44 protein-coding genes (1 of these 44 running past the window's edge) are annotated in these 57671 nt (G+C 49.1%); 21 read left to right on the top strand and 23 right to left on the bottom strand.

Annotated features, from left to right (window positions below; all coding sequences use genetic code 11):
• The 3 genes from J3491_RS02275 to J3491_RS02265 all read left to right on the top strand — a co-directional run.
• Positions 1-170, top strand: the 3' end of a protein-coding gene (locus J3491_RS02275) for an acyl-CoA dehydrogenase (RefSeq protein ID WP_207969072.1). It extends 1015 nt beyond the left edge of the window; only the last 170 of its 1185 coding nucleotides appear in the window; its start codon lies off the left edge, out of view; the stop codon is at positions 168-170.
• A 182-nt stretch (positions 171-352) separates the two neighbouring features.
• A complete protein-coding gene (locus J3491_RS02270) occupies positions 353-1552 on the top strand; it encodes a CaiB/BaiF CoA transferase family protein (RefSeq protein ID WP_424108338.1) in 1200 nt (399 codons plus the stop codon).
• A 42-nt stretch (positions 1553-1594) separates the two neighbouring features.
• Positions 1595-2656 (top strand): histone deacetylase family protein, encoded by a 1062-nt coding sequence (locus J3491_RS02265; RefSeq protein ID WP_100749242.1) that lies wholly within the window; start codon positions 1595-1597, stop codon positions 2654-2656.
• 99 nt (positions 2657-2755) lie between these two features.
• On the opposite strand, the gene J3491_RS02260 is transcribed toward J3491_RS02265, so the two are convergent.
• Positions 2756-3520 carry an IclR family transcriptional regulator gene (locus J3491_RS02260; RefSeq protein ID WP_100749368.1) on the bottom strand — a complete coding sequence of 255 codons (765 nt, stop codon included), beginning with the start codon at positions 3518-3520 and terminating at the stop codon, positions 2756-2758.
• Between the two features lie 284 nt (positions 3521-3804).
• Between J3491_RS02260 and J3491_RS02255 the strand changes: the two genes are divergently transcribed.
• The 3 genes from J3491_RS02255 (at position 3805) to J3491_RS02245 (ending at position 8507) form a co-directional block, all read left to right on the top strand.
• The gene (locus J3491_RS02255; RefSeq protein WP_207969070.1) at positions 3805-5280 is read left to right on the top strand and encodes an NAD-dependent succinate-semialdehyde dehydrogenase; all 1476 of its coding nucleotides are present in this window, start codon (positions 3805-3807) and stop codon (positions 5278-5280) included.
• A 177-nt stretch (positions 5281-5457) separates the two neighbouring features.
• Complete coding sequence (gene gabT / locus J3491_RS02250; RefSeq protein WP_207969069.1) at positions 5458-6720, top strand: 4-aminobutyrate--2-oxoglutarate transaminase; 1263 nt, start codon at positions 5458-5460, stop codon at positions 6718-6720.
• 344 nt (positions 6721-7064) lie between these two features.
• Complete coding sequence (locus J3491_RS02245; protein WP_100749245.1) at positions 7065-8507, top strand: APC family permease; 1443 nt, start codon at positions 7065-7067, stop codon at positions 8505-8507.
• Positions 8508-8636: 129 nt separating this feature from the next.
• Here J3491_RS02245 and J3491_RS02240 read toward each other — a convergent pair whose 3' ends face one another.
• From J3491_RS02240 to J3491_RS02215, 6 genes are all read right to left on the bottom strand, one after another.
• The gene (locus J3491_RS02240) at positions 8637-10010 is read right to left on the bottom strand and encodes an NAD-dependent succinate-semialdehyde dehydrogenase (RefSeq protein WP_207969068.1); all 1374 of its coding nucleotides are present in this window, start codon (positions 10008-10010) and stop codon (positions 8637-8639) included.
• 64 nt (positions 10011-10074) lie between these two features.
• Entirely contained in the window at positions 10075-11190 is a 1116-nt protein-coding gene (gene aguA / locus J3491_RS02235; protein ID WP_207969067.1) for an agmatine deiminase, read from the bottom strand.
• Positions 11191-11258: 68 nt separating this feature from the next.
• Entirely contained in the window at positions 11259-12128 is an 870-nt protein-coding gene (gene aguB / locus J3491_RS02230; protein WP_207969066.1) for an N-carbamoylputrescine amidase, read from the bottom strand.
• 255 nt (positions 12129-12383) lie between these two features.
• Complete coding sequence (locus J3491_RS02225; protein WP_207969065.1) at positions 12384-13877, bottom strand: Na+/H+ antiporter NhaC family protein; 1494 nt, start codon at positions 13875-13877, stop codon at positions 12384-12386.
• 234 nt (positions 13878-14111) lie between these two features.
• Positions 14112-15476, bottom strand: coding sequence for an NAD(P)/FAD-dependent oxidoreductase (locus tag J3491_RS02220; RefSeq protein ID WP_243456047.1), 1365 nt, complete (start codon positions 15474-15476; stop codon positions 14112-14114).
• Between the two features lies 1 nt (position 15477).
• Positions 15478-16821, bottom strand: coding sequence for a glutamine synthetase family protein (locus tag J3491_RS02215; protein ID WP_075101124.1), 1344 nt, complete (start codon positions 16819-16821; stop codon positions 15478-15480).
• 274 nt (positions 16822-17095) lie between these two features.
• Here J3491_RS02215 and J3491_RS02210 point away from each other — a divergent pair, with 274 nt between their 5' ends.
• Both J3491_RS02210 and J3491_RS02205 read left to right on the top strand, forming a co-directional pair.
• The gene (locus J3491_RS02210) at positions 17096-17836 is read left to right on the top strand and encodes a gamma-glutamyl-gamma-aminobutyrate hydrolase family protein (RefSeq protein ID WP_100749250.1); all 741 of its coding nucleotides are present in this window, start codon (positions 17096-17098) and stop codon (positions 17834-17836) included.
• Positions 17811-18602 (top strand): cupin domain-containing protein, encoded by a 792-nt coding sequence (locus tag J3491_RS02205; RefSeq protein ID WP_243456045.1) that lies wholly within the window; start codon positions 17811-17813, stop codon positions 18600-18602. The genes J3491_RS02210 and J3491_RS02205 overlap by 26 nt, the downstream gene beginning before the upstream one ends.
• A 13-nt stretch (positions 18603-18615) precedes the next feature.
• On the opposite strand, the gene J3491_RS02200 is transcribed toward J3491_RS02205, so the two are convergent.
• From J3491_RS02200 to carA, 7 genes are all read right to left on the bottom strand, one after another.
• On the bottom strand, positions 18616-20076 hold the full coding sequence (locus J3491_RS02200; RefSeq protein ID WP_243456043.1) for a glycosyltransferase: 1461 nt from the start codon (positions 20074-20076) through the stop codon (positions 18616-18618).
• Positions 20077-20115: 39 nt separating this feature from the next.
• Positions 20116-20988, bottom strand: a complete 873-nt coding sequence (locus tag J3491_RS02195; protein ID WP_207969064.1) for a TIGR03915 family putative DNA repair protein — start codon at positions 20986-20988, stop codon at positions 20116-20118.
• 12 nt (positions 20989-21000) lie between these two features.
• Positions 21001-22269 carry a putative DNA modification/repair radical SAM protein gene (locus J3491_RS02190; RefSeq protein WP_207969063.1) on the bottom strand — a complete coding sequence of 423 codons (1269 nt, stop codon included), beginning with the start codon at positions 22267-22269 and terminating at the stop codon, positions 21001-21003.
• A gap of 207 nt (positions 22270-22476) precedes the next feature.
• Complete coding sequence (locus J3491_RS02185) at positions 22477-23361, bottom strand: hypothetical protein (RefSeq protein ID WP_243456041.1); 885 nt, start codon at positions 23359-23361, stop codon at positions 22477-22479.
• A 347-nt stretch (positions 23362-23708) separates the two neighbouring features.
• Positions 23709-24188, bottom strand: coding sequence for a transcription elongation factor GreA (gene greA, locus J3491_RS02180; protein WP_075101129.1), 480 nt, complete (start codon positions 24186-24188; stop codon positions 23709-23711).
• 410 nt (positions 24189-24598) lie between these two features.
• Positions 24599-27862, bottom strand: a complete 3264-nt coding sequence (gene carB / locus J3491_RS02175; RefSeq protein WP_207969062.1) for a carbamoyl-phosphate synthase large subunit — start codon at positions 27860-27862, stop codon at positions 24599-24601.
• A 167-nt stretch (positions 27863-28029) separates the two neighbouring features.
• Complete coding sequence (gene carA / locus J3491_RS02170; protein WP_207969061.1) at positions 28030-29262, bottom strand: glutamine-hydrolyzing carbamoyl-phosphate synthase small subunit; 1233 nt, start codon at positions 29260-29262, stop codon at positions 28030-28032.
• Between the two features lie 448 nt (positions 29263-29710).
• On the opposite strand from carA, the gene J3491_RS02165 reads away from it, so the two are divergent.
• The gene (locus J3491_RS02165) at positions 29711-30247 is read left to right on the top strand and encodes a gamma carbonic anhydrase family protein (RefSeq protein ID WP_100749255.1); all 537 of its coding nucleotides are present in this window, start codon (positions 29711-29713) and stop codon (positions 30245-30247) included.
• 98 nt (positions 30248-30345) lie between these two features.
• On the opposite strand, the gene J3491_RS02160 is transcribed toward J3491_RS02165, so the two are convergent.
• Positions 30346-30792: a hypothetical protein gene (locus J3491_RS02160; RefSeq protein ID WP_207969060.1), complete on the bottom strand. Its 447-nt coding sequence runs from the start codon at positions 30790-30792 to the stop codon at positions 30346-30348.
• A 165-nt stretch (positions 30793-30957) separates the two neighbouring features.
• Here J3491_RS02160 and J3491_RS02155 point away from each other — a divergent pair, with 165 nt between their 5' ends.
• From J3491_RS02155 to J3491_RS02100, 12 genes are all read left to right on the top strand, one after another.
• Entirely contained in the window at positions 30958-31665 is a 708-nt protein-coding gene (locus J3491_RS02155; protein WP_207969059.1) for an HAD family hydrolase, read from the top strand.
• 104 nt (positions 31666-31769) lie between these two features.
• A protein-coding gene (gene prfB, locus J3491_RS02150; protein WP_207969058.1) for a peptide chain release factor 2 occupies positions 31770-32865 on the top strand; the annotation gives its coding sequence in 2 pieces (ribosomal slippage) (positions 31770-31841 and positions 31843-32865; 1095 coding nt in all).
• Between the two features lie 43 nt (positions 32866-32908).
• Positions 32909-33193, top strand: coding sequence for a pyrimidine/purine nucleoside phosphorylase (gene ppnP, locus J3491_RS02145; protein ID WP_207969057.1), 285 nt, complete (start codon positions 32909-32911; stop codon positions 33191-33193).
• A 193-nt stretch (positions 33194-33386) separates the two neighbouring features.
• Positions 33387-34547: a DNA topoisomerase IB gene (locus J3491_RS02140; protein WP_207969056.1), complete on the top strand. Its 1161-nt coding sequence runs from the start codon at positions 33387-33389 to the stop codon at positions 34545-34547.
• Positions 34548-34851: 304 nt separating this feature from the next.
• Positions 34852-36549, top strand: a complete 1698-nt coding sequence (locus J3491_RS02135) for an AMP-binding protein (RefSeq protein WP_207969055.1) — start codon at positions 34852-34854, stop codon at positions 36547-36549.
• A 180-nt stretch (positions 36550-36729) separates the two neighbouring features.
• Positions 36730-37506 (top strand): SDR family NAD(P)-dependent oxidoreductase, encoded by a 777-nt coding sequence (locus J3491_RS02130; RefSeq protein WP_075101139.1) that lies wholly within the window; start codon positions 36730-36732, stop codon positions 37504-37506.
• 99 nt (positions 37507-37605) lie between these two features.
• Complete coding sequence (locus J3491_RS02125; RefSeq protein ID WP_075101140.1) at positions 37606-38184, top strand: L,D-transpeptidase family protein; 579 nt, start codon at positions 37606-37608, stop codon at positions 38182-38184.
• A gap of 264 nt (positions 38185-38448) precedes the next feature.
• Positions 38449-41046, top strand: coding sequence for an ATP-dependent chaperone ClpB (clpB, locus tag J3491_RS02120; protein WP_207969054.1), 2598 nt, complete (start codon positions 38449-38451; stop codon positions 41044-41046).
• A gap of 206 nt (positions 41047-41252) precedes the next feature.
• A complete protein-coding gene (locus J3491_RS02115) occupies positions 41253-42521 on the top strand; it encodes a PQQ-dependent sugar dehydrogenase (RefSeq protein ID WP_207969053.1) in 1269 nt (422 codons plus the stop codon).
• An 87-nt stretch (positions 42522-42608) separates the two neighbouring features.
• Complete coding sequence (locus J3491_RS02110; RefSeq protein WP_075101143.1) at positions 42609-44258, top strand: BCCT family transporter; 1650 nt, start codon at positions 42609-42611, stop codon at positions 44256-44258.
• Positions 44259-44454: 196 nt separating this feature from the next.
• On the top strand, positions 44455-46083 hold the full coding sequence (locus tag J3491_RS02105; protein WP_207969052.1) for a BCCT family transporter: 1629 nt from the start codon (positions 44455-44457) through the stop codon (positions 46081-46083).
• A 263-nt stretch (positions 46084-46346) separates the two neighbouring features.
• Positions 46347-47999, top strand: coding sequence for a BCCT family transporter (locus tag J3491_RS02100; protein WP_207969051.1), 1653 nt, complete (start codon positions 46347-46349; stop codon positions 47997-47999).
• Positions 48000-48189: 190 nt separating this feature from the next.
• Here J3491_RS02100 and J3491_RS02095 read toward each other — a convergent pair whose 3' ends face one another.
• The 8 genes from J3491_RS02095 to dnaQ form a co-directional block, all read right to left on the bottom strand.
• Positions 48190-48543, bottom strand: a complete 354-nt coding sequence (locus J3491_RS02095; RefSeq protein WP_241900659.1) for a hypothetical protein — start codon at positions 48541-48543, stop codon at positions 48190-48192.
• Between the two features lie 198 nt (positions 48544-48741).
• The gene (locus tag J3491_RS02090) at positions 48742-49038 is read right to left on the bottom strand and encodes a DUF3144 domain-containing protein (protein WP_075101243.1); all 297 of its coding nucleotides are present in this window, start codon (positions 49036-49038) and stop codon (positions 48742-48744) included.
• 144 nt (positions 49039-49182) lie between these two features.
• On the bottom strand, positions 49183-50349 hold the full coding sequence (metK, locus tag J3491_RS02085) for a methionine adenosyltransferase (RefSeq protein WP_075101146.1): 1167 nt from the start codon (positions 50347-50349) through the stop codon (positions 49183-49185).
• A 492-nt stretch (positions 50350-50841) separates the two neighbouring features.
• Positions 50842-51537, bottom strand: coding sequence for an endonuclease III (gene nth / locus J3491_RS02080; RefSeq protein ID WP_075101147.1), 696 nt, complete (start codon positions 51535-51537; stop codon positions 50842-50844).
• Between the two features lie 55 nt (positions 51538-51592).
• On the bottom strand, positions 51593-52435 hold the full coding sequence (locus J3491_RS02075; protein ID WP_207969050.1) for an RnfABCDGE type electron transport complex subunit B: 843 nt from the start codon (positions 52433-52435) through the stop codon (positions 51593-51595).
• A gap of 410 nt (positions 52436-52845) precedes the next feature.
• Positions 52846-53796: an NAD(+) diphosphatase gene (gene nudC, locus J3491_RS02070; protein WP_207969049.1), complete on the bottom strand. Its 951-nt coding sequence runs from the start codon at positions 53794-53796 to the stop codon at positions 52846-52848.
• A 170-nt stretch (positions 53797-53966) separates the two neighbouring features.
• Positions 53967-55649, bottom strand: coding sequence for a hypothetical protein (locus J3491_RS02065; protein ID WP_207969048.1), 1683 nt, complete (start codon positions 55647-55649; stop codon positions 53967-53969).
• Between the two features lie 162 nt (positions 55650-55811).
• Positions 55812-57401 carry a DNA polymerase III subunit epsilon gene (gene dnaQ, locus J3491_RS02060; RefSeq protein ID WP_075101151.1) on the bottom strand — a complete coding sequence of 530 codons (1590 nt, stop codon included), beginning with the start codon at positions 57399-57401 and terminating at the stop codon, positions 55812-55814.
• Positions 57402-57671 lie beyond the last annotated feature (270 nt).

Raw genomic sequence — 57671 nt, 5'->3', positions numbered from 1 at the left:
ACATCGCTCGTGTGGCACGTGACATGCATGGCGGCAATGGTATCTCTGATGAGTTCCATATCATTCGCCACGTCATGAACCTAGAGGCGGTCAACACCTACGAAGGCACGCACGATATCCACGCCTTAATCTTGGGGCGTGCGCAAACAGGCTTGCAAGCGTTTTATTAATCAGTACCGCTGATCTTATGTATGTTACTGCTTGGCCTAGTGCTTGCTGAGCAGTGGCGTACATTTTTTAGTTGCGATGCGTCATTTGTTTATCTGGAGCGATAGGTCATGAGATGACGCATCACAATTGTATGTATATAAAAAATAGCGTATACGCGCACACCAAATGATAAGGGATGATTATGACTGAGATGGCAAAAGGGGCATTGCACGGTATCAAGGTGCTCGATTTATCAAGAGTATTGGCAGGTCCTTCTTGTACGCAGGTACTTGCGGATTTGGGTGCTGAGGTCATCAAGGTCGAGCGTCCCAATGTCGGTGATGAGACACGGCACTGGGCACCGCCTAAGTTCAGCGACGGCACATCAGCCTACTACGCCACCATCAATCGCAACAAAAAATCCCTAACCGTAGATATCACCACCGCTGCTGGTCAAACCATCATCAAGCAGTTGGCTGCTGACAGCGATATTGTTGTCGAAAACTTTAAGGTAGGCGGCCTAAAAAAGTACGGCTTAGATTATGACAGTCTCAAGCAGGGCAATCCGCGCTTGATTTATGCATCCTTGACAGGATTTGGGCAGACAGGCCCTGATGCCAAGCGTCCAGGTTATGACTATATCATTCAAGGGCTATCAGGGCTGATGAGCATCACAGGGCCAAGTGATGGCGAGCCGCACAAAGTCGGGGTGGCGGTGGTGGATCTGTTTGCAGGACTGCAGCTGACCATTGGTATCCAAGCGGCACTACTGGCGCGTCAGCGTACCGGTCTTGGCCAGCATGTCGATGTGGCCCTGTTAGACAGCGCCTTAGCCATGCTGGCAAACGTCGGCATGAATCATTTGGCGTCGAACCAAATACCACCAAGGCTCGGCAACCAGCACCCCAATATCGTCCCCTATCAAGTGTTTGCGGGGGCAGGCGATGCACACTTTATCTTGGCGTGTGGTAACGACAGTCAGTTTGCCAAGCTCTGCGCGCTACTCGGTGTGGATTGGCATACAGATAGCCGCTATATGACCAACCCTGCCCGTGTGACGCACCGTGACGAGCTATGTGAGGCGCTGGCTGAGAAGTTTGCACAGCAGCCGCGCGCATATTGGTTGGCGGCTTTGGAGCAGGCAGGCATTCCTTGTGGGGCGATCCATAATATCAGCGAAGCCCTAGCCATGCCGCAAGCGCTGGCCCGCGAGATGGTGGTCGATTTTAGCAAGCAAGGCAGTCCGGTGCGCGCGCTTGGTAGCCCGATCAAGCTGTCGGCCTCGCCGGTCAGTTATCGTACGCCGCCGCCGCGCCTGAGCGAACATACCGATAGTACGCTTGCAGAGTTGGGCTATGACAGCGAGATGATCGCCAAGCTAAAAGCTGATGGCATTATATAACCGCAATATCGAACAATCGTGTTAAACAAAGGAGTGTTGAGCATGAAAATATATAGCCACGAAAACCTGAGCCTGCATCGGCCCTTGCCGTATTTTTCTTATGGGCAGATGCACGAGCCGCTAGAGATACCAGAGCGGATGACTGAGCTGCTAAAAGCGCCAGCCGCATTAGGGCTTGAGGTGACCACCGCTACCGATATCGGTATCGGCCCTATTTTGGCCGTGCATGACTTCGGTTATGTTGAGTTTCTCAAACATGGCTATGAGGAGTGGCTGGCAGTAGAGGAGGATCTGGGCGCGCAGGTGCAAACGGGTGTGTTTGTGCCTTATGACAACCCAGGGATCGGTATCATGGCCAAAGCCGCCAAATACCAGGCCGACGATAGCGCGCCCATCAGTGAGCATTCTTGGACGTCTATCTATTGGTCGGCGCAGACGGCCCTCAATGCCGCTGAGGCCTTACTCAATCAAGATACAACACATGATAGACATAACACAACGCACGCGGACAATCATATCCAGCTTTGCTTTTCGCGGCCGCCTGGTCATCATGCTCGTAAGAGCGCAGCGGGTGGGTTTTGTTATCTAAATAACGCCGCCATCATCGCCGAGTACCTACGGCAAAAATACGAAAAAATCGCCATTATAGACACCGACATGCATCACGGTCAGGGTATCCAAGAGATATTTTATGATCGTAGTGATGTGCTCTATACCTCTGTCCACGGTAGCCCCATCAATTTTTATCCAGCGGTCACCGGCCACGAGTTTGAAAAGGGGCGGGGCGCAGGCTATGGCTACAATATCAATTTTCCCATGGCGCATGGCACCGATGAAGCGGGGTTTTTTGCCTATGTGGATAAGGCCATCGACACCGTGACGCTATACGACCCTGATGTCATCGTCCATGTGCTGGGGTTTGATGTGTACAAAGACGACCCAGAGGCCAGATGCGCGGTGAGTACCGAAGGTTTTACGCGATTGGCAAAAAAGATGGTCGCTTTAGGCAAACCGCTGATTGTCTTGGTCGAGGGCGGTTATTACTTACCAAAACTCAATGATAATTTACAAGCGTTTTTGTCAGGGCTGATGCTAAAGGACTGACAGTAAATAAAAGAGTAAATGGATAAGGCAAAGAGGCAGGCAGGTATTGGTAGCGTAAATATCGCCGTAGCAGTATTTGCGCCAAACGCAAACGAGGGTTTATGGCTCTGCTTTAAAGCCCAAACGCTGCTCAATCTGTTCGGCCAGCTCAATCAGCACGGTACTGACGTCAGCGCGCTTGGATTCGTACTCTGCTTGCAAAAAACTAACCGCCATGCCAGCGATAGCATGGCCTGAGGCGTTACGGATATAGGTGCCAAGACAATACATGCCCTCACGCAGTTGCCCATCATCAAGTGAGATGCGGCTGTCTTTGATGGCGGACAGCTCGGTCGACAAATCGGTAAAGTTATCGACGCCATGCGGCGTGATAGGTTTAGGAAAGCCGCTGGCATAGATGGATTGGATGCTGTCCATCGACAAGGTGGAGAGCATGGCTTTGCCTGTGGCCGAAAATACTGCAGGCACGCGAACACCCGCGCGAAAAGTAAAACCAAGCGGCGCAGGGGATTCATGACAAGCCAAAAACACCACTTCTCCCAAATCAAGCTTGGACAACGTCACGGTATGCTGGAGCAAGATGGGGTAATGTACGATAAGGTCTTTGAATAACTGAATAACGCCTTGCTGCTGCTCGTATTTGCCCGCCCAGTACATCAGATATGAGCCTAAATGAAAGCGGTTGTCGCTGTCTTTATAGATGACGTGCTTGGCCAGCAAGCTTTGCAGGATATTGTGAGTGGAGCTGCGCGGTAGATCCAGCGCCTTAGCAATATGAGCGGCCGTCAGTGGCTGGCTGCTATCGGTGATCAAATCTAGTATTTGAAAGGTTTTGTCCAAGGCAGGGACGGCGGCTGTGCTCATAAGTAACCTATAAAAGTCAGTAAAATGAAGGTGATAAAAAAATAACGCCATAAATTATCATGAAAATGATAATAGGGGTTGCAAATGGTTGGGCATCGTTCTTATAATGATGTCTCATATATAGAATGATTGTTCAGTATATTGAACAATAAATCGGTTATCAATCATTATTTATATAGACTCTTTTTATATAGATTATATAAACTCTGTTATCGACCGTCATTTATGTACCGCGATAGAGTTGTAGTGTTTTCTGCACTCTATCACTGACAAGGAGCGTCACAATGTCACAACAGCCACATACGTTACCACTCTCCAACCCAGACTTGCTCAAACAGCAGTGCTTGATTAAAGACGGCTGGCATGTCGCAAGCAGCGAAGAGACGCTGGATGTGAGCAATCCGTTTAATGGCGAGCTTATCGGTACGGTGCCAAGCTTGACCACTGAAGATGTCAACGATGCCGTGGCCGCCTCTCACGACGCCCAAATCGCTTGGGCTGCCAAAACCGCACAAGAGCGTGCCACCCTACTACAAAAGTGGGCTGACCTGATCGATGCCAATAAAGAAGATTTGGCCATCATCATGACCGCAGAGCAAGGCAAGCCTTTGACTGAGTCACGCGGTGAGGTGGGTTATGCCAACAGCTTTATCCGCTGGTTTGCCGAAGAAGGCAAACGCGTCTATGGCGATGTCATCCCTGCCAACCAAGCAAAATTGCGCCATGTCATCCTCAAGCAGCCCGTCGGCGTCTGCGCGGCCATCACTCCTTGGAACTTTCCAGCGGCGATGATTACCCGAAAAGCGGCACCGGCGCTCGCAGCAGGCTGCACCATGATCATCAAGCCTGCAACCGAAACGCCATTTTCGGCGCTAGCCCTTGGCGCATTGGCCGAGCAAGCAGGTATCCCAGCAGGCGTCATCCAAGTGGTCACGGGAAAATCCTCCACCATCGGCGATATTCTCACCGGTGATGCACGCATTCATAAGCTGTCATTTACTGGTTCTACGGAAGTGGGTCGTACCTTGATGGCACAGTGCGCGCCAACCATCAAAAAACTATCACTTGAGCTGGGTGGTAATGCCCCATTTATCGTTTTTGATGATGCTGATTTAGAAGCCGCCGCTGATGGCTTAATCGCCTCTAAATATCGCAACGCCGGTCAAACCTGTGTCTGTGCCAACCGCGTCTATGTACAAGAGAGCATCAAAGACAAGTTTCTTGACGTGTTTGTCAAAAAAGTCGCTGAGCTCAATGTCGGTAACGGCATGGACGAAGGCGTGGATATTGGCCCGTTGATCAACAAAAAAGCTTTGGAGAAAGTGCAAGCGCTGCTAAAAGACGCTTTAGACAAAGGCGCGACGCTTATCACTGGCGGCAGCACCAACGGCACCTCAGAGCTGACTTACAACCCAACCGTCATCACTGATATCAGCGCTGAGATGGATATCGCCTCTGAGGAGATCTTTGGCCCCATCGCCACTATCTTTACTTTTAAAGATGAAGCAGATGTCATCCGTCAAGCAAATGACACCATCTACGGCTTGGCCGCTTATTTTTATAGTGGCAGCTATGCGCGCGCATGGCGTGTCACAGAAGGGCTGGAGTACGGCATCATCGGTCATAATACCGGCCTTATCTCCACGGAAGTTGCCCCATTTGGCGGTGTCAAGCAATCAGGTTTTGGCCGCGAAGGCTCAAAATACGGCATCGAAGAGTATGTAGTGACCAAGTACTGGTGCTCTGATGTCAGTGCCTAATCGCACCTAGCGTACGCTGCTTTTTATTTAACCATTTCATCTTAATGCGGCATCGTCGCAGCTCAAGGGACTCAGACACTCGTCAGAGTGATGCGTCCCATCTATCGTTTGTACTTCCCATAAACCGCCATGACGCATCTGGCACCTACGCAAAAAAGAAAGAAAAAGGACATTCTTATGACAATCACCAATCAATCATTACTCGAGCGCCGTAAAGCTATCCTACCAACTGGACTTGGTGTGGCCTTTCCTGTCTTTGCAGAAAAAGCCAAAAACTCAGAAGTTTGGGACGTAGAAGGCAATCGCTATATCGACTTTATCGGCGGTATCTCTGTACTTAACACCGGTCACAGCCACCCCAAAATCACCCAGCGCGTCCATGAGCAGCTAGACAAGTTTACCCATACCGCCGCGCAAATCATGAACTACGAGTGCTATGTCGATCTGGCCGAAAAGCTCTGCGAAAAAGCGCCCATCAGCGGTGACAAAAAAGCCTTGTTTTTGACCACTGGCGCAGAGGCGGTCGAAAACTGCGTCAAGATTGCTCGTGCTAAGACTGGGCGTCCAGGTATCATCTCTTTTGTCGGTGGCTGGCATGGTCGCACCTCTATGTGCATGAGCTTGACAGGTAAAGTATTGCCGTACAAAAAGAACTTCGGTCCGATGCCAGGCCCTGTGTTTCATGCTTTGTTTCCAGCAGAAGAGCTAAACATCACCGAAGCCCAAGCCCTGCATAGCCTTGAGATGATTTTTCAAGCAGACATCGATCCTAGCGAAGTGGCGGCGATGATCATCGAGCCGGTACAAGGCGAAGGCGGTTTTCACCAAGTGACGCCGTCATTTGCCAAAGCGCTGCGCGAGATTTGTGATGAGCATGGCATCGTTCTTATCTTTGATGAAGTACAGTGCGGTTTTGCTCGTACAGGCACCTTGTTTGCTGGTGAGCAATTGGGCGTTGAGCCAGACCTTATGACCAGTGCCAAGAGTTTGGCAGGTGGCTATCCTATCTCTGCGGTCATCGGCCGTGCCGATATCATGGATGCGCCGCAAGTTGGCGGTTTGGGCGGCACATACTCTGGCAACCCGCTTGCCTGCGTGGCCGCTTTGGCCGTGATGGAAGTCATCGAAGAAGAAAACCTACTGGCGCGTAGTGTGGAAATTGGCGATAAAATCGCAACTTTCTTAAAAGGCTTAAATTTAAGTACTATCGGTCATATCCGCTATAAAGGCGCGATGTTGGCGTTTGAATTGGTCGATAGTGATGGCAAGCCGGATGCCGCAGCAACTGCTGATCTAAAAGCCAAAGCCTTTGAGAAAGGCTTGCTGCTTGCCTCTTGCGGTATGTACGGCAATGCCATCCGTGTGATGGTGCCGCTGACAGTCGAAGATGAAGTACTCCAAGAAGGCCTAGATATCATCAAAAATATCTTAACCGCCTAGTTTATGTCTTTAACTCAATCGGTGGTCATCTATCTTGGCTTACGATTGAATCCTGTATGGTGTGATGTACCCTTGTCAAGCAAGCGGTGTTCTTGGTTGGCAGGGCTAGGTTTATACAGCAAGATTGCCCATGATGGCACTCGCTTTGAGTACATTTTTTATAACGGCGCCTTGCAAGTCAAGACGCCGTTGCTGTTTTTGTCGTTTGCCTATCAAGTAAGATGCAAACGACGGCATGGACAAAAAGGGATATATGATAATTATGAAGGGTACTATCCCGCTAAACAAAAAATAGTGTAACCATCAGAGGTTCACACGGATGACACACAGACAAGGAGCAGGTTATGTCTGAATTAAAAAAATCGTTAGGGACGCTAGATATTATTGCCTTAGCATTCGGTGCTATGGTTGGCTGGGGCTGGGTAGTCTTGGCTGGCGGTTGGATTTTGTCTGCAGGAACGTGGGGCGCAATGCTGGCGTTTTTGATAGGCGGTTTGGCCGTGATACTAATCGGTGTGACGTATGCTGAGCTGGCCGCTTCTATGCCGATTACAGGCGGCGAGCATACTTATACGCATCGAGCGCTGGGGGTAAATGTCTCCTTTATCTGCTCATGGAGCATTTTATTTGGGTATTTTTCGGTGGTGGCGTTTGAAGCGGTCGCTCTGCCAACGGTGGTCGAGTATTTTATTCCCAATTACAACCAAGGCTATCTTTGGACCATCGCCGGCTGGGATGTCTATGCCACGTGGGTGGGCGTTGGGATGCTGGGCTCGATCATTGTCACTTGGCTAAATATTCGCGGTATGGAAGTCAGTGCATGGTTCCAAAAAACAGCGGTACTGGGTATTTTATTTGTCGGTACGCTACTGTTTATCGGTGCGGTACTGTTTAATCCTGAAAATACAAACTCTGTACAAGCTCCCGCCTTTATCGCTGGTATCGGCGGTATTATGGCCGTCATCGTGATGGTGCCCTTTATGTTTGTCGGGTTTGATGTCATCCCGCAGGCAGCAGAAGAGATTGACCTGACGCGTCCCAATATTGGCAAGTTTTTGATTGTCTCTATCATTGTGGCGGTGATGTGGTATGTAGGTATTGCGTGGAGTGTGGGTACCACTTTACCGCTGATACAAGCAGAGAACTCAACGCTTGCGACAGCCGATGCGATGACCAATGCTTGGCAGGGCAAGTGGGCTGGTATCTTATTGGTTATCGGCGGTGTACTGGGTATTTTATCCAGCTGGAATGCCTTTTTGATCGGTGGCAGTCGTCTACTTTATGCCATGTCTAAAGCACATATGTTGCCAGCGTTTTTGGGCAAGCTGCATCCTAAGTATAAGACACCTTCCAATGCGATCTTATTGATCGGAGGTCTTGCGACGCTTGCGCCATTATTTGGTCGCAAGATGCTGGTGTGGATCGTCGATGCGGGCGGTTTTGGGATTGTCATCGCTTATAGCTGTGTGGCGATCTCCTTTTTGGTGCTGCGTTACCGCGAGCCTGATATGGTACGTCCATTTAAGATACCGGCAGGCAAGCTGGTCGGTATGGTGACGATTGCGCTGAGCATTGGTCTGTTGATGCTATATATGCCAGGCATGCCATCAGCGCTAACTGCAATTGAGTGGTGGATCTTCCTTGGCTGGACGGTGCTGGGCATTGTGTTATATAGCTATGCTCGTATCAAATACCCTGGTATCAGTGAGTCGATCATGGCAGAAGAGTTGCGCCAATTAAAGATCGTCAACCAACTGTGGCTCAAGGATAACCCGCCTAAACGCTAAGATCGGTAAAGAGAGCCGCTCTGAAAATAGAAAGAAAGCTTAAAAACAGAGAGCTTCTCATCGCCCAAAACAGCAGCCTGACAGTTTATGTTAGGCTGCTGTTTTGTCATTGGGCGTGGCCAAGGTGCATTAAGACTTGTCGCGAATCAGCTTATGGTTTAAAAACTCAGTGATACCCAGCGTGCCAAGCTCGCGGCCAAACCCTGAGCGTTTGACCCCGCCAAATGGCGTGTTTGCTTCGCTACCAGAAGGGGCGTTGATGGTCACCATACCGACGTCTAGCTTGTCGGCGATATCAGTGGCCAAGTCAGCATCTTGCGTCTGAATAGAAGCGCCAAGACCAAATGGCACGTCGTTGGCGATCTGGATAGCATGCTCGATATCACGCGCCTTATAGATGACGGCGACAGGACCAAACAACTCCTCACGGTAGACATCCATCGATTCATCGACATCGGTCAGCACGGTAGGCGCAAACCACGCGCCGGGTTTGTCTTTGATCATCCCGCCCTCGATCAGTACCGTGGCACCGGCTTTGATGGCGCTGTCTAACTGTGCTTGTAAGTTGGTCGCGGCGGCTTTTGAGGACATCGGGCCGATGAAGGTGCGCTCATCAAGGGGGTCTGCCAGTGTCATGTCGCGGACGGCATTGGTAAAGCCCTCAACGAACTTGTCATAGACCGACTCGATGATGATTAGGCGCTTGGCTGCATTACAGGCTTGTCCGGTATTGCCAAACCGCCCTGAGATTGCCCCTTTGACGGCTTGCTCGATATCGGCATCGGCCGCGACGATAAACGCATCTGAGCCGCCCAGCTCTAAGACGACTTTTTTGAGCGCGCCGCCAGCTATCTTGGCGACCGCTTGGCCTGCGCGCTCAGAGCCTGTCAGCGAGACGCCTTGTACGCGCGGGTCTTCGATGATAGTGGCGGCTTGCTCGTTGGTGGCAAACACGTTGTTGTAGACGCCCTTAGGCAAGCCTGCGTCTTTTAGAATGTCGACGATGGCTTCTGCGGTTTTGGGGCACTGCGGCGCGTGCTTTAGGATAATGGTGTTGCCCGCCATGAGGTTTGGCGCGGCAAATCGTGCGACCTGATAATGAGGGTAGTTCCACGGCATAATGCCAAGTAACGCCCCGACAGGGTGCTTCTCGACAGAAGCGCGACCGCTATCAACTTCGATGGTACTTGGCGCAAGTAGCTGCTCGGCATTATCGGCATAGTAGCGATAAATCTCAGCCACCAAGCCAATCTCACCTTTGGCCTGCGCTACGGGTTTGCCCATCTCTGTGGCGACGATGCGCGCCAGCGTATCTTGACGCTCAAGATACAGATCAGCGACCTTGTGTAATAAAGCGCTGCGCTCGTCAAATGACACTTGACGCCAGTCTTGATAAGCGTTATCGGCTTGCTCAATGGCGTTTTGGATGTCTTGCTCAGCGGCGGCCGGATAAGTGGCTTCTACTTCGCCCGTGGCTGGGTTATTTACTTGATAGTCGCTCATATATATTCCTTAGTTAGCGTTAAAATCCGTTTAGGTTTTTGCCTATTCGCTTAAGTTTATCTGTTTAAGCAAGGCATTTGGGTTGCTGCTGGGTAATACAGTGGATATTACCACCACCATAGACAATCTCTTTGGTACGTACGCCTACTACCTGATGCTGCGGAAATATTTTTTCAAGCTGAGTAATGGCCAAGCTGTCATGGGCATCATCATATTGCGGCACGATAATGGCATCATTGCAGATCAAAAAATTGGCATACGAGGCGATACAAACATCGCCTGCACGGCGCGCTTTGGCATCGTCAGATTGCTCAATCTCATAGTCATCGGGTAGGGTGACAGGTACTTTGGTGCAGCACAGCTGATGTACCGTCAAGCGTCGGCCTTTGGCATCCCTCATCGCAGATAGCTGCTGGTAGGCTTTTTGGGTCGCCTCATAAAAGGGGTGCTCAGGGTTGTCGGTGTATAGACAAACCACCTCACCGGGACGGGCAAAGCACGCGATATCGTCGATATGGCCGGTGGTCTCGTCGGGGTCGATACCGTCATCGAGCCACAGCACTTTTTGTACATTCAGATATGCTTTTAGCTGGTCTTCGATTTGCCGCTCGCTGAGCTGCGGATTGCGTCCAGCGCTCAGCAAGCACATACGAGTCGTCAAGAGCGTGCCTTCACCATCGACATGAAACGCGCCGCCCTCCATCACAAAGCCGTCAGTACGATAGCGCTGGATATCTAGATACTCGCACAGGCGTGCGGCCAGTTTGTCATCGTCATCCCAAGGTGAGTACAGACCGTCATAGTCACCGCCCCAAGCATTAAAGGTCCAATCACAAGCGCGCAGCTCACCTTTATCATTGAGCAAAAACGTCGGCACGATATCACGCGCCCACGCGTCGTTGCTGGGCATAGCGATGACCTCGATATCGGCAGCTAAGCTTGCGCGGCAGGCGAGATAATCAGTAGGACTGACCAACACGCCGACGTCACAAAACTCACGAATCGCCCGCGCGACATCGGCATACGCGGCCTTCGCCGGAGCCGCGTTTTGCCGCCAGTTATCGGCCCTGTATGGCCAGATTATCCAGACTTTTTGTATCGGCGCAAACTCTGCTGGCATAAAAAAGCCGTCTTGCTGCGGCACAGAGTCTGTGATTAATAAATTGGAAGGTAATGACATATAAACGTACCTCAGGTTCAGGCAAATCAGTTTGCAATCTTATGACAGTCTTATGAGCCAGTATGCCATTAGCCATGTGTGAGCAAGGTGGCGTACATCGATGGGCGACGGTCACGAAACACGCCCCATTGCTGGCGATCGATTGCCAGCTTATCTAAGTCAAAAGTCGCTGTGATGACCTCTTGGTTATCTGTTGATGCTTCTTGGATAATCTCGCCGCGCCCATCGGTGATAAATGAGCGACCATAAAACTGCAGAGTGCTGTCATGAGTATTTTGGCGAATGGTCTCTGTGCCGATACGATTTGCGGCCACCACAGGCATTAGGTTGGCCGCCGCATGCCCCTGCATACAGCGTTGCCAATGCCCTTTTGAGTCAATGCCCAGTGTGGGCTCATCACCAATCGCTGTCGGATAAAACAAAATCTCGGCACCCATCAGCGCCATACTGCGCGCGCACTCAGGGAACCACTGATCCCAGCAAATACCGACGCCTATCTTGGCGTACTTGGTTTCCCAGACTTTAAACCCTGTATCTCCAGGGGTGAAGTAAAATTTTTCGGCATAAGGGATACCGTCTGGTATGTGGGTTTTGCGATAGGTGCCCAGTATCTCGCCATCGGCATCGATGATGGTGACGCTATTAAAAAAAGTATTGCCCGATTTTTCATAAAAGCTAATCGGTAGCACCACATCTAACGCTTTGGCCAGTTTTTTAAAATGCGTGATAGCGGCGTTATCTTCGACTGAGCTTGCCAGTTTAAAATAATCAAAGTCATGTACTTGGCAAAAATAAAGCGTCTCAAACAGCTCTTGTAGCAAGATAATATTGGCGCCAGCGTTGGCCGCTTTGGTCACCAAGTCGGTGGCGGCGGCGATGTTTTGTTGTATATCCCAGCCGCAAGTCATCTGAGTGGCCGCAACGGTAACAGTACGCATATTTTTATTCCTTGTCAGTATCAAATCTAGGTCAGTATCGAATCTAGATTAGTATCAAATCTAGCTATTTTTGGCCCATGTCGCTAGGCATTGCTTACCTTGAGGGTCAATCCTAACGACAGAGTGGTAAATAATGGGTAACGACCAGAGCGTCCTTGCCCATCTGTCCGTTATTTGCCGAGCAGTCTGCATCGCGCAGTACTTAACATAATATTGACCGGTATCGCTCATATATTGCCTGCTCGGCAGCCAAGCTTATGCCATCATAAAGCCCAAACCTAAGAAGGTGATGACAGATAACACCGCGCCGAGCATCGCATAAGGGAACTGGGTAAACGCATGCTGCATGGGTGAGCAGCCAGCGCCTTGGGCGGCGAGTAATGAGGAGTCACTAAAGAAACAAGCATGACTACCAAATGATGAGGCAGACAGCAGCGCGCCGATCATAAGCGGGGTGTTGACGCCTAAGGCCAATGAGATCGGAAAGACAATCGGCATGGCAAGGACGTACAGACCCCAGCTCGATGAGGTGGCAAAGGTCAAAAACGCCATGACCGCAAAGATAACCGCAGGGAAAATGACAATCGTCATATAAGGGGTGATGGCCTCAATCACATACATGGTCATGCCAAGCTCATCGTTAATGGCTTTTAGAAAAAACCCACCAATGACGGTCGAGAGAGGGTAGAGCATGACTTTAAAGCCTTTAAACACCGCCTCCATCTGGGTCTCAAAGCTCAAAATACCCTGCACCCAGTAGAGAATAACAGTCACAAAACAAGTCAATAACGCCCCGCGCAGCAGATCAATCTCAAAATAAACGGTCGAGATAATCAGCAAAATCATGGGAAAGGCAAAGTTCATGATATTGGCTTTAAATGATAGCTTGCGCTTGGCCTTGACGTTTGAGACCAGCTGCTCTTCTACAAAATCCTCTGGGACAGGCTTGCCTGCTTTGGCACGCGCCTCGGCCTTTTTCATCGGTCCCCAATTACCAAGGACGCCATACGCCACCAAAAACACGATAAGTAAGGCAAACCAAGCATAGGCCATGTACGGAATCGCACTGATATAAAGCCCGATGCCTTCACCATCTCCTGCCACGCCATTTTCTTCTAGTAGGCCCGCAAAATATACTGCCCACGTCGAGATAGGGACGATGATACACATAGGCGCTGCGGTTGAGTCGACGATATAAGCCAGTTTTTCGCGTGAGACGTTATAGGCATCGGTCAGTTTTTTGACTGATGTCGATACTGCCAGACAGTTGAGATAATCATCAATAAAAACAATCACCCCAAGGGCAAAGGTGGCAAGCAAAGACTGCCGCCGTGATTTGATGATTTTTTGGAGCCATTCGCTAAAGCCATCGAGACAGCCGCTAATCTCAAGGAGCTGAATCAGCCCGCCCATCAGGCCGCAAACTAAGATAATCCAAATAATGGTCTCATTACCCAAGACCATCGACATATTATCAGCAAACGGCGATACCAGATCGAAGGGGTTGAGCATCACAAGACCTGCGACACAGCCTGCGATCATGGATTCAAATGGCCGTCTAGAGACGATAGCGGTGATGAGTACCAACAAGGTGGGTAATAAAGACAACGCGCCCCAAGACTCGCCTGGGTCGTGGTTGGACGATAACCAAGCAAACGCCAGATAGATGGCGACTGCGGCGATGACGGTAAGAAAGACTCGTTTGTTATGATATTGCCCCTCGACAGCATCATTGAGTTTCATGTTCATACTTACGCTCCCTGTAAAACTTTGTTTGATAGAACAAGCTCTATTTTATGATTGACGCCCAGTAGACAGCAGGCAAACCCACTTTCTACCAAGCTTTATCACAACAATCCGTTGTTATGATAAGGGGGTGTAGCAATAGACCAAACGCGAAAACGGGTGACTTAAAAAGCAAGACTGACGCTTGATAAGTACCTCGTCTTGAGGCGCTGAGTACACGTCAAGGGATTGATACCATCATAGGCCTGTGGTGTCTTTTAGCGCATACCACCAAGAGCCCATCACAGAGTAGGGCACACGTAGGGCGCGGCCACCAGGAAAGGGAATCCAAGGTATTTTGGCAAAAGTATCAAACTCTTTGGTTTTGCCATTGATGGCATCGGCGAGTATTTGTCCAAACAGATGCGAGCCTGTGACGCCATGTCCACTATAGCCATGAGCAAAAAATACCCGCTCATGTAGTTTGCCCATCTGCGGCACTCGCGAAAACGACAAGGCAAAGTTGCCGCTCCACGCATAGTCAATCTTGACATCGCGTAACTCTGGGAAGATTTTGTTCATATTTGGGCGGATTTTGGCGGTGATATCGGCGGGGTCTTGGCCGCCATAGACCGTGCCGCCGCCAAACAGCATGCGTTTGTCCGCTGAGAGGCGATAGTAGTCAAGAATATAGCGCACATCCTCGACACAGACATCGGTCGGTAGCAGCTGATCGGCCAGCTCGCCTAGCGGTTCGGTGGCGATAATCTGCGTCGAGACCGGCATGACGCGGTCCGTCAACTTTGGAATGACTTTATTTAGATAGGCATTGCCGCACAGTACCGCCTGCTGACAGGTCACTGAGCCAAACTCGGTAATGACTTTGATGTGGTCATCGGCATACTCAATATCCACCACTAGGGTGTTTTCGTAGATGGTGCCGCCGCCTTGTTCGATTGCTGCCGCCTCACCGAGGGCGAGGTTGAGTGGATGCAGATGGCCGCCTGAGTGGTCGATGACGCCGCCGACATAGGCATCGGTTTTGATATGCTGTTGAATGCCATTTTTGTCTAGCATTTCACGATCATGCATACCGTGGCGCTCCCAAAGGGCATGCGTCTCTTGTAAGTCTTTTAGTTGACCTTTATTGAGGGCGGCAAAGATGTTTTTTTCTTTTAAATCGCAGTCAATATTATAATCAGTGACAAACCGGCGAATGATTTGGCCACCGCGAGTCACCAGCTGACCGACGAAGTCAGCATTTTGTTGACCGTAGGATTTTTTGATTTTTTGTAGGCTGGCGTTTAGGCCATTGACGATCTGACCGCCATTGCGCCCTGAGGCACCCCAACCGATTTGCGCGCCTTCGAGGACGACGACTTCATGGTCGGTCTCGATGAGGTGCAGCGCTGTCGATAGGCCGCTATAGCCACCGCCCACCACACAAATTTCTGCTTGAATGTCGTTTTTGAGCGTCGGTCTGTCCGGTTTTGGGTTACGACTGGCGGCATAATAGCTGTCAGGGTATTGGCCTTGATTTGAGTAATGCGGAATATTGCGCGTGTTGTTGGATGACAAGTTTTGCGGCATTGCTGCATGAGCATTTAAGTTGCTATTTGACATATCAGACATCCTGTAAATAGGTGAGGTATTCAAGGTTGGTGACTTGCTGGGCGAAGCGTTTGGCTTCTTGCTTTTTGACCGCGATCAACAGCTCGATCATCTCGCGTGGAAACAAAGAATCGATGATATCGCTACTTTCAAACTTACGAATGGCCGATAACCAATCTAGGGGTAGGGTCTTGAGCTCCGTATCGTCATAGGTGATGCTGTTGATAGGCTCAGGCGCGGCCAGCTTGTTTTCGATACCATAGAGCATCCCTGCGAGCACGGCACTACAAACCAGATAAGGATTGGCATCAGCGCCAGAGACGCGGTGCTCGATACGGCGCGCTTTTGTGTCGCCACCGGGGATACGGACTGCGGCTGTACGGTTTTCGTAGCCCCATGAGATATTGTTAGGGGCAAGGGTGCCGGGGGTGAAGCGGCGATAAGAGTTGACGTGCGGGGCAAAGAGCAGGGTACAGTCGGCCATGGTTTTGAGCAGGCCTGCGACCGCATGACGCAACATGTCAGAGCCTTCATCTGTACCATCATCAAAGATATTATTACCGTCCTTGTCCAACAAGCTGCAATGTACATGAAACCCATTGCCGGACTGTAGGCCAAATGGTTTTGCCATAAAGGTTGCTGTCAGCTGACGGCGGGCGGCGACAGATTTGACCACTTGTTTAAACAATATCGCATCATCAGCGGCCTTTAATGGGTCGTCGACGTGTAGTAGGTTTATCTCAAACTGACCACAGCCGTTTTCGGCCAAGGCGGCATCGACAGGGATATCAAGCTTTTTGCACTGGGCATAGACTTCATCTAAAAACTCATCAAACTGCAACAAATCATTGATGCTGAGAATGGAGGTTTTGTTGAGACGTAGGCCGCTTTTGGGTCTGATAGGCGGTCTGGGGGTTTCGCCTTCGGTATAGTCGACCAGATAAAACTCTAGCTCTGTCGCCATCACCGGCGTCAGGCCCAGCGCTTTGAATTTTTTGCTGATGTGATCGAGTACATGTCTGGCGTCACCATAATAAGGCTCATCGTCTTCGGTGTATAGCCAGACTGGTAGTAGCGCTGACGGGGCGCTGGTGTTGAGTAACGGGTAGGCGGCGCGGCCGGTAGGACGGGCGATGGCATCTATATCGCCATTGCACTGAGAGGATTCGATGACATCAGCACCCCAGATATCGACGCCTAAGATCGACAGCGGTAAGCGTATTGCGCCCTTTTCTGCTTTTTCCATCTGATTAAAAGGGATGCGTTTCCCGCGAAGTAAACCATTAATATCGCCAGCGGCCACATAAACGTATTCGGTGTTATTGTCAGATTCGACCATTCCATTGGTTGTCGTCATGTCTATTCTTCCTATGAATTTTATTGTTACTGAGGTTTTGCTTACTCCGTTGCTGATGACTTCCAATATATGTATGAAAACTATAGTTGTCAATTTTTATTTAAAATTATCATAAAATTGCTAATTCTGATGGTTTTTATATCAATACTCTTTATATTGAGGTTTATAGTTTACAATTTATGAGAAGTTGTGTTAGGTTTTAGCTAAACAAAGGATTGCATCAGGCAAGAGAGCATATCTGCCTAGATAAAGCGACGGACAAAGGAACGCAATTATGAAAAACGCCAAACCGATTATCGCCATCGTGTCATGCTACAAAATGATCGACGGTCAGCCTTCACAAGCGGTATATCAAAAATACATCGATGCGGTAAACTTTTATGGCGGCAACCCCATTTTGCTGCCCAATACCGCAGCGGACAGCAGCAACTTTGAGGCGTTATTGGCTATGGTCGATGGGATCTTATTGACGGGCAGTTATAGCAATGTGGCGCCGACGCGATACGGAGCGACGCACCGCGAAGCCAAGCAAGATCTTGGGCGCGATGAGCTGAGTTTTAAGCTGCTCGCCTACGCCGACAAGACAAACACGCCGCTGCTGGCAGTGTGCCGTGGCCTGCAAGAGATGAATGTTCATTTTAAAGGCACACTTCACCCTGATTGGCGCGAGGTAGAAGGGTTTTTTGAGCCGCACCTAGAAGACAGCAGTCAGCCGCTCGAAGTGCAATACCAGCCCGTCCATGACGTCGTCATCGAGCCTGCAGGTAGGCTGGCGGCGTTTGGCAAAAAATGGCATGTGAACTCCTTGCACAAACAAGCCATCAATAAAGTCGGCGAGCGCTTGTTGGTAGAGGCGCTGGCACCTGATGGCCTAGTCGAGGCGATAAGCTTATCTGAGCATCCATTTATGATTGGTGTGCAGTGGCATCCTGAGTTAAACTATGAAAAAGACAACTTGTCCAAGTTTCTATTCACGGAATTTATTCACTATGCCAGCAAACAACGCACTGAATAACGAAGAAGATCATATAGATACAAAAATCCCTGATGCCAGCTGTGACGCCAGTACCGATACCGACAATGAGGCGAATAACGATGCCGCTGCCAGTAAAGGAATCGATAATGAAGGCGATGATAAGGGGGCCGATGACGACAGTGTTTGCAGCGATGATGACGCAGAAGACGAAAGTCTGCCGAGCGCCGCGCCCGCCGAGACAGAGGCGTCTGCTGAAGAAGATATCGGCAAAAAAATCAACCAATTACGCTTGGCCAAAGGCTACTCACAGCGCAAGCTGGCCAAGCTGTCAGGCCTGACCAATACCTCTATCAGCTCTATCGAGCGCAACAAAGTTAGCCCAGCGGTCAATACGCTAAAGGCGATTTTGACTGTGCTTGGCTCTGATCTGACCACGTTTTTTAGTGATGAGTGGAAAGAGCCAAAAGCCCGTGTGGTGGTCACACCAAAAGACTTGCTAGAGCTGAGTGAGGCGGGTAGTCGGGTGTCGCTAAAACAAGTGTATAACTGCAGCACCACAAAAAACTTGGGGTTTTTGATTGAGACTTATCAGCCCAATAGCTCGACAGAAGAAAAAATCGCCCACGAGGGCGAGGAGATCGGCACGGTTATTGAAGGCAAGATTTTGATCCGTGTCGAAGAGACCACCTATCTGCTCAATCAAGGCGACAGCTATGTGATCGATACGATGAAGCCGCATACTTTTATTAACCCAAGCGACAGCATCACCCGTATCGTCAGTGCGCACACGCCGACGACTTACTAAGTCAGCGCTGCTGTCATGGTGGGTTTTTATTTGATGCTGTATCGTCTGCTGCCTTAGCGCTTGAAGCGTCTGAACGTAAAGTGTCTGAATCTAAAGTGGTCGGCTCTGGTTGTGACTGTGACGGTGTTTCTGGTTTCGGCTTGGGTTTTTCTTTATTTAGCTTAATTTTTGTATGGTTATCAATTGGGTCGATTTTTACATAAGTAGACTCAGGAATGGATTTTGCGACTCGCTTAAGGCTTTTATTGATTCGTTTGACCGCTGCGTCGTCCTGTGCCGCTTGCTCCTCAGCCAGCGCTGCGTCATAGAGTGATTGATAAACCTCAAGAGTCGCCTCAATCATCTCACGCATGGTAAATTTGGTGGTCATCTCAGGGCGCGTGACACTCTCTAGCTGATTGCGAACCGCTTTACAAAGCGCCTTTGCATTGTACTTTTTGACCAGCCCTTGCGGATATAATGGCTGTAGTATCTCACTGAATGCCGCTTGATCCCAGCCAATGACGGGGGTGCCTAGGTGAATCGCTTGTAGGGCGTTGATACCAATGGACTCAGGCTCATTGGCGAGCGCCATGACGATATTGGCCGCTGATAGCCACTCGCGCATGTCATTGCGCTTGCTACCCACGTAGGTGATGCGCTCGGCCAGCCCAAGTGTATTGGTACGCTGCCGAAAGTCCTCGTGTGCCACGTCACCATCTCTATAATCATCGTCCATGATGATGACATGAATATTGGGGAACTGCTCCTGCAAATTGCCCAAAATATCAATCAGCCACTCTTGACCATATTCATTGCCAATGATGGTGGGAAACACCAGCCATTTTTTGTGTTCAAGCTCAGGATACTCGGCAAAGGTGTGCCGTAGCCAATAGACAGACGGATTGTGCCGATAAGGGTAACGGCGGGTGTCGACGCCGCGGTAAATACGTTTGATGACCTTGGGTCCTGCGTCTTCTCGGCGCAGGCCTTTTTTTAGGTAGTTGGTGACACTATCGGAGACAGTAATGATGATGTCGACATCGAGCAGCGCTTGGGAGTATTTATTGATCGGATAAAAGCCGTACATGGTCGACACCAGTTTGGGCATGCGCTTTAGCCGCGCGCGGCGCAAGGCCAGATGTAGTATCCATGCAGGCGTACGCGAGTGCAAATGTATCACATCGGGGTCGTATTTTTCGATCAGACGGCGTAGGGCGTTGACGCGCAGCAACGACAGCCACGATTTTTTGTTCATGTGTAGCTGATGGTAATGGTTGCCATCACGCTTGAGACGTTTGACCAGATCGTTTTCTTCATCGGCGCTTGAGACGATGATAGAGGTGTGACCGTTTTTGACCAAGGCGCGGCCAAGATGAAAAATACCGCGCTCGGATTCATCATGCTTTAAAGACGATAATAAGCGCATCACTTTCATAGCAGCGAGGGTCACCAAATCAAATATGAAGTTGCTATTGTCAGTTAAAAGTGGCAAAAACTCAACCACGAAGATAAAGGATGGGACCGAAAAACATTAGCGCCGCTTTTGGATATGCTCGGCATTGGGTGGTATTTGTTTTTCGCTCAAGTATTTCCAGTAGCGCTGCGGTAAGTATTGCCGATGCAGGTGTGGGTTTTTGCGCTCAGTTATATTGACGTTGGTAAAGTAGCCTTGCCAAAACTGCTGATAGCGCCGCTCATCTGCGCTATGAATGCTGGCAGGGCGGCGCAGGACGGCATCATCTAGATCAGTGATGGTCTGCAAGGCGGCAGGGCGCGTGGCTGTACTGTTGCTTTTGTCATAATAAATGCCGTAGCCGCGCGTTATATCATAAATCGCCCAATGCTGGTCTTGATAGCGCTGCCGAAAATGCTCACCTATGAGTGGCAACACATTAAAGTCCGGCTCCACGCGGGCGAAGTAAATATCATCGGTGGTGTGCTCAAAGCGCACAAAGGCTTCCATGCGGTGTTTTTCACGGCCGACAGATTTGACCGTTTGCACCAGCTCGAGCACATGCAAATTGCCGACATCCTGCATGATATGGCGATTGGGATAATCGATGGCGTATTTGACCACCCAAAATAACGTTGTGCCGATGTGCTCTTTTTCTGATAAAAACCCCCAAAGCAAGTTGCGCATACCTGAGCGGCCGAGCAGCTGGTTTAGCTTGACTAGCACGCGCTCAGCATGTTCCTCATTAGGCACAACGCTGGTTGCTTGAGCAATCAATGAGGGTACATAACAGTCTTGGGCAATTAATTGTAGTGCTTCATCATCTTGCAGTTGATTGGCATACACGTAAAACACCGCGCTTAACCAACCTTCAAAACTTGGCTCATAAAGCACAATACTGGGTGTCAATTGATCAACAGGGTACGCGGTGTTTGGGGTCAGCTCTGGCATATATGCTCCTTTTTAAAACAGTGCTAATTGCCCACTACGCTGATCCTTATATTTGGTCTGTGTTTGCGCCAGCACATATTGACGAAAGTTGTCACGGGTCAGATGGGCGAGATGCTCGTTTTTACCAGTGGTGGCAATGAAGTATTTGGCACGATTGACCGCCGCGCCCATTTTTTTAAGATGATAAAGGGTCAACTGATTAAACTTACGCGCTGTCACAATCTTTTTGGCGGTTTTGGTGCCGATACCTGGGATGCGTACAATCATCTCGTAGCTTGCCGTTTGGATATTGACAGGGAAATGCTCACGGTGGCGTATCGCCCAAGCGAGCTTTGGGTCACAGTCTAAATCAAGAAATGGCGACTCAGGCTCTACGATTTCATGCGCGCCAAAACCATAAAAGCGCATTAGCCAATCCGCTTGGTATAGGCGGTTTTCGCGGACCATAGGCACCGGCGTACCGATCGCTGGCAGGCGATTGTCAGAGAGCATCGGCACGTACCCTGAGTAGTAGACGCGTTTAAGATCATACTGCTTATAAAAGTGACTTGATAACTGAATCACTTGTAAGTCGGTCTCGTTGCTCGCCCCAACTATCATTTGACTGGTTTGACCCGCTGGAGTGAACTTTGGTGCTTTTTTGTGCGTTTTACGGCTCTCACGAATCGTGACGATCTCTTCTTTTACCGTCTGCATCGGCGCTTTTAGCTCGTCGTGAGATTTTTCTGGAGCAAGCAACGCCAGCCCTGATTTGGTAGGAATCTCGATATTGACGCTCAAGCGGTCTGCATAAAGCCCCGCTTCTAACAATAGCTCTTTTGACGCGCCAGGGATGGTCTTTAAATGAATATAACCGTTAAAGCGCTCACGAGTACGCAGTATCTTGGCGACCTCGACCAGTCGCTCCATGGTGTAGTCGCCATTTTTAAAGATACCTGAGCTGAGAAACAGCCCCTCGATATAGTTACGGCGATAAAACTGCATGGTCAAATCCACCACTTCTTCCACCGTAAAAGCGGCGCGCGGGGTGTCATTACTTTTACGTGACGTACAATAAGCACAGTCGTATATACAGTGATTGGTCAGCAGAATTTTGAGCAAGCTAACGCAGCGACCGTCTTCGTTATAGCTGTGGCAAATGCCTGTCTTTGAAGCATCGCCGAGACCGCCGCCTTGGTTTTTGCGCGTGCCAGCAGAGGAGGAGCAAGAGACATCGTATTTAGCGGCGTCCGCTAAAATATTAAGCTTGCCTTGTAGTCGTTCATAATTGATGGTTGCCATAAGCGTGATCTACCAAATCATTTATAGGTATGTATTTTAGCAAAATCAGGCTTAAGTCGTTGTATTTATAGGATAATATATAAAACAACACGTCAGATAGTGTCGCAAGATACGTCATAAAAAAAGCCTTGCCGACTATAAAATGAGCCAGCAAGACCTTTTGTTATTTTCAGAGTGATTAAATAACCAGACTCTAAAATATAGTCTTTACTGAACTTTCGCACGTATAACGACAGTCTGGGTCGCATTGGGACTTAGGTCAGCCAAATTCCACTTAAGACCAGAATAGTTTTCTTTGATGACCACGGTATTGCCAACTTGCTGGATGGTCTGATAGCTGTCGCCGCCAGTGGTGGCCTGCGTGGGTAGCGGGCTATTTAAGGATAGCAATTGCACGCCATTTGGCAGCGATACCATGGCATTGATGTCAGTGACAGGTTGTGCGGTGGTGTTGAGATAAGTGGTGTGATATTCAATCACATCGCCTGGGGCGATATGGTTGGCAGGTACGGCTATTTCGCGGCCGTCACTGTTTTTTAATATCTTCATAACCTTGGTCTGTGCATTGACAATGCCAGGCGTGCTAAATGTGGGCGTCAATTGCAAGGTATCTACAGAGGTGGATACGATTTGCGTCGTTGCGCGTGGTTGGGTCGTTGCTGGCGGGTTAGTCGCGACGGTGGTCGTAGGAGCGGTGATGACATCGACGCGGCTGGTTTTTTGGGTCAGCTGATCGCTGACAGGTACGCTGGTGACCGTGGTGCGGCCTTGGGTCACGACCGTGTCGTTGCCACTTTGGTGCACCGTATAGCGTGGCACTGTGGTCACTTGCGTGACCGCATAGGGCAGACCGTCTTTCATCGTAATGCCATTGGGCGTTGCTGTAATGGTAGCTGTTTTGCCATCAGCGTACTGCTCAACGACGGTCGTGCTACTGCCAGCAGATGAATTGATAGTCACTTCAGGCGCAGCATGTACTAAGTTGGCCGCAAGCAATGCGCCGGTAAAAAAAAGAGAAACCGCCATCGCTACAGATGCTTTTTGGGAGATGGTTTTGTGGGTAGTAACCACAGGTATCGATGTCAAGCTCATAAAAGACTCCTTAAAAAATAACAGTCAATATAACCAATCATAAAGTGGCAAAAGATAACGGCCTAAACAAAACCCCCGCTAAATGACACGGTAACGCATGCCAAATAGCGGGGGTATCGAGTACTGATGACAGTCAATTATAACCACGCTTATAACTGCGCTGCTTGACTATCAAGCCGTCATTATTTTGAATAATGGTGCATCAATGAGCCACTTTATTGGGGATTTGCACGCAAACTTGTCATGATTATGCGGCAAAACAAATTGAGTATAAAAGTGGCATTGTGTAACTGCTATAAAAAGGTGTCTATAATATCTGCTATTTATGAAGCAGATAAAAATGGGCACTATTGGTCATAGATGACTTTCATGATTTCGTACTCCACCACACCTTTTGGCGTTTCGATACGTACTTCATCACCTTCAAACTTGCCAATCAGACCGCGAGCGATGGGTGAGTTGACAGAGATTTTGCCTGCTTTAAAATCCGCTTCATCGTCACCGACGATTTTGTATTGTTTTTCTTCTTCGGTATCCATGTTTTCGATGACCACGCTCACACCGAATACCACTCGGCCATCGTTTGGCAAGGTCGTCGGGTCAATGACCTGTGCGGCGCCGAGCTTGGCTTCGATGTCGCGAATACGCGCTTCACAAAACCCTTGCTGCTCGCGTGCGGCATGGTATTCAGCGTTTTCTTTTAGATCACCGTGCTCGCGGGCTTCGGCGATGGCGGCGGTGATACGAGGGCGATCGACACTTTTTAGCTGTTTTAGTTCGGCTTCTAGCGCCGCGTGTCCTTGGGGAGTCATGGGGTAACGTTGCATGTTTTTTCCTTAAACCAATAACACCACACCACCTCAGATGAGATGGTGTCTGTGTTGTTGCAATGGGTTTGATATATTAAAGAGTTATATTGTATCAAGCATAAAGATACGATGAGCGGTGGCAAACGCAGCGTAGGCTACGACGGGTAGTCCTTGCTCATGTCTGACTGGCTCGGCTGGTCTTTATACACGATACGAAAAGGCTAAACAGATCATGGGTCGGCGCATTTACCAACGGGAAGATGCGCGCATGATCTTACATAATAAAAAGCATAGTCGCAGTTTAGCCACTATGCTTTTTGGGTCTATCTTGGTAAACGTCTTCTCAAGCATTATTGTCGTATCAAAACGCTTGGCACGTTTTGTCGCTGCGTTTTATTTGCTTGACGATAATGCTTAATCTACTGAAATTATTGGGCCGCGTCAACCACCTTTGCTTGCTCGTGCAAATCTTGTAGCTTATAGACATCAAATGGCAAGTCGATGGCATAAGATTTACAAACAGCATCCGCTGCACCTAAGGTTGTGACATAAAACACTTTATTCTGTAGCGCGCTGCGGCGGATAGAGAACGAATCCTCTTGCGCCTGCTTGCCCTCGGTCGTATTTATAATAAGGTCGATTTTGCCGTTTTTCAAGGCATCAACGATATGCGGACGGCCTTCGGTGACTTTGTTGATCTGAGTGCTGGCAATACCGGCTTCGCTGAGCACCTTTTGCGTACCCGTCGTTGAGACGATATTAAAGCCAAAATCAGCAAGCTGACGCGCGATAGGGGCGATTTGTGCCTTGTCGCTATCACGAACCGAGATAAAGGCCGTTTTGGTTTCGCCTTCAACAGGAAGGCCTGGCAGGCGCTCGTTACTACCGATAATGGCCTTATAAAACGCTTCGCCAAAGGTTTTACCAACGCCCATGACCTCACCAGTCGATTTCATCTCAGGGCTCAAGATAGGATCGACCCCTGGGAACTTGGCAAACGGGAAGACCGCTTCTTTTACTGCGTAAAACGAAGGAACAATCTCGGTAGTAAAGTTTTGGTCTTTTAATGAAGTGCCAGCCATACAGCGCGCTGCCACTTGCGCCAGTGAGGTGCCGATACATTTGGAGACAAACGGCACGGTACGAGCGGCACGTGGGTTCACTTCTAGAATGTAAACCGTTTCGCCTTTTACTGCGAATTGGACGTTCATTAGGCCGACCACGCCAAGCTCTTTTGCCATCGCTACCGTCTGTGCACGCATGGTATCGCAAAGCTCATCCGATAATGAGTAAGGCGGTAATGAACATGCAGAGTCGCCAGAGTGGACGCCTGCTTGTTCGATATGCTGCATGATACCACCGATCACCACATCAGTGCCGTCACACACACAGTCGACATCGACCTCAATGGCATCATCTAAAAAGCGGTCTAATAGGACGGGCGCTTCGTTTGATGCTTGTACAGCGGTACGCAAGTAGTGTTTTAGCTCGTCTTCGTTATAGACGATTTCCATTGCGCGGCCACCCAAGACGTATGATGGGCGAACGACTAACGGATAGCCAACGTCTTTGGCTTTCACCAAGCCGTCTTCTAGGCTGGTCGCTAGCGCGTTTGATGGCTGCACGAGGTTTAGCTGCTGAATCATGTGCTGGAAGCGCTCACGGTCTTCAGCGCGGTCGATGGCATCAGGGCTGGTACCGATGATTTTTACGCCAGCAGATTCTAATGCGCGCGCCAGTTTCAATGGCGTCTGTCCGCCAAACTGCACGATGACGCCGTCTGGGTTTTCGATACGGACGATCTCTAACACGTCCTCTAACGTGATTGGCTCAAAGTAGAGGCGGTCTGAGGTGTCATAATCGGTCGAGACGGTTTCTGGGTTACAGTTGACCATGATGGTTTCATAGCCATCTTCGCGCATGGCGAGGGCAGCATGGACACAGCAATAGTCAAACTCAATCCCTTGACCGATACGGTTAGGACCACCGCCGATCACCATGATTTTCTTGTTATCGGTTGGGTTGGCCTCGCATTCGCTGTCATAGGTTGAGTACATGTAGGCGGTGCTGGTGGCAAACTCTGCCGCACAGGTATCGACGCGCTTGTAGACTGGATAAACGGCCAAATCCCAGCGTTTTTTGCGTAATTGCTTTTGTGATATGCCGAGCAGCTTGGCCAAACGCAGGTCTGATAAGCCTTTACGCTTAAAGCTACGCATGTTTTCGGCGTTCAAGCCGCCAAAGCCTAAGGTTTTAACCTGTGCTTCAGTTTTGACGATGTCTTCGATTTGTACCAAAAACCATGGGTCAATTTTGGTGTAGTTAAAGACGTCATCGACACTCATACCGACGCGGAAGGCATCAGCCAGATAGTAAATGCGCTCAGGCGTTGGGATGGTTAGACGGTTGATAATCTCAGAACGCGCTTTGTCAGCCGGTACTTTTGCCAAATCGATTTGCTCATCAAAGCCGTCTGAGCCTGTTTCCATGCCGCGCAGGGCTTTTTGCATCGACTCTTGGAAGTTACGGCCGATTGCCATGACTTCACCGACTGACTTCATTTGCGTCGATAGGATATTGTCCGCTTGTGGGAATTTTTCAAAGTTAAAACGCGGGATTTTGGTGACGACATAGTCAAGCGCCGGCTCAAAGCTAGCTGGCGTTTTGCCGCCTGTGATGTCATTTTGTAATTCGTCTAGGGTATAACCAACAGCCAGTTTGGCAGCGATTTTGGCAATCGGGAAGCCTGTGGCTTTTGAGGCAAGGGCAGACGAGCGTGATACGCGTGGGTTCATCTCGATGACGACCATACGGCCCGTGTCTGGGTTGATACCGAACTGCACGTTTGAGCCGCCAGTTTCGACGCCAATCTCACGCAGTACCGCAAGCGAGGCGTTACGCATGATTTGGTATTCTTTATCGGTCAAGGTTTGCGCTGGCGCGACAGTGATAGAGTCACCCGTGTGTACGCCCATGGGGTCAAAGTTCTCAATGGCACAGATGATGATGCAGTTGTCGTTTTTGTCACGCACCACTTCCATCTCATACTCTTTCCAGCCGATGAGTGATTCATCGATAAGCAATTGATGGTTCGGTGACAAGTCAAAACCGCGCTCGCAGATTTCGATAAATTCATCGCGGTTGTAGGCGATACCGCCGCCTGAGCCGCCCATGGTAAATGACGGACGAATGATACATGGATAGCCCATTTTTTCTTGGGTAGCAAAGGCTTCTTCCATGGTTTCAGCGGTTTCGGCGCGTGGGCACTCAAGACCGATACGCTTCATAGCTTGGTCAAACAGCTCACGATCTTCTGCCATCTCAATTGCGTCTTTGGTCGCGCCAATCAGCTCGCAGTTGTATTTGGTGAGGATGCCGTGCTTGTCCAAATCCAGCGCGCAGTTCAGCGCCGTTTGGCCGCCCATCGTCGGCAAGATAGCATCAGGGCGCTCTTTGGCGATGATTTGCTCGACTGTCTGCCAAGTAATCGGCTCGATATAGGTGGCATCTGCCATTACAGGGTCGGTCATGATGGTCGCAGGATTTGAGTTGACCAAGATGACGCGGTAGCCTTCCTCGCGTAGCGCTTTACACGCCTGCGCGCCTGAGTAGTCAAACTCACACGCTTGGCCGATGACGATAGGGCCTGCGCCAATGATAAGAATGCTTTTTATGTCGGTACGTTTTGGCATAGTTAGGGCTACCTTCGTTTGGGTGATATTTTGAGTAATCTATAATGTAACGATATTATCAGTTCAGCTTATCGTGTTTGATATGGTGTCGCTTGAACCACCCTTAGTGCTTCAAGCGTTATATTTATTATTTATGGGTCAATATTAAGCGTTTAATCTTTGGCCGCTTAAGCTTTGGCCGCTGCCATCATCTCGGCAAACTTATCAAACAGTGGCGCAGCATCATGCGGGCCAGGGCTGGCCTCTGGGTGACCTTGGAAGCTAAACACTGGCTTGTCGGTCAGTTCAATACCTTGGTTGGTACCATCGAACAGTGAACGGTGAGTCGATTTGACGTTGTCAGGTAGCGTGTCTTCATCGACAGCAAAACCATGGTTTTGACTGGTAATCATCACCGTCCCTGTGGCCAAATCTTGTACAGGATGGTTGGCACCGTGATGTCCAGTTTTCATCTTGATGGTGCTAGCGCCGCTGGCCAGACCGATCAGCTGATGGCCTAGGCAGATACCGAAGGTCGGAATATCTGTCTCGGTGATGATGTGACGTACCGCGTCGATAGCATAGTCACAGGCGGCAGGGTCGCCGGGGCCATTGGATAAAAAGATACCGTCTGGGTTCATCGCCAGTACGTCTGCGATAGGCGTTTGTGCTGGAACCACCGTCACATGACAGCCGCGATCGACTAGCATACGTAGGATGTTGGTTTTGCTACCGAAGTCATAAGCGACGACGTTGTATTTAGAGTCGATGTGAGTGCCAAGCTGCTTAAAAAAGCCGCCTGTACCGCTATCATGGCTACCAGGTGCGTCACGGTTTAGCAGTGTGTCGGACAAATCCCACGTCCCTGCTGTCCATTCGAAGTTTTCTTTAGTGCAGCACTCTTTTGCCAAGTCCATGCCTTTGATACCGGCAAACTCTTGTGCCAGTTTAATGGCTTTTTGCTCATCATCGCGGCTGATTGTTTCACCGTTAGAGGCGGTCATGATACAGCCGTTTTGTGCGCCTTTATCGCGCAGTAGACGGGTCAGCTGGCGTGTATCAACCTCAGCGATGGCGACGGTGTCATGGGCTTGTAGATAGTCACTGAGCGACTGAGAATTACGGAAGTTGGAGGTTGCCATGGTGGCATCGCGGATGATTAGACCGTCGGCCCAGACTTGGTGGCCGTTGCCAGATTCGGTGTCTTCGCTGTTGGTACCAGTATTACCGATATGCGGGTAGGTAAGGGTGACCAGCTGGCGCGCGTAGCTTGGGTCAGTTAGGATTTCTTGATACCCTGTCATGGCTGTATTAAACACCACCTCACCGACACGATGACCAAGGCTACCGATACTGACACCGCGAAAGATTGTACCGTCTGCTAGTGCCAAAATTGCTTGTATTTCTGCCGATGAATTCAAGGTTTACCTCCGCTATTATTTGTGAGTTCTGTGACGATGCTTGTGGTTGGCTGTCGGTGTAAAGCCTTTATTTTTAAGGTCTTGGAAATAATAAACCTCAAGAAAAATATAGGCTGCACACAAAAATCGCCCACAAAAAAGCGAGAAGACATTATCGATGGAAACTACAAAACTCACTAGGTAGTGAATAGGTAACTTGCATCATGTCCGCTCGCTTAGGCACAGATTTTGCGCATTATATACAATATAGACGCAGATAGCCAGCTGATTTTTTAACACAGTACAAGCGCTGTGCCAAGTTATCAGGATTAAGTTGGCAAGATGGCGAGCGGCTACGATGAATAGCGCTGGATTTCTACAGTTGTCTTTGCCACAATGAGTCGTAACATCATGAACCGCAACATCGATCAATTAACCACAGCGTTTTTTAGTAGGACAAGGAACCGTTATGATTTACCAGTATATAGACAAAACCCCTGAATTTGCTAGCCCCTTTCATGGCTGGGTGGCTGATAGCGCACAAGTGATTGGTGATGTGTATTTGGGCCATCAAGCCAGCGTCTGGTTTGGTGCGGTGATTCGCGGTGACAACGAGCGCATTCATATCGGTGACTATAGTAATGTACAAGAAAACAGCGTCATCCATACCGATGCAGGTATCGAAGTCAAAATAGGCAACTATGTGACGATTGGGCATTTGGCAATGTTGCACGGCTGCGAGATTGGCGATAATAGCTTAATCGGAATCGGTGCGGTGGTGCTCAATCATGCCAAAATCGGTAAAAACTGCATCATCGGTGCCAAAGCCTTAGTCACAGAAGGTAAGGAGATTCCAGATAACTCACTGGTCATGGGCGCACCGGCCAAAGTGGTGAAAACCCTGACGGATGAGCAAGCAGCGATGTTAAAACTATCGGCCATGCACTATAGTGAGCGCTGTCAGAAGTTTAAAACTGGCCTCAAAGAAATAGCCATGCCTGAATGATAAGAAGTCATAAATGGCGGATATGAGTGGCTCGTTTTGTCGTCTCTCATCTTATCCGTTGTTCGTCTTATCCTCGCTGACATTGTGGTTGCGCGTATTTACGTCATGAGCATCATGACCAGCCAAATAACCGCAAAGATAGCAATACCGATCATCAGACCTCGAAAGATATCATGGCGTATAGAGTAGTCGTCGAGATAAGCGTTATTGCCAGCTTGCTGATTGTGTAAGGCATTGACGCTCTCGGCACCTGCGTTTTTGCCGACAAAAAACCCAATAATGGCACCCAAACCCAGCAGGATGGGCGTAAATAACCAAAAAATATCGCCCGTGCCTAGATTGAATAAAGAGCGAATTACGACGATAGCAAGATCGATAAATAATCCGCCAGCGCCATACAGCAAAGCTGTCAAGAGCGCATATAAGATACGTGCTATCGGAGACTGATAATCCTCTCCTCGTTGCCGCCGTCTAATCTCTTTGATAGAGCGGGCAGGGCGTCTCGGTCGACGAGCGGTGGTGGACTGGGGATTGGGCGTTTTCATAAGGTTCTCTGTTTTTATTATAAAGTTAGCATAATTTTGTTTACTAAACAGTAATATTCACCAAATATTACCGAATCATGGAAGATGGGGTGCCACCAACTATCACCCAACTTTTAACCCTTCTTTACCAATCATCGTTTTTATAAATCACCATAAGGTTTTATTATGCAGGCAGCACAACCGATAGCAAAAGAACTGGCGCTTTTTGATTTGGATCATACTTTGCTCGATGTCGATAGCGACTATCTTTGGGGCGAGTATATCGTCAAGCACAATCTGGTCGATGAGGCCGAATATCGTACGGCCAATCAAAAGTTTTATCAGGACTATATCAAAGGCACGCTCGATGCCACTGAGTACAATGAGTTTGTCGCCCAGTTTTTGAGCAGCTTGCCGATGGAGAGGCTACATACGTTACGCGAAGACTATATCAAGTCTGAGATCGAGCCACACATCCGCCCAAAAGCGATGGAGGTGCTCTGTCAGCATGTGGAAAAAGGGCATGATGTGGTGATAATCTCCGCGACCAATGATTTTGTGGTGTCTGCCATCGCAAAGCGTTTTGGGGTCGAGGCTGGCAATGTATTATCGACGCCGCTTGAGATAAAGGACGCCCGCTATACCGGCAAGCTCACCGACAAGCCAAACTTTAAAGAAGGTAAGATTTATCATCTCGATAAGTGGCTAAATAAGCAGCAGCTCGCTGGCGTTCGCTTTGAAAAAACTTATGCGTATTCAGATTCTAAAAACGACATCCCGCTGCTAGAATGGGCGGACGTCGCAGTCTGCGTGTCTCCTGATGACGCGCTGCATGCTCATGCGCTGGCGCATCGCTGGGCGGTCGAAGATTGGTCGATTGAGGCTGGTCAATGAGCCGCTACCAGTCAGCGCACAATTAACCCATTATGTAACCGTAATCTCATTTAAAATAGCGCCCGAGTGCGACCTTTATTTTTTAGCAAAAAACAGGACTATTTATGGAAATCAATCCGTATCAAGAAAAAATCAAAGACTTATCTGAGCGAGGACAGGACCTTCGGAGGTATCTTTGACTTCGATGGTAAGCAAGAGCGCCTAGAAGAGATTAATTTGGAGTTAGAAAACCCCGAGCTATGGAACGATCCTGAGCGCGCGACCAAGATTAATAAAGAAAAAAGTCAGCTTGATGGTGTCATCGACGTGGTGATATCGCTTGAGACTACTTTGGCAGATGCCTCTGCCATGCTTGAGCTGGCAGTAGAAGCAGAGGATGAGTCACTACTGAGCGATGTACAAGCGGAGCTCGACGATGCTGAAGAACGTGTGGCAGATTTAGAATTCCGCCGGATGTTTAGCGGCGAGATGGACCCAAACAACTGCTATTTAGACATTCAGTCGGGTAGTGGCGGCACCGAAGCACAAGACTGGGCTGAGATGCTGCTGCGGATGTATACGCGCTGGGCGGAGTCGCATGGCTTTAAGGTCGAGGTCATTGAAGTGTCGTCTGGTAGCGTCGCTGGGATTAAATCAGCGACGATCGAGATCAAAGGCGATTATGCGTTTGGCTGGCTGCGTACCGAGATTGGTGTGCATCGCCTAGTGCGTAAGTCACCATTTGATAGCAACAATGGCCGTCATACGTCGTTTGCCGCTGTTTTTGTTTCGCCTGAGATTGACGACAACGTCGAGATTGATATCAATCCAGCCGATCTGCGTATCGATACCTACCGCTCATCGGGTGCGGGTGGTCAGCACGTCAACACCACTGATTCTGCGGTGCGTATTACCCACGAGCCAACTGGCGTGGTGGTCACGTGTCAAAACGAGCGTAGCCAGCATGGCAACAAAGCCACTGCCATGAAAATGCTGCGCGCCAAGCTTTATGAGCTTGAGATGCAAAAACGTATGGAAAAACAGCAAGCGGTCGAAGACAATAAGTCTGACGTCGGCTGGGGCAGTCAAATTCGCTCGTATGTGCTCGATGACTCACGTATCAAGGACTTGCGTACTGGCGTTGAGACGTTTAATACCAGCGCGGTACTCGACGGTGATCTCGATCAATTCATCGAAGCCAGCCTTAAAGCAGGACTGTAAGGTTTATCAACACATTTTAAACACCACTACTTAAGGAAAAGTTATGCCAAGCGTAAATAGTTATTTTGACGATAAAGTCACGTCGATCGCCTTTCAGACAGCCACTCTGCCAGCGACTGTCGGCGTGATGGAAATTGGGGAGTATGAATTTGGCACCAGTGAGTTTGAGACCATGAGTGTGGTGAGCGGCGCGTTGACCGTTAAACTGCCAGAAAGTAGCGAATGGCAGACCTTTGACGCCGGTCAACAGTTTACTATTGAAGCGGATAAAAAATTTCAAGTCAAAGTTGAGGTTGAGACCGCTTATTTATGCACTTATGGTAAATAAAGCTTTTTAGATTTGTCGTCGTCATATTGACACTAGCCATAAAAAACGCTAAGTATTAAATGCTTGGCGTTTTTTTTATGGTAATTGGACGGCTATTTACACATCAATTACACTTTGCTTGTGGCAAACAAACAGCAAAAATAACCGCAATTCATTATGCTAAAGCGTCTATTTTATCAATCGAGTATTTTTTATGGCGAAGTTAGACCAGCAAACAACCCCGCAAGATGTACGCCATGATTATGAACATTTAGCACGCTTGGCAAACCTGCGTTACGTCAGCGACGATGAGCCGGGATTTACGCGCAGGCGTTGGGGTCGCGGTTTTACTTATAAAGATGCCATCGGCAACACGGTCAAATGCAAAAAACTTCGCGCGCGCTTTGAGGCGCTAGTCATCCCGCCGATGTGGTCAGAGGTGTGGATATGCCAAGATGAAAAAGGGCATTTGCAATCGACAGGCCGCGATGACAAAGCGCGCAAGCAGTACTTGTATCATCCCGAATGGAATCGCGTGCGCGATCACGCCAAGTTTGCCGCGATGATAGGGTTTGCGACCGCGTTGCCCACGCTGCGGGCGCAAGTTGAGACAGATTTAGAAGCAGCGCCGCTATCACGCGCCAATGTATTAGCCGCGGTGGTCAAGTTATTGGAAACTACCCTCATTCGTATCGGTAATAGCCGCTATGCAAAGATGAATAAAAGCTATGGCCTGAGTACGCTGCGCAGTAAGCACGTGAGCGAGACGGATAACGGTCTGGCATTTGACTTTGTCGGCAAAAGTGCCAAAGAGCACCATATCGAGCTACAAGACGAGCGCTTGATTGAGATTGTGCAAGCCTGTAGTGAGCTGCCAGGGTATCAGATTTTTAAATATTTAGATGAACATGGTGACAAGCAAGTTGTGGATAGCAGCGATGTCAATGACTACTTGCGCCGTCATCTGTGTGCGGATACAGAGGCGCACAAACAGCCGAGCAGCGATGACTTGGAGGATCTTACATCGGGCAGATTGTACAGTGCAAAGGACTTTCGTACTTGGATGGCCAGTGTACTGGCAGCGAGCTATCTGTATGATGAGCTGCAGACCTCGGCGGGCCGGACAGTCTTAGCCAGCGCTCCTGCTAGCAAGGCGCGTCAGCAGCTGGTTACCGATATGGTGAAGAGCGTGGCCGAAGAGCTTGGCAATACGCCAGCGGTATGCCGTGCTTCTTATATTCATCCGATGCTTATCGAACGGTTTTTGGCAGGTCAGTTTTTTGAAGCATACAAAAACGCCCGACGCGGCCGTAGCAAAAAGCACCAAAGCTGTGAAGAAAAAGCGCTATTAAGCTGCCTGTATACTTGGCAATAACCTGTGGGCTTAGCAATGAGACGTTATGTCGCATAAGCCTGCTATGGCGATGATAAGTCACATGCAATTGCGCTGAACGGTCGTGACTACATAAAGAAATAACATAAAAATGATACGCTATGTATTGAAATAATAAGTAAAATGCGTTACTAATAGCGTATAGACAATAAAAACCGCCCATAGGATAGGGCGGTTTTACAAGTGAGACAGTGGTGTTTTGATTCATGAGCATTTTTACCCATGATGTCATGCGCCGCTGTTGTCACTTGTCATCAATGACCTGCAAGTGCTAAAGGATTGGCTTATGACTACCTCATCGACCCCCACGACAACTCACACCGATACGCGCCCACACTACCGCGATTATTATCAGAACTTTAATATCAATAACTTATTGACCGAAATATATGGCGAGCATCTGGACGACCAGCGAAATGCCTACATGGCCTGCTGCGGGCGCCATGTGCGTGATGGGCGGGGTGAGCATCTCGCACTTGTACACGAAGACACAGCAGGCAACGTCACGCGCCTAAGTTTCGCTGAGCTTGATAAGGCCAGTGGTCACGTTGCCAACTTGCTCCAGTCGTATGGCGTGCAAGCTGGCGATCAAGTGGCGACCATGCTGCCGCGCACACCTGAGCTGCTGACTATTGTATTGGCGACATGGCGTATTGGTGCCGTGTATCAGCCGTTATTTACCGCTTTTGGCTATGAGTCGATCAAGTACCGTATGGATAAAGCTAATACCAAAGTGGTATTTACCAACCTTGAGAACCGCGGCAAGTTTGAGGATTTGGCTGAGCAAGCCAAAATGGTCTTGGTGGGCGGCAACGATAGCCAGCAGGACCATGGCTGGGGTGACGATCGTTATGAGGAGGTGGTAGTAGCGCAGTCATCTACAGCGGCGCCTGTGCTCTTGGAGATAGATGCGCCGTTTTTGCAAATGTTTACCTCTGGGACCGTCGGTAAATCTAAGGGCGTCAGCGTCCCTCTCAGCGCGCTCTCGGCTTTTTATCTATATATGCGTTATGCCATCGATTTGCGCGCCGATGATAGTTACTGGAATATGGCCGATCCTGGCTGGGCCTATGGGTTGTATTATGCCATTACAGGGCCGTTGCTGATGGGCATCACCACCCATTTTAATGAGTCAGGATTTGATGCAGAAAACACGCGCGACTTTATGGTGCGTCATAAGATTACCAATTTGGCCTCCTCGCCCACTGCCTTTCGTATGATGAAATCCAGCGGCGTGTTCGAGCGGGCGCATGACGATAGCGATGCCGCGCTACCCCTACGCTGCGCCAACTCGGCAGGCGAGACCTTAAATACCGAGGTCGTCAACTGGGTGGAGACTTATCTAAACTGCAAAGTCTGTGATCAATATGGACAAACTGAGACGGGAATGACGTGCTGCGAGCACCATGCTTTGACCCATGAGTGTCCTGTCGGCTCAATGGGTATGGCGCTTCCAGGCCATACCCTCGTCGTGTTGGATGATGACATGAATGTCTTGCCTGATGGTGAGCAAGGCCAGCTGGCAGTGGTGGTCAGTCAGTCGCCCGCGTTTTATTTCCGTGGTTATAGCTGGAATGAAAAAGACGCCTTTATCGGTGATTACTACCTAACAGGCGATGTGGTCGAACGTCATAGTGACGGTAGCTATTGGTTCTCAGGGCGTGATGATGACATCATCATCACCGCAGGCTACCGTGTGGGGCCGACTGATGTCGAAAACACCGTACTGGAGCATGATGCGGTGGCAGAGTCGGCTGCCGTCGGCGTACCTGATGAAGTGCGCGGTCATACCATCAAGTCGTATGTGGTACTAAAGGACGGTATCGAAGGCTCAGATGAGCTGGCCAAAGAAATACAAGCCCTGGTACGCAAGCGTCTATCGACACACGCCTATCCGCGTGACGTTGAGTTTGTGGCAGCATTGCCCAAGACTCCAAGTGGCAAGATTCAGCGCTTTTTGCTGCGTAGTTTGTCTGCGGCATAAGCCAAGAAAAACGCGACGATATCAAGACGTGGCCATATTAAGGGCGACTGTACGTCAGTCGCCGCCTTATTAGCTATATTAGCTTAAGATGAGCACTGCATCATGCACTGTCTCAAATATTTTTTCGTACAATATACAGACTACCATGCAAAGAATACCAGACAAATAAAAGGAAGGATTATGCAAATTGAACAACACAGCTTTTTGGTAACGGGCGGTGCATCAGGCCTTGGCGAAGCCGTGGTACGGGCGATCGTCGCTCAAGGCGGCAAGGTGGTCATCGCCGATTTAAATGAATCGGCAGGACAGGCATTGACTGATGAGCTGGGCGCAAATAGCCGTTTTGTACGCTGTGATATCACCAGCGGCGAGGAGGTGCAAGCAGCAGTAGACACGGCCGAACGAGCCTTCGGTGGTCTGCAAGGCTCTATCAACTGTGCGGGCATTGCGGTGGTACAAAAGCTGCTCGATCGTGAAAATACACCTGCCGATCTCGAGGCGTTTAGCCGCGGGGTTCATATCAATCTCGTGGGGTCTTTTAACGTCGCGCGTTTGGTAGCGGCTAGCATCGCTAAGCGCGTGGCAGCAGGCGCTGACGCGTCAAACGCAGACAACGGTATTATCATCAATACCGCCTCTATCGCCGCCTTTGATGGACAAGTTGGGCAAGCCAGCTATTCATCATCAAAAGCTGGGGTGGTCGGGCTGACCTTGCCGCTTGCACGCGAGCTGTCGCGCCACGGCATCAGAGTCATGACCATCGCGCCTGGTGTATTTGCCACACCGATGATGGATACCATTCCCGAAAAGGCGCGTGAACAGTTAGAAGCAGGTGTGCCGTATCCTAAGCGTTTGGGTGCTCCAAACGAGTTTGCCAAATTGGTCACTCATATCATTGATAACGCCTACCTAAACGGCGAAGTGATTCGCCTTGATGGCGCGATTCGCATGGTGTAATCGCGCTTTTAGCGTATTCATACTTTTTGCACATATTTGACACAAATTTTTGTTATTTTATAAAAACCCATTACTGGTGGATTATAAAAGGCAAAGACTGTGTCATTTTTTCGTTTATACCCCAAAAAAATCATCCTGCTGTCCTTGGCGATGCTTATTTTGCTCGGCGCTGGCTGGGCCGGCCTGACAGGCTACAAAGCGCTCGCTGCAGCAAATCACTCTGACAAAGGCCATCAAACTGACCTTGCAAATATCACGATTGACAAAGTCTATGTCGATAAGTCCGAGCGCGTACTCAAGCTGATGAGTCAAGGCGCAGTCATCAAAACCTATGCCATTGCGTTAGGGGATAATCCAGTCGGACATAAACAACAAGAAGGCGATGAGCGTACGCCGACTGGTGATTATACTTTGGACTATAAAAATGAGCATTCGATTGCGTATCGCTCTATTCATATCAGCTACCCGAATGCCACCGACTCTGCGCGTGCTAGAAATAAAGGGGTCAATCCAGGCAGTGATATTATGATTCACGGTCAGATGAATGGCTTTGGTCATTTGGCGTGGCTCAACCAGCAGCGTGATTGGACGAATGGCTGTATCGCGGTGACCAACGATGAGATGGATGAAATTATGGCATTAGTTGCCATCGATACACCGATCGAAATCGTGGAATAAACTCCTACTTGGCGACCATACGACCATGTGTATAACGGCTTTGTTTTTAAGAATGGGTGTCTTGAAACGCACGGTATAAAACCTTATGAATAAGGATAAGTTTATATCATTGCTATTAGTAAGGTTTTTCTGGTTTATACCTTGAAATACAAGGTACTATACCCTATATAAATATCAACTAAAGGCGAGTAGGCGAGTCTAATACTTATAACAGTCTGCTGCCATTTTGACCCATAACATATAGAAATATCAAAGGATAAATCGATGAGATTTGAGAAATTTACCCAAAAGCTGCAAACGGCCATCTCCGAGGCGCAAAGCCTGGCTCTAGGACGTGATCACACAGGCATAGACCCTGTGCATTTGCTGGCTGTATTGCTACAAGATGAGTCTAACTTATCTATCTGTCAGCAAGCCGGCGCGTCTATTCCAGCGCTAAAAAACGGCGTTGCCAAGGCGCTTGACAATCAGGCGACAATTAGCGAGCCGACAGGTGATGTCAACCTAAACCCAAACTCAGTGAAGATTTTAAACCTAGCCGATCGCCAAGCGCAGAAGGCAGGTGATGACTTTATTGCCACTGAATGGGTGATATTGGCACTTGCTGAACAAGGCGAGACCAAAAAAATCTTTGAAAATGCAGGCGTGACAGCCAGTCAGTTAAAGGCTGTGATCGAAAAGTTACGTGGAGACGAAACGGTGGACAATCAAAATGCCGAAGATCAGCGTGATGCGCTAAACAAATATACTATCAACTTAACTGAGCAGGCTGAGCTGGGTAAGCTAGACCCTGTCATTGGCCGTGACGAAGAGATTCGCCGTACCATTCAGGTGCTCTCGCGCCGCACCAAAAATAACCCCGTGCTTATCGGTGAACCGGGTGTGGGTAAAACCGCCATCGTTGAAGGCTTGGCGCAAAAAATTATCAATGGTGATGTGCCAGAAGGTCTACGCCGTAAAGAAGTGCTGTCGTTAGACTTAGGTGCACTGATTGCAGGCGCAAAATTCCGCGGTGAGTTTGAGGAGCGTCTCAAAGGGGTGCTAAGTGACTTGGCGAAGCAGGAGGGCAATGTCATTTTGTTTATCGATGAGCTGCATACCATGGTCGGCGCGGGTAAGTCAGAGGGCGCGATGGATGCAGGCAATATGCTAAAGCCTGCACTGGCGCGCGGTGAGCTACACTGCGTCGGCGCGACGACGTTAGATGAGTATCGTCAATACATCGAAAAAGATGCCGCGCTTGAGCGCCGCTTCCAAAAAGTACTGGTTGATGAGCCAACGGTTGAAGACACCATTGCGATTTTGCGTGGTCTAAAAGAGCGTTATGAGCTGCATCACGGTGTCGATATTCAAGACAGCGCGATTATTGCCGCAGCGCGCATGAGCCATCGTTATATCACCGATCGTAAGCTGCCTGATAAAGCGATTGACTTAATCGATGAAGCAGCCAGTCGCCTGCGCATGGAGATGGATAGCAAGCCTGAAGCGCTCGGTAAGCTCGATAGCCGTTTGATTCAGCTAAAAATGCAGCGCGAAGTACTCAAAAACGAAGAAGATGCCGGCGCGCAAGCAGAGCGTAAAGTGCTTGATAGCCAAATCGAAGAGCTAGAAAAAGAGTACGCCGATCTCAATGAAGTCTGGCAAGCGGAAAAAGCGTTGGTCAAAGGCTCTCAGCAGCTAAAAGACGAGCTGGACAAAGCGCGTATCGCTTATGACAAGGCCAGCCGCGAAGGCGACTACGAGACCATGAGTAAGCTGCAGTACGAGACGATTCCGCAGCTTGAGCGCCGTATCACAGAGTCTGATTTGGCCGAGCAAAAAGAGCAGGCAGAGGACGCATTGGGCGGCAAGTTATTGCGTACTAAAGTCACGGATAACGAGATCGCAGAGGTGGTGGCAGCCGCGACGGGAATTCCTGTCAGCAAAATGCTACAAGGCGAGCGTGACAAAATGCTGGCGATGGAAGACAAGCTGCATGAGCGCGTCATCGGTCAAGATGAAGCGGTCGAAGCCGTTGCCAATGCGGTGCGCCGTAGCCGAGCTGGTTTATCGGATCCGAATCGTCCCTCAGGGTCGTTCTTGTTCCTTGGACCAACGGGGGTTGGTAAAACTGAGCTGACCAAATCACTGGCCAACTTCTTGTTTGATAGTGAGGATGCCATCATCCGTATCGACATGAGTGAGTATATGGAGAAACACAGCGTCAGCCGCTTAGTGGGCGCGCCTCCAGGCTATGTCGGTTATGAAGAAGGCGGCACCTTGACCGAAGCGGTACGCCGTAAGCCTTATAGCGTGATACTGTTTGATGAGGTCGAAAAAGCGCATCCTGATGTGTTTAATATCTTGCTACAAGTGTTAGACGATGGACGTTTGACCGACTCACAAGGCCGCGTGGTCGACTTCAAAAATACGGTGATTGTGATGACCAGTAACTTAGGCTCACACAAAATCCAAGAGATGGTCGGCGAGAGCTATGAAGACATCAAGTCTGAGGTGATGGATTCGGTCGGACAGCATTTCCGCCCAGAGTTTGTCAACCGTATCGATGAGATTGTGGTCTTCCATCCACTTGGCATGTCGCAGATGGCTGGTATTGCTGACATTCAGTTGCAGCGTCTACGTCAGCGTATCCAAGAGCGTGAGATGGATATCGAGCTGTCAGCCGATGCGATGAACAAACTAGTCGCTGTTGGTTACGATCCTGTCTATGGTGCGCGTCCACTAAAACGTGCGATCCAGCAAGAGATCGAAAACCCACTGTCATTAAAGCTATTGGCTGGTGACTTTGTCGCAGGTGATATCATCAAAGTCGATGTCGGCGCAGATGATCAGCTGACATTTGATAAGCTCAGAATGAGCTAAATCAAGCGTTTGTTTTATTCATTGAGTTAGTTTAGCAGTCTCTGCTAACTAATGAAAAATCCAAAACCCCTTATCTGCCTATTTTTATATGGTCAGGTAAGGGGTTTTTTTTGTGCCAACATTATTTACCGTTTACACACCTTGATTGTGGTATAAATAATGATAAAGCACATAAAAAGACGGCAAGATTAAGGAGGTAAATCAGGATGATTATTATTAAAAAAAGAATAAAAACGCCGTGGCTACTATCGCTCGTGGTAGCGTCACTGCTGTTTAGTGCCTCTGCATGCTCCAATCCTGCAGCCGTCAATACCGATGCCGATCTGACAGAATACAAGGACGGCCAAGCCGCAGCGCGCGATTTGGCGGCCAATACCGAAAGACCTATCTTTGATACAAAAGCGCTCGCCAGCTTTAATGAGCCTTGGGCAATGACAGCACTACCAACGGCGGATAATCAGTCCCCCAAGCTCTTGGTGACCCAAAAGACCGGCGAGCTGTTTGTCGTTGATACTGCCACGGGTAGCAAGACAGCCGTAGCGGGTATACCAGCAGTAGCTTATGGCGGGCAGGGCGGTCTGGGTGACGTTGTCCTAGCGCCTGATTTTTTTACTTCTAAGCAGATATATCTCAGCTATGCTGAGGCAGGTACAGGCGGCGATAGGGGCAAGTTTGGGGCAAAAGTTATCAAAGCGGCACTAACGGGGCTGGATACTGAGACGCCAAGCTTACAAGCGCTGATGCCTATCTGGGAGCAAACGCCAAAAGTACGCGGTCAAGGCCACTATAGCCATCGTTTGCTCTTCTCCCCTGATGGTCAGTATCTATATATCAGCTCGGGTGATCGCCAACAAAAAGCCCCCGCGCAGGACATGAGTGGCAACTTGGGAAAAATTATACGGCTACATCCAGATGGCTCTGTGCCAAAGGACAACCCGTTTACCGATGATAAGTACGAGATTGCCAAGCAGTTTTGGTCGATAGGTCATCGCAATGTCCTTGGTATGGTATTTGACGATGCAGGCAGACTTTGGGCGCATGAGATGGGGCCGCGCGGCGGTGATGAGTTTAATTTGATCAAAAAAGGCCGTAACTACGGATGGCCGGTCGTCTCAAACGGCCGCAATTATAATGGGACTGATATTCCTGATCATGATACGCGGCCTGATTTTGCTGCGCCTCACATCACTTGGACGCCTGTTATCTCACCGTCCTCAATGAGCATTTACGCATCTGGCCGTCATAACGACTTTCCTGCATGGCAAGGGCATGCGCTTATCAGTGGCTTGTCTTCACAAGCGCTGATGGTGGTGCACCTTGACAGCAACAATGGCAGTAAGAAGGCAGGTGAGCGCTATCGGTACGATATGGGGGAGCGGGTGCGTAGTGTGTTGGCCGTCGATGGGCGAGTTTGGCTGCTCGAAGACGGCAAGGATGCCAAGCTGTTACAGTTGGTCAGTCGGCAACCTCTTTAGGGTGTGTTGAGTAAAATTGTGTAATGAATTGATAAATAAAGGTTGGTTTGTTAAGGTAGGCTTCTTTAGGAGGTGAGATATTAACGGATGAATGACGTAAAAGTTGAAAGAATGGGGCCTTTCCCAAGGGTCAATAAGCCAGTCTTTATCACATCAAGTATTTTGATTGTTGGTTTTATTATATTTGGGGCGCTCTTTACAGAAGCGGCAGGCGCTCTATTTGGGTTTTTACAAAGCTTTATCACCACCAACTTCGGTTGGTTCTTTATCCTATTGATGAACGTGGCGCTGGTATTTTGCCTATATCTGATCGCGAGTCGTTATGGTGATATACGTTTGGGTAAACAGACGGAGCGTCCGCAATATAGCTTGGTCTCTTGGATAGGTATGCTGTTTTCAGCAGGTATCGGTATTGGGCTGGTTTATTGGGGCACCGCCGAGCCGTTATATCATTTTATGGCACCACCGCTGGGTGAGGCTGAGACCGTGGAGGCGGCCAAGCAAGCGATGAATTTCTCGTTTTTGCATTGGGGGCTGCATGCATGGGCGATTTATACCATCGTGGCGCTATCTTTAGCGTACTTCCACTTTAGACGGGGGTTGCCGCTGTCTATACGCTCGACTCTGTATCCGATATTGGGGCAAAAAATCTATGGACGCTGGGGCCATACTGTCGATGTTTTAGCGGTATTTGGCACGATGTTTGGGGTAGTCACTTCGCTGGGGTTGGGGGTGATGCAGATCAACTCAGGCCTCGAAAACCTATTTGGTTTTCCTAACAGTGTCGGTGTGCAGTTTGCCATTATTGCCTTTATCACGCTGCTGGCTTGTGGTTCGCTGATGTTAGGCCTTGATAAAGGTATCAAGCGCTTAAGTGATATCAATATGGGTCTGACAGGCTTGCTATTGGCGTTTATGGTGGTTTTGGGCCCGACACTATTTATCTTTGATAGCTTTTTTGAAAACGTCGGAAACTATTTGGCCGCGATGGTGCCACTGAGTTTTTGGGGCGAGGCGTATAGCAATACCGATTGGCAAAGTAGCTGGACGATTTTTTATTGGGCATGGTGGGTTAGCTGGTCGCCGTTCGTTGGGGTGTTTATCGCGCGTATTAGCCGTGGTCGTACCATTCGTGAGTTTACCCTTGGCGTGCTGCTCATTCCCATGACGATTTTGTTTTTTTGGTTTACGACCTTTGGCGGGGTGGCCATCCATATGGAGCTGCTCGCCGCCCTTGATCCCGCTTTGGTGAGTCCAGGATTGGTCGACGCGGTAAATGCAGACTTCGGCAGTGCGATTTTTAGACTGATTGAGTACTATCCACTGACCAAGCCAATTACGTTGTTGATCGTCATCATGATTGTCCTGTGGTTTGTGACTTCCTCTGACTCGGCCAGTTTTGTCATCGACATGCTGACTGCTGGTGGTGATACCAATCCGCCCAAGATTCAGCGTTTGTTTTGGGCGACGATGGAAGGTTTAATCGCGGCGATTTTGTTGGCTGCAGGTGGATTGGACGCATTACAAGCCGCTGCCATCGTTGCAGGTCTGCCATTTGCATTGGTCATCTTTGTGATGATGTATTCGTTATGGCGCGGTTTGAGCCGTGATCGCTTGATTTTGTACCGCGCGCAGCAGCAGTATATTACGGATGAGTCTATCGATCGCAATACCGCTGATGAGTTTGTCGATGAAGAGTTACTAAAGGGTCCGCCAAAGATTGTCAAAGGTGACTAGTGTTTATGTGCAGGCTAGCGCCGAGAAAAACAGTGTTAATTCAACGTGTTAAGTCACCTATTAAACAGTTATGCCGCAATAGCTCTGAGAATTCAGGGCTATTTTTTTGTATCAAAACTTAACAATCGAGGGTGAGGTTTGATAAATGGGTAACATATTGTTAAGGTAACTCACCCTAACATATTGGATAACTAAGATGAGTGAACTCAAAATAGGTCGCTTAGGGCCTTTTCCGCGAGTAAATAAACCGGTGTTTATTGCGTCTGCAATATTGATTGTGGGGTTTATTATATTCGGCGCTTTGTTTCAAGAGCTAGCAGATACGATATTTACTAGTGCACAAAGCTTTATCACCAACCGCTTTGGTTGGATGTTTATTATTTTAATGAACGTGGCCGTGGTGCTGTGTTTGTATTTAATCTTTAGTAAGTATGGTGATATCCGCTTAGGTCATCAAACCGAAACCCCGCAATATAGCCTGCCATCTTGGATAGGTATGCTGTTTTCAGCGGGTATCGGTATCGGTATCATGTACTGGGGCACCGCAGAGCCTGTCTATCACTTTATGGCGCCGCCACTGGGTGAGGCTGAGACAGTAGAGGCTGCCAAACAAGCGATGAATATCTCGTTTTTGCATTATGGGATACACGCTTGGGCCATTTATGCCATCGTGGCGTTGTCATTGGCTTACTTTCATTTTCGCCGTGGTTTGCCTTTATCGATTCGCTCTAGTCTCTACCCAATATTGGGCCAAAAGATCTATGGCAAGTGGGGACATACGGTCGATACACTAGCGGTCTTTGGTACCATGTTTGGCGTGGTTACTACCTTGGGTTTTGGCGTACTTCAGATTAACTCTGGACTTGAGGGGTTATTTGGTTTACCTAATTCTGTCACCATGCAGGTTATCTTAATTGCCTTTATCACCATGCTTGCCTGCGGCTCATTGCTAATGGGCTTGGATAAGGGTATCAAACGCCTAAGTGATACCAATATCGTTTTGACCTTTGTTTTGTTAGGGTTTGCTTTTATCATGGGACCTACACAGTACATCATGGACAGCTTGGTCGAAAACACCGGCAATTATATACAAAACATCGTCCAGCTCAGCTTTTGGAGTGAGGCCTATAGTAAAGGTGATTGGCAGTCTTCATGGACGATATTTTACTGGGCATGGTGGATCAGCTGGTCACCATTTGTTGGGGTGTTTATCGCGCGTATCTCTCGTGGCCGCACGATTCGTGAGTTTTTGCTCGGCGTGTTATTTATTCCGATGATTATTTTGTTTTTCTGGTTCACGACCTTTGGCGGTGTCGCAGTAGACATGGAGCTGATCGGTAACCCTGGGTTTATCGAGGTGGTACAAAACGATTATGGTAGCGCTATCTTTAAGCTGATGGAGTTTTATCCATTTACCAAAGCCACGACGATGTTGATTGTTCTGATGATTGTACTGTGGTTTGTGACATCATCAGATTCGGCCAGCTTTGTCATTGATATGCTGACTGCTGGCGGCGATACCAATCCGCCTAAGATTCAGCGTTTGTTTTGGGCCATTATGCAAGGTCTGGTAGCGGCTATTTTATTGGCAGCGGGCGGGCTTGGCGCCTTGCAAGCGGCGGCTATCGTCGCAGGGTTTCCCTTTGCTATCGTGGTATTTGTCATGTTGTATGCCATGATACGTGGGTTCAACCGTGATGAGTTGATACTGTATCGTGCCGAACAGCGCTTTATCACTGATGAGTCGATTGAGCACAATACCGCCAATGAGTTTGCGGATGAAGAGCTACTAGAAGGTCCGCCAGAAATTGTTAAGGGTGACTAAATGATCGCTTATTGAGCGAGAAGTGACTAGGGCGTGCCTGTAATACATGCTCTATATGGAATAAAAATATTTTAATACGCATTAAAGCCCCAGTCTCTTTGGAAGCTGGGGTTTTGTTTTTAGTTTTGTTAGCAAAATAGGGGCAAAAACCCCCTAGCACGGCATCATATTTTATTTATATACAAGGGCATCTTAGCAGCATTAGATTTGATAATTCATCGACGTCTTGATATGGTGACGCTCTTTTAATTTTGGAAAGATCTATGGATCATGTGAAAGTTGGCCGAGTCGGCCCTTTTCCGCGAGTAAGCAAACCTGTTTTTTTGACTTCAGTCATTTTAATCACGCTATTTATTATTTTTGGCGCACTGTTTAATCAGCAAGCAGAAATGGTGTTTAACCAAGCAAAAGCCTTTGTGTCTTTGCGTTTTGGTTGGTTCTTCATTGTCGTGATTAATACTACCTTGTTGATGAGTGTCTATATGATACTCAGTCGATATGGTGATATTCGTTTGGGGCATCAAAATGAGGAGCCTGAATACAAACTGCTCTCGTGGATAGGCATGCTGTTTTCAGCAGGTATCGGTATCGGGCTGCTGTACTGGGGCACCGCTGAGCCGCTATATCATTATATGGCGCCGCCGCTGGGCGAAGGGGAGACAGTCGCTTCAGCTAAGCTTGCGATGAATATCTCGTTTTTACACTATGGTATTCATGTTTGGGCGCTTTATGGCATGGTGGCTCTGGCTTTGGCTTACTTTCACTATCGCCGCGGCTTGCCGCTGGCTATCCGCTCGACTCTATATCCTATATTGGGCAAAAGAATCTATGGCGGCTGGGGTCATACAGTCGATACCTTAGCCGTATTTGGTACGATGTTTGGGGTGGTGACGACCTTAGGGCTTGGGGTGCTGCAGATTAACTCTGGTCTTGAGAGTTTGTTTGGCCTTCCAAATAACACCAGTGTCCAGATTATCTTGATTGCCATCATCACTGTTTTGGCAGGGATGTCGCTGTTTTTAGGCTTGGATAAGGGCATCAAGCGTCTAAGCGATATCAATATCTTTTTGACCATTATCTTATTGAGCTTTGTGATTATCTTAGGGCCCACGCAGTTTATTTTTAATAGCTTTGTAGAAAACATCGGTAACTATGTACATCAAGTGATTCCATTGGGGTTTTGGACGGAGTCTTATGAAGGGCAAGAAAACTGGCAGGCTTCTTGGACGATTTTTTATTGGGCATGGTGGATCAGCTGGTCGCCATTTGTGGGTGTGTTTGTCGCACGTATCTCTCGTGGCCGTACCATTCGTGAGTTCACCTTAGGGGTGTTATTGATTCCGGTGGCCATATTGTTTTTGTGGTTTACCGCTTTTGGGGGTTCTGCTGTTCATATGGAGCTACTAGCGGCGGCCAGTCCTGATTTGCTCAGCCCAGGTCTTGTGGAGGCGGTCAGAGCCGATACTGGTAGTGCGATATTTAAGTTGATGGAGTCTTATCCACTGACGTCGGTGTTTAATTTACTGATTGTCGTGATGATTGTATTGTGGTTTGTCACTTCCTCTGACTCGGCCAGTTTTGTGATAGATATGCTGACCTCAGGCGGTGATACAGATCCTCCAAAAGTTCAGCGTTTGTTTTGGGCAGGTACAGAAGGGGTTATCGCTGCGGTACTGCTGGCGGCAGGGGGGTTGACCGCGTTACAAGCCGCGTCTATCGTGTCAGGCTTACCTTTTGCTGTGGTGATTTTGGTCATGATGTATTCGCTATTACGTGGATTAAGCCGAGACCATCTGATTCTCTATCGTCAACAGCAGTGGTTTCTTACCGAAGAGTCAGCCGAGCACAACTCAGCAAATGAGCTGCCTGATGAGGATTTTTTAAAAGGTCCGATTGAGCTAAAGCGAGAAGACTGATCTTCGTGCGCGACTATTTGCCTTTTAAGCATATCTTATTGTTTTACAAACACCCAGCTTAGCAAAAGCTGGGTATTTTTATGGCTGCCATTATTAATAGCCAACAGTGAAGTGCCAGTAGTGAAGTGAGGGGCACGGTGCCTATCGGTATTTTGACAACATCGTCATAACGTCATCATAAAACCGTCGTTTATAAACACTCGCCTTTGACATAGCCTATCGCCTCAGGGGTGCTACAGGCAGAGCAAGCGTTGCCAGCGGTACGGTAGCTTATCAAGTTGCCAGTTTTACCCTTCACACAAACAGGATCGTACTGCGCGGTGCACATGGTTTTTTCAGGGTCAAAGGGTGGGCACTGCGAAAACACACCATCGGGTAGTTGATGAGAGCGGGTAGGCTGGGCTGGTGTGCTCTCAGGAATTGTTATATCAGGCAAAGAGCTACAGCTTGCTAAGGCAAGTAGTAATGGCAGGCCGAGCATATATTTGATAAGTGGCCGCTTTGCTATAAAAGCCCAAGCGTTGCTCATGAAGGGGGGCATCATTATATCTCCTTATATAAGTGCAATAACGTCCGATTGTCTTACGTGGTAGCGTTGTCTATCGTTTGTTGTCTACCGTTTATAGTAGCGTATTTACCATCAACCATCCAGCCGATAGACCTGCAAAAATATCTAGGCAATAAAAAACCCAAACTGATGATCAAGTTTGGGTCTAGCACTTATGATACAACCAAGTGGTGATTATTCCGCTGGTTGGTCATCTTTATTTAGCTGCACATATTTATCGAAGTTTTGGGCATAGTCAGTGAGGTTGTCGCTGAGCATTTGACGATACTGCTTGACATAAAACTCGACGATATCGTCTTTTTCTTTGGCAAAATCCTCACCCTTCACAAAGCCAATAGATGCAACTGACGCGCTATAGCGGGCGGCGGCATATAGCAAAGAAGCACCGACTTGGCCGGAATGAGCATTGGGGCCTAGCTGGCTGTTGGCAACCCCGATGATGGCATCAGCACGCTGATAAAACGCCTGCATTTCAGGGGTAATCTCAAGGCTTGCATCAACAGTGTTGTCTTGAGCGTTGTCTGGATTGGTATCTTGAGACATAAGCGACTCCTAATAAGTATCGGTGGTTTTAAATGGATAATATCAATATATCAATGCGACTCAGTCGGGCGATTACAAGCCTGCGTCTGCTTTTAATATCTCAGCTTTATCGGTTTTTTCCCACGTAAAGGCAGTTTCTGACCCTGGACGGCCAAAGTGACCAAAGGTGGCGGTTTGCTGATACATCGGCTGCAACAAGTTGAGCATACGAGTAATGCCATAAGGACGTAAGTCAAAGTGTGTGCGAATCAGACGAATGATCTCTTCGTTGCTGATCTTACTGGTGCCAAAGGTGTTGACGGAGATTGAGGTAGGTTCGGCGACACCGATGGCGTAGCTGACTTGTACTTCACAGCGATCAGCCAATCCTGCGGCCACGATGTTTTTGGCGACATAACGTACCGCGTAGGCCGCGCTGCGATCGACTTTTGATGGATCTTTGCCACTAAAGGCACCACCGCCGTGACGTGCCATACCACCGTAAGTATCCACGATGATTTTACGCCCCGTCAGTCCTGCATCACCGACAGGCCCACCAATCACAAACTTACCTGTGGGGTTGATGTGGTAGCGTGTGCCCGCGTGCAGTAGGTCGGCTGGTAGCACTTGCTTGATGATAGATTCCATAACGGCTTCTTGCAGATCTACTTGCGAGATGCTTGGGTCGTGCTGCGTGGACAATACCACCGCATCGATCGCCACCGGAAGATTGCCGTCATATTTTAGCGTGACTTGTGCTTTGGCGTCTGGACGCAACCAAGGCAGCTCGCCTGCGCGGCGTAGCTCGGACTGACGCTCCATCAGGCGATGAGCAAACTCAATCGGTGCTGGCATCAAGACGTCGGTCTCGTTACTGGCATAACCAAACATCAATCCTTGGTCGCCGGCACCTTGCTCTTCAGGGCTGCTGCGATCGACGCCCTGCGCGATCTCAGGCGACTGTTTACCCAGCATGTTGATGACAGCGCAGGTCTCGCCATCAAACCCTAGATCTGAATGATGATAACCAATACCATTGACCGTATCACGAACGATGCGCTCCACATCGATGTTTGCGGTGGTGGTGACTTCGCCGGCCAATATCACCGCTCCTGTCTTGACCAAGGTCTCACATGCCACACGGGCGTCTAGGTCTTGCTGTAAAATGGCATCAAGAATGGCATCTGAGATTTGATCGGCCATTTTATCTGGGTGGCCTTCGCTCACAGATTCTGAGGTAAATAAGTTGTATTCGCGCATAATTAGATCGCTTAATTGAATCGATAAAGGTAGGAAAAGCGGCACGGTTTAGCGTGGCTTTCATTCATATTGGCCGCGTGATTGCTCAGTTGGCGGATAATGGGTATTGCTAAATAATTGACAATCAATATCGGTCGTAATATTTATTAAAATCAGTTTGCCGCCGCATAGCGTTAACCATCGAGCAGTCATTATGGATAGCATAAATGATGAATAGCATAAATGGCACTGAACCGCCCAAAAACACAGGCACATAGACGTGCCACGCTTATCATCTCAACGCTTGAGCAGTCACGCCTGTGCCCTCTACTACTGACGGTCACCGTCGTTGTCATCTGTTAGCACAAAAATAAGGGTATTCTACCTTGAAACGTCGCAAAACTCTAGTGAGCGACGTTTGCTGTCACATAAGAAATGCTCAATAAAAGGTTTGGGGCGATCAAACGACAGAGTCATGGCTATTGGTATGATCCTCTGTTTCATGCCAAGGGGTTATAGCTCTACAAATTTGGCTTTGTCTTTAAACATACACTCATCATAAACCGGGCAAGCACCGCATTTTGGCGTACGTGCTTGGCAAGTATAGCGCCCGTGCAAGATCAGATAATGATGAGCATCGACGATAAAATCTTCTGGGATACGCTCAATGAGCTTTTTTTCGACGATTAATACGGTTTTGCCCGTGGCCAGCCCTGTGCGGTTACCCACTCGAAAGATGTGAGTATCGACCGCCATTGTCGGCTGACCAAAGGCAGTGTTGAGCACCACATTGGCGGTTTTACGGCCGACCCCTGCCAGAGACTCTAGGTCTTTGCGGTTATCAGGGACAGTGCTATCAAACTTTTCAATCAGGTCTTGGCAGGTCTTAATGACGTTTTTGGCTTTTGAGTTATACAAGCCGATATTTTTGATATAGGACTTTAACCCTTCTTCGCCAAGCGCGAGTATGGCCTCAGGCGTATTGGCTACAGGATATAGTTGCTGGGTGGCGATATTGACACTCACATCCGTCGCTTGTGCGGACAAAATCACGGCAATGAGTAGCTCAAAATTACTGTCGTAATTGAGCTCGGTGACGGGCTCCTTAATCGTCTCGGCCAGCTTTTCAAAAAAAGGCCGCACGTTGCGATTGGGCATGCGTCTGGAGGGCGGGGTCTCAGCGGTTTTGTGTTTGACCGTTTTACTCATGGTGTTTGACTTTATTTGATATGTTGTTGTTGGGCGTGAATGATCGAATCACTCATTAGCATAATTGTGCCAGCTCGGCTTGCAGTGTCTCAAGCTCGGCTTGCTTTTTGTCATTGGCGCGCACCGCAAGCTGCTTTTCTAACTTTTTGATTTTGGTGCGTAATTTGGCCGCGGCAATGGTGTTTTTTGCTTGAGCTTCGCTGATATCAACCGCTTGGCTGGTGGCGTTATTGAGTTTGGCCTCGACCATACTGACTACCGGCTTGGTGTTGCTGCTATCGCTTAGCTGCTCAGCGACGCGGCCTAAATGCGTATGATAACGCTGGCGCAAATCTTCTTGCTCAGCCCGCCGCTCAGCGTCACTAAGCGTACGCTCGATAGTGACCAGATCGATACAGTCAACGGGACAGGGCGCTAGGCAAAGCTCACAGCCCGTGCACAAGTCGGTAAAGATGGTATGCATGTGTTTACCAGTACCGACGATGGCATCGACGGGGCAGGCAGGGATACATTTGGTGCAGCCTATACAGTCCTCTTCGCGGATGACAGCCCGCACCTCAGTTGGGCGCTCGGAGCTGGCATCTATCGGCCACTGTGAAGGAGCAGCGGCGGGGGTTTGGCCTTGCTGATAACGCTCTGTATCGACAATTTGTGCGATCGCATCCGTCACGGGCTGGCCGCCAGGCACGCATTTATTGTATGGCTCGCCATCTACAACGATGGCGGCCGCGTATGGCAAGCAGCCGTCGGGATGCTCGCATAGGCCGCACTGCGTCTGTGGCAGGCAGGCATCCACCGCTGCAATCTGCGACGAGACATCAGCAGGCAGCGTGTCAATCTGTAGGTCATCAAACAATATGGGCAGATTGATCAGACGGATAGGGGCGTTACTTTGCATGTTATTAAAAACCTTAACACCAGTACAAAAAGGGTGTTGGTATATAGTTGATCTCTCATAACGCTACTGGCTGGTTTACGAGCGTTTCGCTTGCCTGCCTTTATGAGCGTGATGAAAGTATGGCTATTGGTGGGTGATAAATGACCATCGCTGCGTTCAGGCGGTCATTTTAAATGGATGATAACAAAATCACAATATTGGCGCATCCTCATCAGCGCATCATCTTTGCCAAAAAGTCTTGCTGAGATGGGCAGGCAAGGTTATAGAGCACTGGTCAAGGTCAAATCTGGTCAAAGACGCTGGTAGTCATGCGTCACTATCACGTTGGCGCGTTGATGACACATTGGCATATTGACAAATTAGCGCGTTGATACATTGGGCTAAATGATGAACGCAATCACCTATGATGGCTAAGCCATGCCTTGCTCACGGAGGATCTGCTCAATCAGCTCATAAGCAATACTGCCTTTCGCAGGTATCTTGGGCAGGCTTGAGAGATCAAAGAAGTCTGCATGTGACAGCTCATCTTCTTGAATAATCAGCTCGCCACTTGCATACGTAGCACGAAATCCGAGCATCAAGTTTGACGGATATGGCCACGGCTGACTACTGACATAGCGGATATCTGTCAGGTGAATATTGACTTCTTCATACACCTCGCGCACCACAGCGTGCTCAAGACTTTCTCCCACCTCAACAAACCCTGCAATCAGGCCATACTGCAGCGGCTGTTTTTGTTGGCCGTAGCGATGATGATGCGCCAGCAAAATTTGCATTTCACCTGTTTGCGGATTAGGGCGGGTAATGGCAGTGATGATGCACGGCTGGACACGCGGGTATTGGCGCAGCTTGCAAGTCGGGCAGACCATCGCTCGCTCACCCAGTCGCGCATGAACGACTGGCGAGGCGCAGCGGCTACAAAACTGCGTGTCAGCTTGCCAGCGTAGCAGCTGTATGGCTTGGCTGAGTTGGTCGCTCAAGGCCATGGGTAGCTGGGTGATCAGCTGGCGATACGGGATAAAGGCATTACCACTACTTTCAGCGATGAGAGGTAAGGCGATATGATGCGCCGTGGCATACTCATAGGTCATGGCGCAGGTTGCGCGCGCAGTAAACGCATGAGTTGGCTTATCAAGCGTAGTATTATTGGCGTTGGCGTTATGACGGTTGTCATCAGCCTGCCAATGACTGGGCGCTAGGCTCTCAAGCAGTGTGACACATCCGAGCTGATAGGCGGGTACTGCTACATCATCGGTGGCCGCGACATCAGGCGTCAGATAGTCAACGTGCCACGGCCACCAGCCCTCAGGCGTTTGACGGCACAATACCGTATCATCACTAAAGATAAAAGCGCAGGTCATATCAGGGTTCCAAGCGATCGCGAAAGCAAATAAAAACAAGTCTGTACCTGATGAGATACAGACTTATAAGACAGAAATAACGGTCTATTTTACCTAATCATAAAGCGGGAAAGCACAGCATAAGGGCAGTAGGTAATGAGTAGCAGCCAGCTTGTCTTGACTAGGTTAGGCTAGGCTGCTAGCAGCTGGCTTAGGCTTTGCTGTCCGACATCAAGCGCTTGCTTACTCACAGGACGGTTATGTTCAAACCCATCTAAATGGTGATCGACTGCCATGATGACATCTGCAATACATGCCAGCGTATCGTCTTCGATGCGTCTGCCACGCTCGATACGCTGCTCGATATAGTTGGCCAATTGACTGAGCATGCTAGCAGAGGTCGGCAGCTGCAGGAAGCGCACAGCACCGGCCACTTGGCGCATCATCTCAGGGATGTTTTGGATATTTAGCATATCGCGCTCAGGCTCGGCCAGATAATCATTGATGGCTTGCTCTGCATTGGCGATGGCCGTACGGCTTTCTTGTATCAAGGTATCATTGGCTGTATTTAGCTGATGCAAAGAGATGTGAGGGTTGTTTAGCGGTAAGTAAATCGCCCCTGGTGTGTGCATTTCAGCCATGGCGATGGTGGCGTTTTCGGCATGCATGAGCGCCAGCAATAGACGATCGAAGTCCTCAGGCGAGGGCGCTTGCCAACGGCCGACCTCCTCGGCTGCAGCGCGCAAACTGTCGGCAGCATTTGACAATCCAAGCAGACGAAGTGCTGAGCCCAAGGCCGCTAAGTCTTCTATGATTTTGGCTGTTTGCATCTCAGCGCTATTGACAGAGTCGCCGCGCGCGTAGCTATCGACCTCTTCTTTGATGGTATTGATCTGCGTCTGAATAATGGTGTTTAGCGTATCAGTAAGGGCGCGGTTGGGACCAAATAAAAACCGTCTCATCTGCTCAAGTTGCGGCTCTTCTAGCCGGTTTTGCGCATATTGCTCGCGCAGATGCTGTGCTTCTTTGTTATCGCGCTGACAAGCAAAGCTGACCAAATCAGCAAAACGCGTATCCATCACAGGCAGATAGCTTTGGAATTGCTGCTCTAGATAAATCAGCGTGTGCTTTTGGCTTAACGTGAGCGGTAGGATGGCCGCGATGTCGGTGGTGGCAGCAGCAGCCGCTTGCCAAAACAAACTACTGGTCTTGGAGGCAATCAACGCGCAGGCTGCGCTCATGGCATTGAGCTTTTGCTGCGCATCTGCGCTGACAGTGCCATCTTGGTTTAACAAGGCAACGCTAAGACCGCTACGATAAGCATCTGTCAATAGCTCGTTGTTTAAGCCAAGCTCATGCAGTGGTTGGAAGTTTTTTTCTGGATTGGCAATGATGACGCTGCTGCTACCAAAGGCTGAAAAGAAGTCAGCGGTGATAGGAGCGTGCTGGCCATGCGCGTTTAGCTTATTGATCACAGGTAACAATAGCGTCGGCTCTATCGACTCTGTCAATAAGACAAACTCGACATAACGATCTAATGTCATGATGGCCTCTGACAAGTCCATGATCAAATCGACATCGTTATTGTCGCCGCTGTCGTATAGGCGCTGTAAACCATTGACGATGGCGGTGTTTAACGCTTCAGCGCCAACTAAAGAGATGAGTTTGAAAATACAAGACAGCTGCTTTAGGACGATGATGGAGTCTAGCAATAAAGGCGCTTGAGTATTGTCATCATTAAACTCGCTAAGATGGGTCTCGGTATCTTTGAGCGTCACGACAATCTCATCATGCAACAAATGCAGTGAAGGTAAGTTAAAGTCAGTAACACTAAGCGTTGGGGCGGTTAACTTCATTTGCGCAGACTGGTCCATAAGTGTGTTTCCATAACGTACTGATAAGAGTAACGATTGTTCAAATGCGAAGTAACAAAGCGTTTAAATGAAAAAGCGTTTATTAGTAATGTTTTAACGCTTAATATAATAATCAAGACTATATTATACAAATGTCGGATTAGAAAGTGGTTTTAGTGACCGCTACATATTGTTTTTGAGGGCAGGGAAGTCTTCTGCCAGTGACTCATACCAGTGCTGGCTTGCGCTCTCATCCATAGGCGACTGTAGTAATAGATCTGCCAGCTCCGAAAAATGGGCATGACCGGTCTGTCCGCCGTCGGTTTGTGTGTCTTCTTCGATGGCGAGAGCGACCTGTCCACCGGTCATTGCCAGATAGACCTCGGCCAAGATCTCCGAATCTAGTAATGCCCCGTGAAAAGTACGATCTTGCTTACCGACGTCTAAGCGGCGCACCAACGCATCTAGCGTGTTCTTTTGTCCTGGGTATTGCTGCTTGGCCATCGCCAAAGAGTCAGTGACCTGTATGCGCTCGGCGAAGTCGTGCAAGCCAACTTTGGCAAACTCCATGCTCAAGAAGTTGATATCAAAGGTGGCGTTATGAGCGATGACCTCAGCGCCATCCATAAAATCATACAGTGCTTGTGCGACTTGGTCAAAGGTCGGCTTGTCTGCCAAAAACGCCTCAGAGATACCGTGAATACGAATCACTTCTTCGTCCATCCCGCGCTGTGGATTGATATAGACGTGGAGCTTTTCGCCCGTAAACTTACGGCCGACCAGCTCGACGATACCCACTTCGATGATGCGGTCACCCTTTAGAGGGTCAAGACCTGTGGTCTCAGTATCCATGATAAGCTGACGATCAGAGTCATGGCGGTGGATGGGCTTTGGCAATAGTGGCTTGAAGTAAGGGTTAGCACGACTGGTATCGCCATCAAACTTGGGCATCTCTTCTGCGCTAGCTGTTTGTGTGTCAGCTTGGCTGACTGAGGCGGTGTCAGTATTTGGCATGTGCATGTTTGGGTTGGCGTCAGTCATGGTTGCTTGCTCTGTTGGTCGCTGAGTGTGGCTAGAGATGATTGGATGGTCAGCGAGGCTATGGGTATCTTGGCTTTGCGAGCTGTCCGCTGGCGTCTCATCTGTATCGTCATCGATCATATCAAACCCTAAGGGGTCAAAGGTTAGCCAATCGTCATGGCGGCGCTGGCTTGCCTCAACCATCAAGGAGTCTTTTTTTTTAGGCAATTCAGTTGTTGCCTGTACCTCACTGCTGGAGGTCACCCCCAGATTGGCCAGCTCGTCGGCTTTTTCGTTGCCAGCATGTCCAGCATGTCCTTTGACCCAGTGCCAAGCGACATCGCGCTGTTGACAGAGCGCATCTAGCTGCTGCCAGAGATCTTGGTTGGCGACTGGTTTTTTGCTCGCCGTCTTCCAGCCTCTTTTTTTCCAGCCAGCGATCCAATCAGTGATGCCGTTTTTGACATAGCTTGAGTCTGTCCAAATCTCAAGGGTATGCGCTTGCGGGCTGTGCGTTAAGGCTTGTATCGCGCCCATTAGCTCCATGCGATTGTTAGTGGTTTGTGCTTCGCCGCCATATAGGTCTTGGGTGCGGCCATCACTAAATATCAGGTGCGCCCCCCAACCGCCAGCACCAGGGTTGCCCTTACACGCACCATCGGTATAGGCAACCGTCGTGTTTGCTTTGGCCGCGAGCGGATCGGCCGCGTGGTCGGTATGGGTATGAAGCATCGAATGCGGACTGTCTGACATAAAAGCTGAGCAACCTGATAAATGATAACGGTAAGAATAAAAAAAGAGAACGTAGCGCGTGTTTTGGTCGTTTTAGTAAAAAACTGCGCTGCGTATTTTGGGTCTGAGTATAGCAAATCTCAGCTTACTATGGGTAATTATGGGCAGTGCTGGGGCACAAAATCTTTGCTGAAGATTAGGGCGTGTCCTCAATTCAATCGATAGCCATCTAAATGGGCTAAAAATGGCTAAATCTGGCCAAACGGTGTCAAATAGCTGACTAATATCTCG

This window comes from Psychrobacter halodurans (assembly GCF_017498075.1).
In the GTDB taxonomy this organism is placed as follows: Bacteria; Pseudomonadota; Gammaproteobacteria; order Pseudomonadales; family Moraxellaceae; genus Psychrobacter; species Psychrobacter celer.
This window is presented reverse-complemented; position numbering and strand designations above follow the sequence as displayed.

What these genes read in the sequence shown, in the direction of transcription:
- J3491_RS02270 (WP_424108338.1), top strand. Translation starts at nt 353, where the DNA reads ATGACTGAGATGGCAAAAGGGGCATTGCACGGTATCAAGGTGCTCGAT.
- J3491_RS02265 (WP_100749242.1), top strand. Translation starts at nt 1,595, where the DNA reads ATGAAAATATATAGCCACGAAAACCTGAGCCTGCATCGGCCCTTGCCG.
- J3491_RS02260 (WP_100749368.1), bottom strand. Translation starts at nt 3,520, where the DNA reads ATGAGCACAGCCGCCGTCCCTGCCTTGGACAAAACCTTTCAAATACTA.
- J3491_RS02255 (WP_207969070.1), top strand. Translation starts at nt 3,805, where the DNA reads ATGTCACAACAGCCACATACGTTACCACTCTCCAACCCAGACTTGCTC.
- gabT (WP_207969069.1), top strand. Translation starts at nt 5,458, where the DNA reads ATGACAATCACCAATCAATCATTACTCGAGCGCCGTAAAGCTATCCTA.
- J3491_RS02245 (WP_100749245.1), top strand. Translation starts at nt 7,065, where the DNA reads ATGTCTGAATTAAAAAAATCGTTAGGGACGCTAGATATTATTGCCTTA.
- J3491_RS02240 (WP_207969068.1), bottom strand. Translation starts at nt 10,010, where the DNA reads ATGAGCGACTATCAAGTAAATAACCCAGCCACGGGCGAAGTAGAAGCC.
- aguA (WP_207969067.1), bottom strand. Translation starts at nt 11,190, where the DNA reads ATGTCATTACCTTCCAATTTATTAATCACAGACTCTGTGCCGCAGCAA.
- aguB (WP_207969066.1), bottom strand. Translation starts at nt 12,128, where the DNA reads ATGCGTACTGTTACCGTTGCGGCCACTCAGATGACTTGCGGCTGGGAT.
- J3491_RS02225 (WP_207969065.1), bottom strand. Translation starts at nt 13,877, where the DNA reads ATGAACATGAAACTCAATGATGCTGTCGAGGGGCAATATCATAACAAA.
- J3491_RS02220 (WP_243456047.1), bottom strand. Translation starts at nt 15,476, where the DNA reads ATGTCAAATAGCAACTTAAATGCTCATGCAGCAATGCCGCAAAACTTG.
- J3491_RS02215 (WP_075101124.1), bottom strand. Translation starts at nt 16,821, where the DNA reads ATGACGACAACCAATGGAATGGTCGAATCTGACAATAACACCGAATAC.
- J3491_RS02210 (WP_100749250.1), top strand. Translation starts at nt 17,096, where the DNA reads ATGAAAAACGCCAAACCGATTATCGCCATCGTGTCATGCTACAAAATG.
- J3491_RS02205 (WP_243456045.1), top strand. Translation starts at nt 17,811, where the DNA reads ATGCCAGCAAACAACGCACTGAATAACGAAGAAGATCATATAGATACA.
- J3491_RS02195 (WP_207969064.1), bottom strand. Translation starts at nt 20,988, where the DNA reads ATGCCAGAGCTGACCCCAAACACCGCGTACCCTGTTGATCAATTGACA.
- J3491_RS02190 (WP_207969063.1), bottom strand. Translation starts at nt 22,269, where the DNA reads ATGGCAACCATCAATTATGAACGACTACAAGGCAAGCTTAATATTTTA.
- J3491_RS02185 (WP_243456041.1), bottom strand. Translation starts at nt 23,361, where the DNA reads ATGAGCTTGACATCGATACCTGTGGTTACTACCCACAAAACCATCTCC.
- greA (WP_075101129.1), bottom strand. Translation starts at nt 24,188, where the DNA reads ATGCAACGTTACCCCATGACTCCCCAAGGACACGCGGCGCTAGAAGCC.
- carB (WP_207969062.1), bottom strand. Translation starts at nt 27,862, where the DNA reads ATGCCAAAACGTACCGACATAAAAAGCATTCTTATCATTGGCGCAGGC.
- J3491_RS02165 (WP_100749255.1), top strand. Translation starts at nt 29,711, where the DNA reads ATGATTTACCAGTATATAGACAAAACCCCTGAATTTGCTAGCCCCTTT.
- J3491_RS02160 (WP_207969060.1), bottom strand. Translation starts at nt 30,792, where the DNA reads ATGAAAACGCCCAATCCCCAGTCCACCACCGCTCGTCGACCGAGACGC.
- J3491_RS02155 (WP_207969059.1), top strand. Translation starts at nt 30,958, where the DNA reads ATGCAGGCAGCACAACCGATAGCAAAAGAACTGGCGCTTTTTGATTTG.
- ppnP (WP_207969057.1), top strand. Translation starts at nt 32,909, where the DNA reads ATGCCAAGCGTAAATAGTTATTTTGACGATAAAGTCACGTCGATCGCC.
- J3491_RS02140 (WP_207969056.1), top strand. Translation starts at nt 33,387, where the DNA reads ATGGCGAAGTTAGACCAGCAAACAACCCCGCAAGATGTACGCCATGAT.
- J3491_RS02135 (WP_207969055.1), top strand. Translation starts at nt 34,852, where the DNA reads ATGACTACCTCATCGACCCCCACGACAACTCACACCGATACGCGCCCA.
- J3491_RS02130 (WP_075101139.1), top strand. Translation starts at nt 36,730, where the DNA reads ATGCAAATTGAACAACACAGCTTTTTGGTAACGGGCGGTGCATCAGGC.
- clpB (WP_207969054.1), top strand. Translation starts at nt 38,449, where the DNA reads ATGAGATTTGAGAAATTTACCCAAAAGCTGCAAACGGCCATCTCCGAG.
- J3491_RS02115 (WP_207969053.1), top strand. Translation starts at nt 41,253, where the DNA reads ATGATTATTATTAAAAAAAGAATAAAAACGCCGTGGCTACTATCGCTC.
- J3491_RS02110 (WP_075101143.1), top strand. Translation starts at nt 42,609, where the DNA reads ATGAATGACGTAAAAGTTGAAAGAATGGGGCCTTTCCCAAGGGTCAAT.
- J3491_RS02105 (WP_207969052.1), top strand. Translation starts at nt 44,455, where the DNA reads ATGAGTGAACTCAAAATAGGTCGCTTAGGGCCTTTTCCGCGAGTAAAT.
- J3491_RS02100 (WP_207969051.1), top strand. Translation starts at nt 46,347, where the DNA reads ATGGATCATGTGAAAGTTGGCCGAGTCGGCCCTTTTCCGCGAGTAAGC.
- J3491_RS02095 (WP_241900659.1), bottom strand. Translation starts at nt 48,543, where the DNA reads ATGATGCCCCCCTTCATGAGCAACGCTTGGGCTTTTATAGCAAAGCGG.
- J3491_RS02090 (WP_075101243.1), bottom strand. Translation starts at nt 49,038, where the DNA reads ATGCAGGCGTTTTATCAGCGTGCTGATGCCATCATCGGGGTTGCCAAC.
- metK (WP_075101146.1), bottom strand. Translation starts at nt 50,349, where the DNA reads ATGCGCGAATACAACTTATTTACCTCAGAATCTGTGAGCGAAGGCCAC.
- nth (WP_075101147.1), bottom strand. Translation starts at nt 51,537, where the DNA reads ATGAGTAAAACGGTCAAACACAAAACCGCTGAGACCCCGCCCTCCAGA.
- J3491_RS02075 (WP_207969050.1), bottom strand. Translation starts at nt 52,435, where the DNA reads ATGCAAAGTAACGCCCCTATCCGTCTGATCAATCTGCCCATATTGTTT.
- nudC (WP_207969049.1), bottom strand. Translation starts at nt 53,796, where the DNA reads ATGACCTGCGCTTTTATCTTTAGTGATGATACGGTATTGTGCCGTCAA.
- J3491_RS02065 (WP_207969048.1), bottom strand. Translation starts at nt 55,649, where the DNA reads ATGGACCAGTCTGCGCAAATGAAGTTAACCGCCCCAACGCTTAGTGTT.
- dnaQ (WP_075101151.1), bottom strand. Translation starts at nt 57,401, where the DNA reads ATGTCAGACAGTCCGCATTCGATGCTTCATACCCATACCGACCACGCG.